The 57,671-nt window shown below is 36.5% G+C and carries 54 protein-coding genes, 9 tRNA genes and 2 pseudogenes (1 of these 65 running past the window's edge); 13 read left to right on the top strand and 52 right to left on the bottom strand.

Annotated features, from left to right (window positions below):
• The 3 genes from NiCM35_RS10770 to NiCM35_RS10760 all read right to left on the bottom strand — a co-directional run.
• Positions 1-74 carry the 5' end (the start) of a helix-turn-helix domain-containing protein gene (locus NiCM35_RS10770; RefSeq protein WP_433779462.1) on the bottom strand. 2,251 nt of this gene lie to the left of the window's left edge, so only the first 74 of its 2,325 coding nucleotides appear in the window; its start codon is at positions 72-74; its stop codon lies beyond the left edge, outside the window.
• A gap of 154 nt (positions 75-228) precedes the next feature.
• The gene (locus NiCM35_RS10765; protein WP_095333572.1) at positions 229-900 is read right to left on the bottom strand and encodes a rhamnogalacturonan acetylesterase; all 672 of its coding nucleotides are present in this window, start codon (positions 898-900) and stop codon (positions 229-231) included.
• Positions 901-1,091: 191 nt separating this feature from the next.
• On the bottom strand, positions 1,092-1,889 hold the full coding sequence (locus tag NiCM35_RS10760) for a helix-turn-helix transcriptional regulator (protein WP_328588023.1): 798 nt from the start codon (positions 1,887-1,889) through the stop codon (positions 1,092-1,094).
• A 187-nt stretch (positions 1,890-2,076) separates the two neighbouring features.
• Between NiCM35_RS10760 and NiCM35_RS10755 the strand changes: the two genes are divergently transcribed.
• Positions 2,077-3,192, top strand: a complete 1,116-nt coding sequence (locus tag NiCM35_RS10755) for a glycoside hydrolase family 88/105 protein (protein WP_433779459.1) — start codon at positions 2,077-2,079, stop codon at positions 3,190-3,192.
• Between the two features lie 291 nt (positions 3,193-3,483).
• On the opposite strand, the gene NiCM35_RS10750 is transcribed toward NiCM35_RS10755, so the two are convergent.
• The 3 genes from NiCM35_RS10750 to NiCM35_RS10740 are packed head-to-tail and all read right to left on the bottom strand — an operon-like array spanning position 3,484 to position 6,383.
• On the bottom strand, positions 3,484-4,308 hold the full coding sequence (locus NiCM35_RS10750; RefSeq protein ID WP_095333567.1) for an ABC transporter ATP-binding protein: 825 nt from the start codon (positions 4,306-4,308) through the stop codon (positions 3,484-3,486).
• A gap of 18 nt (positions 4,309-4,326) precedes the next feature.
• Complete coding sequence (locus NiCM35_RS10745; RefSeq protein WP_433779458.1) at positions 4,327-5,382, bottom strand: FecCD family ABC transporter permease; 1,056 nt, start codon at positions 5,380-5,382, stop codon at positions 4,327-4,329.
• The gene (locus NiCM35_RS10740) at positions 5,379-6,383 is read right to left on the bottom strand and encodes a FecCD family ABC transporter permease (RefSeq protein WP_123258977.1); all 1,005 of its coding nucleotides are present in this window, start codon (positions 6,381-6,383) and stop codon (positions 5,379-5,381) included. Before NiCM35_RS10740 ends, NiCM35_RS10745 begins: the two co-directional genes overlap by 4 nt.
• 166 nt (positions 6,384-6,549) lie before the next feature.
• On the opposite strand from NiCM35_RS10740, the gene NiCM35_RS10735 reads away from it, so the two are divergent.
• Both NiCM35_RS10735 and NiCM35_RS10730 read left to right on the top strand, forming a co-directional pair.
• Positions 6,550-7,569, top strand: a complete 1,020-nt coding sequence (locus NiCM35_RS10735; protein WP_095333560.1) for an ABC transporter substrate-binding protein — start codon at positions 6,550-6,552, stop codon at positions 7,567-7,569.
• 479 nt (positions 7,570-8,048) lie between these two features.
• Positions 8,049-8,552 (top strand): MepB family protein, encoded by a 504-nt coding sequence (locus NiCM35_RS10730; RefSeq protein ID WP_163185266.1) that lies wholly within the window; start codon positions 8,049-8,051, stop codon positions 8,550-8,552.
• A gap of 240 nt (positions 8,553-8,792) precedes the next feature.
• On the opposite strand, the gene NiCM35_RS10725 is transcribed toward NiCM35_RS10730, so the two are convergent.
• On the bottom strand, positions 8,793-9,710 hold the full coding sequence (locus tag NiCM35_RS10725) for a DMT family transporter (protein ID WP_047943278.1): 918 nt from the start codon (positions 9,708-9,710) through the stop codon (positions 8,793-8,795).
• Positions 9,707-10,123 carry a MerR family transcriptional regulator gene (locus NiCM35_RS10720; RefSeq protein ID WP_053215735.1) on the bottom strand — a complete coding sequence of 139 codons (417 nt, stop codon included), beginning with the start codon at positions 10,121-10,123 and terminating at the stop codon, positions 9,707-9,709. The genes NiCM35_RS10725 and NiCM35_RS10720 overlap by 4 nt, the downstream gene beginning before the upstream one ends.
• Before the next feature lie 446 nt (positions 10,124-10,569).
• Between NiCM35_RS10720 and NiCM35_RS10715 the strand changes: the two genes are divergently transcribed.
• Positions 10,570-11,091: a GrpB family protein gene (locus NiCM35_RS10715; protein WP_095333553.1), complete on the top strand. Its 522-nt coding sequence runs from the start codon at positions 10,570-10,572 to the stop codon at positions 11,089-11,091.
• A gap of 247 nt (positions 11,092-11,338) precedes the next feature.
• On the opposite strand, the gene NiCM35_RS10710 is transcribed toward NiCM35_RS10715, so the two are convergent.
• From NiCM35_RS10710 to NiCM35_RS10675, 8 genes and pseudogenes are all read right to left on the bottom strand, one after another.
• On the bottom strand, positions 11,339-12,775 hold the full coding sequence (locus NiCM35_RS10710; RefSeq protein WP_095333550.1) for a DUF6179 domain-containing protein: 1,437 nt from the start codon (positions 12,773-12,775) through the stop codon (positions 11,339-11,341).
• A 3-nt stretch (positions 12,776-12,778) separates the two neighbouring features.
• On the bottom strand, positions 12,779-13,246 hold the full coding sequence (locus NiCM35_RS10705) for a DUF6323 family protein (RefSeq protein ID WP_047943282.1): 468 nt from the start codon (positions 13,244-13,246) through the stop codon (positions 12,779-12,781).
• Between the two features lie 47 nt (positions 13,247-13,293).
• Positions 13,294-13,641, bottom strand: a complete 348-nt coding sequence (locus NiCM35_RS10700; protein ID WP_047943283.1) for a YkgJ family cysteine cluster protein — start codon at positions 13,639-13,641, stop codon at positions 13,294-13,296.
• Positions 13,642-14,002: 361 nt separating this feature from the next.
• A pseudogene (locus NiCM35_RS10695) lies at positions 14,003-14,161 on the bottom strand (class I SAM-dependent methyltransferase); the annotation flags it as partial.
• Between the two features lie 298 nt (positions 14,162-14,459).
• Positions 14,460-16,082, bottom strand: coding sequence for a metal ABC transporter solute-binding protein, Zn/Mn family (locus NiCM35_RS10690; protein ID WP_433779453.1), 1,623 nt, complete (start codon positions 16,080-16,082; stop codon positions 14,460-14,462).
• Between the two features lie 108 nt (positions 16,083-16,190).
• Positions 16,191-17,153 carry a ZinT family metal-binding protein gene (locus NiCM35_RS10685; RefSeq protein WP_249879130.1) on the bottom strand — a complete coding sequence of 321 codons (963 nt, stop codon included), beginning with the start codon at positions 17,151-17,153 and terminating at the stop codon, positions 16,191-16,193.
• A 124-nt stretch (positions 17,154-17,277) separates the two neighbouring features.
• Positions 17,278-18,690 carry an MDR family MFS transporter gene (locus tag NiCM35_RS10680; protein WP_095333543.1) on the bottom strand — a complete coding sequence of 471 codons (1,413 nt, stop codon included), beginning with the start codon at positions 18,688-18,690 and terminating at the stop codon, positions 17,278-17,280.
• A gap of 241 nt (positions 18,691-18,931) precedes the next feature.
• Positions 18,932-19,624, bottom strand: coding sequence for a TetR/AcrR family transcriptional regulator (locus NiCM35_RS10675; protein ID WP_163185257.1), 693 nt, complete (start codon positions 19,622-19,624; stop codon positions 18,932-18,934).
• 312 nt (positions 19,625-19,936) lie between these two features.
• On the opposite strand from NiCM35_RS10675, the gene NiCM35_RS10670 reads away from it, so the two are divergent.
• A complete protein-coding gene (locus NiCM35_RS10670; protein ID WP_095333538.1) occupies positions 19,937-20,311 on the top strand; it encodes a DoxX family protein in 375 nt (124 codons plus the stop codon).
• A 151-nt stretch (positions 20,312-20,462) separates the two neighbouring features.
• On the opposite strand, the gene NiCM35_RS10665 is transcribed toward NiCM35_RS10670, so the two are convergent.
• Positions 20,463-20,930, bottom strand: a complete 468-nt coding sequence (locus tag NiCM35_RS10665) for a MarR family transcriptional regulator (protein ID WP_095333535.1) — start codon at positions 20,928-20,930, stop codon at positions 20,463-20,465.
• Positions 20,931-21,155: 225 nt separating this feature from the next.
• Here NiCM35_RS10665 and NiCM35_RS10660 point away from each other — a divergent pair, with 225 nt between their 5' ends.
• Positions 21,156-21,308, top strand: a complete 153-nt coding sequence (locus NiCM35_RS10660; protein ID WP_164463770.1) for a hypothetical protein — start codon at positions 21,156-21,158, stop codon at positions 21,306-21,308.
• Positions 21,309-21,449: 141 nt separating this feature from the next.
• On the opposite strand, the gene fni is transcribed toward NiCM35_RS10660, so the two are convergent.
• The 20 genes from fni to NiCM35_RS10560 form a co-directional block, all read right to left on the bottom strand.
• The gene (gene fni / locus NiCM35_RS10655) at positions 21,450-22,469 is read right to left on the bottom strand and encodes a type 2 isopentenyl-diphosphate Delta-isomerase (protein ID WP_341160581.1); all 1,020 of its coding nucleotides are present in this window, start codon (positions 22,467-22,469) and stop codon (positions 21,450-21,452) included.
• 3 nt (positions 22,470-22,472) lie between these two features.
• Positions 22,473-23,561, bottom strand: a complete 1,089-nt coding sequence (locus NiCM35_RS10650) for a phosphomevalonate kinase (protein ID WP_341182087.1) — start codon at positions 23,559-23,561, stop codon at positions 22,473-22,475.
• A 163-nt stretch (positions 23,562-23,724) separates the two neighbouring features.
• Positions 23,725-24,714, bottom strand: coding sequence for a diphosphomevalonate decarboxylase (gene mvaD / locus NiCM35_RS10645; RefSeq protein WP_095333525.1), 990 nt, complete (start codon positions 24,712-24,714; stop codon positions 23,725-23,727).
• 22 nt (positions 24,715-24,736) lie between these two features.
• Positions 24,737-25,687, bottom strand: coding sequence for a mevalonate kinase (mvk, locus tag NiCM35_RS10640; protein ID WP_095333523.1), 951 nt, complete (start codon positions 25,685-25,687; stop codon positions 24,737-24,739).
• 42 nt (positions 25,688-25,729) lie between these two features.
• Positions 25,730-27,079, bottom strand: coding sequence for a tripartite tricarboxylate transporter permease (locus NiCM35_RS10635; RefSeq protein ID WP_095333521.1), 1,350 nt, complete (start codon positions 27,077-27,079; stop codon positions 25,730-25,732).
• Positions 27,079-27,324: a hypothetical protein gene (locus NiCM35_RS10630; protein WP_095333519.1), complete on the bottom strand. Its 246-nt coding sequence runs from the start codon at positions 27,322-27,324 to the stop codon at positions 27,079-27,081. The genes NiCM35_RS10635 and NiCM35_RS10630 overlap by 1 nt, the downstream gene beginning before the upstream one ends.
• Positions 27,325-27,343: 19 nt before the next feature.
• The gene (locus tag NiCM35_RS10625) at positions 27,344-27,634 is read right to left on the bottom strand and encodes a hypothetical protein (protein ID WP_433779447.1); all 291 of its coding nucleotides are present in this window, start codon (positions 27,632-27,634) and stop codon (positions 27,344-27,346) included.
• 28 nt (positions 27,635-27,662) lie between these two features.
• The gene (locus NiCM35_RS10620; RefSeq protein ID WP_123259921.1) at positions 27,663-28,412 is read right to left on the bottom strand and encodes an ABC transporter permease; all 750 of its coding nucleotides are present in this window, start codon (positions 28,410-28,412) and stop codon (positions 27,663-27,665) included.
• Positions 28,413-29,174, bottom strand: a complete 762-nt coding sequence (locus NiCM35_RS10615; protein ID WP_123259922.1) for an ABC transporter ATP-binding protein — start codon at positions 29,172-29,174, stop codon at positions 28,413-28,415. It lies immediately after the preceding gene.
• A 278-nt stretch (positions 29,175-29,452) separates the two neighbouring features.
• On the bottom strand, positions 29,453-29,794 hold the full coding sequence (locus NiCM35_RS10610; RefSeq protein WP_095333510.1) for a DUF1048 domain-containing protein: 342 nt from the start codon (positions 29,792-29,794) through the stop codon (positions 29,453-29,455).
• A gap of 1 nt (position 29,795) precedes the next feature.
• Positions 29,796-30,125, bottom strand: coding sequence for a PadR family transcriptional regulator (locus NiCM35_RS10605; RefSeq protein WP_095333508.1), 330 nt, complete (start codon positions 30,123-30,125; stop codon positions 29,796-29,798).
• 212 nt (positions 30,126-30,337) lie between these two features.
• The gene (locus NiCM35_RS10600) at positions 30,338-30,532 is read right to left on the bottom strand and encodes a YxiG family protein (protein WP_418789598.1); all 195 of its coding nucleotides are present in this window, start codon (positions 30,530-30,532) and stop codon (positions 30,338-30,340) included.
• A gap of 169 nt (positions 30,533-30,701) precedes the next feature.
• Positions 30,702-32,621 carry a BglG family transcription antiterminator gene (locus NiCM35_RS10595; protein ID WP_433779443.1) on the bottom strand — a complete coding sequence of 640 codons (1,920 nt, stop codon included), beginning with the start codon at positions 32,619-32,621 and terminating at the stop codon, positions 30,702-30,704.
• A 186-nt stretch (positions 32,622-32,807) separates the two neighbouring features.
• Positions 32,808-34,244 (bottom strand): 6-phospho-beta-glucosidase, encoded by a 1,437-nt coding sequence (locus NiCM35_RS10590; RefSeq protein ID WP_433779442.1) that lies wholly within the window; start codon positions 34,242-34,244, stop codon positions 32,808-32,810.
• A gap of 169 nt (positions 34,245-34,413) precedes the next feature.
• Positions 34,414-35,769, bottom strand: a complete 1,356-nt coding sequence (celB, locus tag NiCM35_RS10585; RefSeq protein ID WP_095333501.1) for a PTS cellobiose transporter subunit IIC — start codon at positions 35,767-35,769, stop codon at positions 34,414-34,416.
• A gap of 21 nt (positions 35,770-35,790) precedes the next feature.
• Positions 35,791-36,294, bottom strand: coding sequence for a hypothetical protein (locus NiCM35_RS10580; RefSeq protein ID WP_433779440.1), 504 nt, complete (start codon positions 36,292-36,294; stop codon positions 35,791-35,793).
• A 163-nt stretch (positions 36,295-36,457) separates the two neighbouring features.
• Complete coding sequence (locus NiCM35_RS10575) at positions 36,458-36,778, bottom strand: PTS cellobiose transporter subunit IIB (RefSeq protein ID WP_095333496.1); 321 nt, start codon at positions 36,776-36,778, stop codon at positions 36,458-36,460.
• 58 nt (positions 36,779-36,836) lie between these two features.
• The gene (locus NiCM35_RS10570; RefSeq protein ID WP_047943303.1) at positions 36,837-37,145 is read right to left on the bottom strand and encodes a PTS sugar transporter subunit IIA; all 309 of its coding nucleotides are present in this window, start codon (positions 37,143-37,145) and stop codon (positions 36,837-36,839) included.
• A gap of 329 nt (positions 37,146-37,474) precedes the next feature.
• Entirely contained in the window at positions 37,475-41,545 is a 4,071-nt protein-coding gene (locus NiCM35_RS10565; protein ID WP_433779437.1) for a carbohydrate-binding protein, read from the bottom strand.
• 450 nt (positions 41,546-41,995) lie between these two features.
• Positions 41,996-43,075 (bottom strand): GntR family transcriptional regulator, encoded by a 1,080-nt coding sequence (locus tag NiCM35_RS10560; RefSeq protein ID WP_123259933.1) that lies wholly within the window; start codon positions 43,073-43,075, stop codon positions 41,996-41,998.
• Positions 43,076-43,237: 162 nt separating this feature from the next.
• Between NiCM35_RS10560 and NiCM35_RS10555 the strand changes: the two genes are divergently transcribed.
• Complete coding sequence (locus NiCM35_RS10555) at positions 43,238-44,080, top strand: nuclease-related domain-containing protein (RefSeq protein ID WP_433779435.1); 843 nt, start codon at positions 43,238-43,240, stop codon at positions 44,078-44,080.
• A 156-nt stretch (positions 44,081-44,236) separates the two neighbouring features.
• Here NiCM35_RS10555 and NiCM35_RS10550 read toward each other — a convergent pair.
• The 5 genes and pseudogenes from NiCM35_RS10550 to NiCM35_RS10530 form a co-directional block, all read right to left on the bottom strand.
• Positions 44,237-44,818: pseudogene (locus tag NiCM35_RS10550) on the bottom strand (DNA/RNA helicase domain-containing protein); the annotation flags it as partial.
• A 245-nt stretch (positions 44,819-45,063) separates the two neighbouring features.
• Complete coding sequence (locus NiCM35_RS10545) at positions 45,064-46,848, bottom strand: ABC transporter ATP-binding protein (RefSeq protein WP_433779433.1); 1,785 nt, start codon at positions 46,846-46,848, stop codon at positions 45,064-45,066.
• Positions 46,849-46,860: 12 nt separating this feature from the next.
• Positions 46,861-47,382 (bottom strand): CDP-diacylglycerol--serine O-phosphatidyltransferase, encoded by a 522-nt coding sequence (pssA, locus tag NiCM35_RS10540; protein ID WP_433779432.1) that lies wholly within the window; start codon positions 47,380-47,382, stop codon positions 46,861-46,863.
• 767 nt (positions 47,383-48,149) lie between these two features.
• The gene (locus NiCM35_RS10535) at positions 48,150-49,490 is read right to left on the bottom strand and encodes a HAMP domain-containing sensor histidine kinase (protein ID WP_163185226.1); all 1,341 of its coding nucleotides are present in this window, start codon (positions 49,488-49,490) and stop codon (positions 48,150-48,152) included.
• Positions 49,483-50,175 carry a response regulator transcription factor gene (locus NiCM35_RS10530; protein ID WP_123259204.1) on the bottom strand — a complete coding sequence of 231 codons (693 nt, stop codon included), beginning with the start codon at positions 50,173-50,175 and terminating at the stop codon, positions 49,483-49,485. Before NiCM35_RS10530 ends, NiCM35_RS10535 begins: the two co-directional genes overlap by 8 nt.
• Before the next feature lie 159 nt (positions 50,176-50,334).
• On the opposite strand from NiCM35_RS10530, the gene NiCM35_RS10525 reads away from it, so the two are divergent.
• From NiCM35_RS10525 to NiCM35_RS10515, 3 genes are all read left to right on the top strand, one after another.
• Positions 50,335-51,102 (top strand): TVP38/TMEM64 family protein, encoded by a 768-nt coding sequence (locus NiCM35_RS10525; RefSeq protein WP_123259939.1) that lies wholly within the window; start codon positions 50,335-50,337, stop codon positions 51,100-51,102.
• Between the two features lie 183 nt (positions 51,103-51,285).
• Positions 51,286-51,543: a hypothetical protein gene (locus NiCM35_RS10520; RefSeq protein ID WP_123259940.1), complete on the top strand. Its 258-nt coding sequence runs from the start codon at positions 51,286-51,288 to the stop codon at positions 51,541-51,543.
• A 60-nt stretch (positions 51,544-51,603) separates the two neighbouring features.
• Positions 51,604-51,828, top strand: a complete 225-nt coding sequence (locus NiCM35_RS10515; RefSeq protein ID WP_141231364.1) for a hypothetical protein — start codon at positions 51,604-51,606, stop codon at positions 51,826-51,828.
• Positions 51,829-53,430: 1,602 nt separating this feature from the next.
• Here the strand turns inward: NiCM35_RS10515 and NiCM35_RS10510 are convergent.
• On the bottom strand, positions 53,431-54,282 hold the full coding sequence (locus NiCM35_RS10510; protein WP_371473333.1) for a CatB-related O-acetyltransferase: 852 nt from the start codon (positions 54,280-54,282) through the stop codon (positions 53,431-53,433).
• Positions 54,283-54,765: 483 nt separating this feature from the next.
• Between NiCM35_RS10510 and NiCM35_RS10505 the strand changes: the two genes are divergently transcribed.
• The 3 genes from NiCM35_RS10505 (at position 54,766) to NiCM35_RS10495 (ending at position 56,641) form a co-directional block, all read left to right on the top strand.
• Complete coding sequence (locus NiCM35_RS10505) at positions 54,766-55,182, top strand: hypothetical protein (protein WP_433779429.1); 417 nt, start codon at positions 54,766-54,768, stop codon at positions 55,180-55,182.
• Positions 55,183-55,216: 34 nt separating this feature from the next.
• A complete protein-coding gene (locus NiCM35_RS10500) occupies positions 55,217-55,384 on the top strand; it encodes a hypothetical protein (RefSeq protein ID WP_433779427.1) in 168 nt (55 codons plus the stop codon).
• A gap of 849 nt (positions 55,385-56,233) precedes the next feature.
• The gene (locus tag NiCM35_RS10495) at positions 56,234-56,641 is read left to right on the top strand and encodes a tyrosine-type recombinase/integrase (RefSeq protein ID WP_371473345.1); all 408 of its coding nucleotides are present in this window, start codon (positions 56,234-56,236) and stop codon (positions 56,639-56,641) included.
• Positions 56,642-56,792: 151 nt separating this feature from the next.
• Here the strand turns inward: NiCM35_RS10495 and NiCM35_RS10490 are convergent.
• The 9 genes from NiCM35_RS10490 to NiCM35_RS10450 form a co-directional block, all read right to left on the bottom strand.
• A tRNA-Leu gene (locus NiCM35_RS10490) sits at positions 56,793-56,874 on the bottom strand.
• Between the two features lie 22 nt (positions 56,875-56,896).
• Positions 56,897-56,982: transfer RNA gene (locus NiCM35_RS10485), tRNA-Leu, on the bottom strand.
• A gap of 34 nt (positions 56,983-57,016) precedes the next feature.
• Positions 57,017-57,090, bottom strand: a tRNA-Cys gene (locus NiCM35_RS10480).
• A gap of 10 nt (positions 57,091-57,100) precedes the next feature.
• Positions 57,101-57,175 (bottom strand) — tRNA-Gly (locus NiCM35_RS10475).
• A 3-nt stretch (positions 57,176-57,178) separates the two neighbouring features.
• Positions 57,179-57,253: transfer RNA gene (locus NiCM35_RS10470), tRNA-Gln, on the bottom strand.
• 44 nt (positions 57,254-57,297) lie between these two features.
• Positions 57,298-57,373, bottom strand: a tRNA-His gene (locus NiCM35_RS10465).
• A gap of 19 nt (positions 57,374-57,392) precedes the next feature.
• Positions 57,393-57,466 (bottom strand) — tRNA-Trp (locus NiCM35_RS10460).
• Positions 57,467-57,473: 7 nt separating this feature from the next.
• Positions 57,474-57,557 (bottom strand) — tRNA-Tyr (locus tag NiCM35_RS10455).
• A gap of 11 nt (positions 57,558-57,568) precedes the next feature.
• Positions 57,569-57,641, bottom strand: a tRNA-Phe gene (locus NiCM35_RS10450).
• Positions 57,642-57,671: the final 30 nt, after the last annotated feature.

Here is a 57,671-nt window from a genome sequence, read left to right as displayed (position 1 = left end):
AAAATCAGAATAAAACTATTTCGATGGAAGTTTCCATTCCAGCGAAAACGTTTCAAGAAACTATTCCATTCCATTAAGACCACCCCAATATATTGCGTATCACCATGGATTTCAGTTCTATTGTTTTACATATTTTCTAAAAAGTTGTATCGATAGCGAGGATTCAAAAACATCGACTCTTTTACTAGAATAGATGTTTTATAGGAATACAGCATGAATAGCAGTATTTTATCCTTTGTATGTGTCTACTAATATATATGGGGAAAGTCGAGAAATCTGTTCTTTTATTTGCTCTGCAACCAATTTTGCCATTCTATTCGCCCCTTTTTTTGTAAAATGAGTATGATCTGTATTATTTACCGATACCATGAAAAAAGAAACGACTTCAGCATAGCCCATTTTTGCAAATAAGCTTAGGCTTCTTTCCATTAAATCCAGTAAGGGAACATTCTCTTCCTGAGCTACTTCCTTCATTGCTTGGCAGTAATCAGGGAAATCATTGATAAATTCCCCATTTTCCTGATGTAATCGAGCAACTGGAGTTATTAATACTGGTTCAGCCTGACACATTCTCGCACTTTTAATATAAAGCTTTAAATATTCCTTATAAGTGGTAAAAGGATTTGTATAGCGCTCTGGCCTGCTTTTGGTAGAATCATTATGACCCATCTGGATCAATAAATAGTCATCTGCACCCATTTCCTCTGTTATTCTTTTTAATCTGCCTTCCTCGACAAAGGTTTTCGAGCTTCTTCCTCCGATTGCATGATTCATTATTTGCACATCCTTTGTGAAATAATCTTGCAGGAACTCTCCCCAGCCGCCTTGATATTTCTCCTCCTCATATTTCTGAACAGTTGAATCTGACGCAAGAAAAATTCTAATCTGTTTTGCCCTCATAAAAAGTCTCCCATCCTTCGTTGGTATGGATAAGTAATGTTTACGCTTTCATTTTCTTCCAAAAGTACAGATAGTCTTATTCTTTATATACAAATCATCATCAAAATGTTAACGTTAACAATTCTCGTTTAGTTTAGCAGAATACTCCAGTCTTGTAAATATTCTTTCTGACAATTCAATCATCGCCTTTCCTATCTCTTCATTTTTCTATAGTGTAATGGAACATATCCGGTCACTTCCTTAAATACTCTGCCAAAATGGGTAACACTTCCAAAGCCAACTTTCTTGGAAATCAAATTTACTTTCATAGAGGAATTCTCCAATAGCTTCTTTGCCTCTTTAATCCGCACACTGTTCAAGTACTCTACAAAGGTAAACCCAGTTGCCTCTTTAAAAAAACGACTTAAGTAGTATGGACTAATATAGAATTTCTCTGCCACTGATTGGAGCGACAGCTTGTTCATATAATGGCTGTTGAGATAGCGTACAACCTCCGAGATTCTTTCGTGCATCAGGCTCGGCGATTCTATTGGCTGCATGTTGTGTTGCTTAATATGCCGGCAGCAAATAATGAGCATCTGCAGGATCAATGTTTGAGCATAAATTTCACAGCCTGGTCTTTGCTCTTCAATCTCCTCAATAACCTTTTGCGTAAGACTATCTATAGTAAGTAACTCATTCAGCGGACAACTAATAATAAGGTAATCATTCTCAAACAATGGTTGATAAATATCTAGATAAGAAGGACTTATTTGCGCGAGATGTTTTTCATGAATATTAACTATAAATCGCTCATGTTTTGGCTTTTCAGTATTTGTTGTCCGATGGAGGATGTTAGGAGAAATAATGACAATATCTCCTTGATGAATTACTAAGGTTCGATCCTTAATAAAAAATTCCCGTTTGCCAGAGATTAAATAGTAGATTTCAAATGTACTATGGAAATGATTAGTTGGCATATGATGGCTCAATGCTTTTCGCTGAGACACTATGAATGTTTCCTCCGCATTATGAAATAAAATATCTCTCAGTTTATTCCCCTCCCTTTCCCCATTGCCCCTCTTTATTATACGCACTTAAAATTGCAAGATATAAGAAGTTTTTAGACTTTTTCGCAAAAAAAGTACATATTTCTGTGCTACCCTAGTCTTATATTTAAGAAGGAGGAATATCTGGATGACATTCTCTGAATCTAGTACTTATGTGAAGGCAAATGAAACTTTAACTCCTATTCAATGGGCGGAGAAGGCTTGCGAAACAATAATGACTAAATTTGAACCTGAACAACTTCCGCCAGAACGATTTCATTATCATCAAGGAGTCTTTTTATCTGGGATGGAGAAATGCTGGAAAGAGACGAAAAAAGATAAGTATTTTTCTTATATTAAGAAATGGGTCGACAGCCATGTTCTCGAAGATGGAAGCGTCACCAAATTAAAAACAGATGAACTGGATGATATGCAGCCAGGTGTGCTTCTTTTCAATCTTTATGAACAAACAGGCGATGAACGATACAAAAAAGCACTTTATCATATTGTTCCCTTATTAAAGACCTTAAAGTGCAATCCCTCTGGCGGTTTCTGGCATAAGGAACATTATCCAAATCAAATGTGGCTGGACGGATTGTATATGGGAGGCCCTATTGCCGTCCAGTTTGCAAAAACCTTCGGAGAAACAGAATACGCTGACATGATCACACACCAAGCACTATTACTGGAGAAACATACGAAGGATCCAGAAACTGGCTTGTTATATCATGGCTGGGATGAAACCAAAGCTGCCGAATGGGCAGATCCCATTACTGGAGCCGCTCCAGAATTTTGGGGCAGAGCAATTGGCTGGGTTCCTGTAGCTCTCTTGGAAATATTAGATTACCTTCCTGAAGACCACAAAGATAAAAAGGCATTGACAAGTATGCTTCAAGACCTGTTAATTGCTTTAACGAAATACCAAGATTCGAAAAGTGGTTTATGGTATCAAGTAATTGATAAAGGACATTTATCCGACAACTGGCTGGAAAACTCTTGCTCCTCTTTGTTTGTTCATGCCATCGCTAAAGCAGTCCGTTTAGGCTATCTAGAAAACAAGTATTTGCCATTTGCTCAGAAAGGCTATCAAGGTGTGATTGATACATTAAAATATGATACAAATGGAAATCTAATCATTGGTAATATCTGCATTGGTACAGGTATTGGGGATTACCACCACTATATTGCCCGTCCTACTAGCGAAAACGATTTACATGGCGCTGGCGCCTTTATTCTGATGTGTGTCGAAATGAACCAGCTTTAGGTCAGTAAGCGACAAGATAAAATGAAGGGGCGATTTTTTTTTCGCGTAAAAAGGCAATACTTCTCCATTGCCCCTTCTCCTTAGTGATAAATCTCCTCTCCTATTTCTTTCAGATACTTTGTATGAAAAAAGCAAAAGCATAGAGTAGCACTGATTATCTTTTGTCTGATTTTTCTCTGAATCAATTAAAATCCTCCCTTGGTGGAAGACCAAACATCCGAGGATAATCTCGACTAAATTGCGATTAACTTTCATAGCTACCCTAAACGCGTTTTAGCAATTTCGGACAAATCAGCTATTAATAAGCGCCTCCCTATGCAATTTTTTAATATTGCGACCTTTGCCATGAGGGATACATAATGGCGTCCCAAAGAGAGGATCTACAGTCACTTCACATTCTAAGTTAAAAACGTCTTTAACCATTTTCGCTGTAATTACTTCTTCCGGTTTTCCCTGCACATAAACAGATCTATCCTTAATTGCAATTAGATTATTGGCATAGCGGCAGGCTAGATTTAAGTCATGAAGAACCATTACAATCGTACGATTTTCTTTTTCATTTAATTCGAATAATAAGTCTAGTACCTCGATTTGGTGAGTCATATCTAGATAGGTTGTCGGTTCATCCAGCAAGATAATATTGGTATTTTGTGCAAGGGTCATTGCAACCCAGGCACGTTGTCTTTGTCCTCCAGATAACGAATCCACTAGACGGTCGCTCAGTGCAGACATACCAGTCGCCTCAAGAGCGTTATGAACGATTTGTTCATCTTCCTCCGACCATTGTCTGTACCATTTTTGATATGGATAACGTCCTTGTTTTACTAATTGCAAAACCGTTAACCCTTCTGGAGCAACAGGGCCTTGCGGAAGAATTGCTAATTGTTTGGCGATTTCTTTGGTGGAGAGCTCAGAAATTTTTTGTGCTTCAATTAAAATCGATCCAGATTGCGGTTTTAATAAACGAGCTAATGAACGTAACAGTGTTGACTTTCCACAGCCATTACTGCCAATAAACACAGTGATTTCTCCTTTAGGAATCTTCATATATAAATCATCTATAATGACTGTATCTCCATAAGATAAGGTCAAGGAATTTGTCTCTAAAAGAACCATTTGTTTAACTTCTCCTTCCTATACTTTTCGCTGCTTATATAAAAGAAAAATGAAATAGGGCGCTCCAATAGCAGCCGTAAATATTCCCGCAGGAACTTCAATCGGAAGGAATAAAGTTCGACCGATTGTATCTGCTATTAGGACCAGAATTGCACCAATTAAAGCAGATAAAGGCAATAACGCACCAAAAGAAGAACCAACTAATTTTCTAGCTATATGAGGTGCCATCAGTCCAACAAAGCCAATTCCACCTGCAAACGCTACAGCCGTTCCAATTAAAGCTGTACTAATGAGTAATAAAAAAAGACGCTGTTGCTGTACTTTAGAACCTAAGCCAATCACTATCTCTTCCCCGAAATCTTGAATATTTAACGTTCTTACCATAATAAAGGATAGTATCAATAATAAAAGAATAATAGGTGCAGCAATCTGAATCTTTTTCCAATCGGCAGTACTAACAGAACCAGTAAGCCAAATATTCGCTTGACTAGCCTGATAAATTGGCCCTAAGATCATGAACAAGTTGGTCAATGCCTTTGTTAACGACCATAAACCAATTCCAACTAGGACGAGACGTACAGGTGAAACACCTTTTTTCCATGCAAGTACATATAGTAGAAATGCTACGAAAGCTGCCCCGATAAAAGCTGCTAAAGGCATCCAATTAATGCTTATCGTTAATGAATGATTCATGTCACTAAATAAAGCCAAAAATAGGACAATAGCTACTGAGGCACCACCTGTAATTCCAATAATATCAGGAGAAGCCAAAGGGTTTCGTACAACAGCTTGTATTATAGCTCCAGCAACTGCTAAACTCATCCCCACCAATATAGCTAAGAGAATTCGCGGCATTCGGAAAGACTGGACAATTAAAGTGTCAAAATCCGAACCTTGCCCAGATAAAATGCTTATGATCTGCCAAGGAGAAATGTAATCTTCTCCAATACCTGCACTTATGAAAAAAGCTACTAGCAGAATGATAAAGAATATAGATGTAAGGAATAATGCTCTACGATCCACTAAAAAGGAAACCTTGTCATCGGCTGTTCTAAGCGATAAATATTTCTTCATGAGGACTTTCCTCCATTTCGTGCTATGTATATAAAGAAAGGGGTGCCAATGATAGCAGTCATTATGCCAACAGGTACTTCTTGGGGCATAATGATAAATCGAGCACCAATATCGGCTAACAATAACAAGATTCCTCCTGTAATTCCGCAAAAAGGTAGTATCCAGCGGTAGTCATTACCGACCAGCCATTTTACTATATGGGGAACAACGATACCAATAAAGCCAATGGGACCAGCTACTGCAACCGACGAGCCCGAAAGCAGGATAACCGAGATGCCAATCAGCAATTTGACAGCACCTGTACGCTGGCCAAGTCCTCTTGCTACATCCTCTCCCATGCTATAAACGTTCATTTTATTAGAAATTAAAAATGCTAGCAAAGTTCCGATAATCATATAAGGTAGAACAGAAAATAAAATCTCCAAGCTTCTTCCTTGGACGGAACCAGCCATCCAAAATAAAACTTCTTCTAAGGCTGATTCATTCATGACTAAAAATCCATGAGCAAACGAAGAAAACATGGCTGCCATGGCTGCGCCGGCTAGTGTTAATTTTATTGGTGTCAGTCCTTCATTACCTAAAGATCCTAGAAAATAAACAATAAATCCAGCGGCGGCTGCACCTAAAAAGGCAAGCCAAGCAAATGCTTGTAATGAATTAATAGAAAAAAAGAAAAGTCCTATAATGACAAAAAAACTGGCTCCTGAATTAATGCCCAGTATATCCGGAGAAGCCAATGGATTTTTAGTCAGTGCCTGTAATAAAGCCCCTGTAATCGCTAAACTGCTGCCAACGATAGTTCCAATTAATGCTCTAGGAAGGCGAACTTCTTTAATAATAATATGCTCATTCGAACCATTGAACTGCTGAAAAGCTTGTACGGCTGTCTTAAAGCTCGTATCGGCGTAACCTAGTACAATACTAAAAATGAAAATAGTACATAATAATAGTAAACCAATAATAAGCCCAATGATTCTCCTTCTGTTATTCAATAGTAACATGTAGTTTTCCCTCTCTAATAGTTTCTATTTTTAGTTTAGGAGAAGTCATAGGGACTGTCAATGACTATGAGAATCATTTTCAATTAATGATTGACATATTTTTCATTATAAAATATTATCTAATTGTTATTGAAAATCATTATCAAATAAAAAAGGGGAGGAAAATATGCTTACATATTTTCAACAAAAACGATTTACTCCAATGCTGGTATCACTGTTGGTCATTATATTTGTTGTGCTGGCGGGATGCGGAAATAACGAAAAAGAAGTATCAGGAAATAAAGAAACCTCCAGCGATACAAACACATCGGATAATAAACCTTATACGATTGAACATGCAATGGGAAAAACGGAAATTAAAGGGACACCAAAGCGTGTTGTCGTATTGACGAATGAAGGAACAGAAGCACTTCTTGCTTTAGGGATTAAGCCAGTTGGGGCCGTCCAATCATGGCTGGGAAATCCATGGTACGATCACATCAAAAAAGATATGGATGGTGTGGAAGTAGTTGGAGTAGAACATGAAGTAAATGTAGAAAAAATCGCTTCATTAAAACCAGACCTAATTATCGGGACAAAAATACGCCAAGAAGCTATCTATGACAAACTACGCGCTATCGCTCCAACTGTTTTTTCCGAAACTTTAAGAGGTGATTGGAAGGATAACTTTGAATTATATGCAAAAGCACTGAACAAAGAAGAAGAAGGGAAAAAAGTGCTTAGTGCATTTGCAGACCATGTTGCAGAAGTAAAAGAAAAATTAGGGGATAAAGTGAATCAAGAAGTTTCTGTGGTTCGATTTATGGCTGGAACTTCCCGGATATATTATACGGACTCCTTTTCAGGTGTAATTTTGGATGAATTAGGATTCAAACGTGCCAAACAGCAAAAATCACTTTTCACTGCTGATAATCAGCTTGGTAATCTTGCTATTGAAGTAGGAAAAGAGGCTATTCCGAAAATGGATGCAGATATCCTTTTCTACTTTACCTATGCTCCACAAGATGACCAAAAAGCCTTAGATACAGCAAAAGAATGGACAAGCGACTCCCTGTGGAAGAACCTAGATGTGGTCAAAAAAGGAAATGCTTATGAAGTAAGCGATGCAGTATGGAATACAGCAGGCGGGGTTATCGCAGCTAATCAAATGCTAGATGAACTGGAAGAGATCATGCTAAATAAATAACTACCCTAAAGAAAGACGCGATAAGCCACCCCCAATAAAGCCCGGCAATTATACGGAGATACTAACGTGATTTCGTATAATTGATTGGGCTTTATTAGTTTTAAATAATCCCCCCTCAGCCTTGCTAAACAGATGAAAAATCAAAAAAAGCCTCTCTTCTTCCTTCTATTCGACTATTTACGAGAAAATCAATTTATCCTGACTCCTCAAATAGCTCTATTAGAATCTACCTTGATCTTATATTAAATTTCTCCATTTAGAATTTGCAGTAGGGATTGAAGCAACAGAAACTTTCCTTAAATAATAGGGACAGTTTGCAAATATATGTAAGTTAATTTCCACAAAAGAGAATATATGTTCCATCAAGTTGTTCAACATGATATAATCCAATTGCTAATATTAGAAAATTACTGATAACAAATTCAAAATAAAAGTGAATAAAAAGGATTGTAACAATAAATATATGGGGGAAATACATAGTGAATGAATTTTATAAAGCCTTATCCTTTGTAAAAGAAAATTTTTATGAACCAAATCATTTTATTATAAAATCTATCCAAGAAGAAGCTCAAAATTCTGATTATGGGGCCGGAATATTTCAGCTGAATTCAAAATCTGTTAGATTTAGAGTGGCAAAAACTACCCCCAATAAGGTAGGTCAGTTTGTTGCCTTCTGGGAAAAAGATGATGCTAATAAAAACCAAGCCTTTTCATGTGACAAAGCGACTGATTTATTGGTAATTAATACATTTGCTAGTGGAAATAGATTGGGACAATTTGTTTTTCCAAAGGAAGTACTCTTGAAACATAATATTCTTAAAACGGCTACTACCAAAGGAAAAATGGCCATGAGAGTTTACCCTCTATGGGATAAACCTACTAATAAACAAGCTATTAATACGCAAAAATGGCAATTAGAGTATTTCTTTGAAATTAATAATCCCAATAATCCTCATCCGGATGTCCTGCAATTATATTCCTAAAGGACAGAATTTTAAAATAAAAGGACAAAAATAATGTTATATGAGTAATTCCGCTTAATCTCTAGGGATTATCCATAACTAGACGGGAGCGCCTTTTTTATGTCACTAAAAGGGAGCACAAAATAGGAATCTAGGAAAAAAATTATGATGTGAGGATGAACTTAAGCTGGAACAAAAGAAAAGCCGCATTTTGAAAATACGGCTTTACTATTTCAATGAATAATTGTTTTTTTGCTATATTTATGCTGCCGATTGTTTTTCTGCTTTGTACTTAGGTAAACTTATGACTCCTGAAGAAGTTAAAACGCCTAATATGACTAACAATGCTCCCAAAATCTGAAATACCTTTATCGGTGTTCCAAAGGCAAATGAAATAGTCATTGTTACTACTGGAACAAGATTAAAAAATAAGGAAGTTTTACTCGCACCAATCTCCTTCATTCCCTGATTCCACCATAGATATCCCAAAACACTTGTAAATAAAGCCATGAAAGCAATTGCTCCCCAAGCTTCAATGGGAATATTCGGTATAGACACAGGATTAGAGGTGAATAGGGATACTACTATTAGACTGACGGCACCGATAACCATTGTGTAAGTGGTTGTAGATAGAGGAGTGCCATTCTTTATAAATTTACGTCCAAGCACACCATAAAGTGCCCAGCAAACACTACCTGCAAAGATAATTACATCTCCAATTGAAATAGAAAGGGTTGTTATGGTTTCTATAGAACCCTGTGTAATGACTAATAAAACACCGAGGAAAGCAAAGCATATGCCAAATACTTGTTTTTTTGTAATATGATCCTTTAAAATAATTCGAGCAAAAATAGTTGTTAATAAAGGATTTAGACCCATAATTAATGCCCCATTAACAGGTGAAGTATATTTTAAACCTATAAAAAACAAAGCATTAAATCCAAAGATACCTATAAGCCCAAGAACAATATATATAACTATATTTTGTTGTAATTGACTTTTCTTTATCCCTTCCGTAAAAATCAAAATAATGAGCATAACTGCAGCAGCCACTCCGAAACGCCAAGCCGCAGCAGATGATGGAGAAAAATAAACAACAGTATACTTTGCAAGATTAAAAGTAGCTCCTGTAAAAACGGAGAATCCAAGCAACATCAGGTATATATTTAAATGTTTCATTTATTTCCCTCATTCTGTTTCAAAATTGAATAATATGTATCCAGTTTTAGCTTTGTTATGGAAGTCACTTCTTCGAGTTCCTTCTTTTTAATTTCCATTTTTTCTAAGTGCTTGGTTAAAATCTCAATACGTTTATTTATAGACGGAGTAAGTTGTGTCGGCTCCGCATTCGAACTGATTTTTTCTAAAATACATCCGTCTTTGACAAATTCATTAATATCTTCTAGAGACATACCTGTATCCTTTAAACTTTTCAGAAATTTCATGAACTGAATATCAGTTTCCGTATAAAGACGTCTTCCACCGTTGTTTCGTTTTGGTGAGGGCAGTAACCCTATGTTTTCGTAATACCTTAATGTATATGCGCTAATACCAGACTCCTCAGCAGCTTTACTAATGGAATACAACAATATCATCCCTTTCTATTATTTAAAGTTAGTTTATAACTTAGAGTTTACTCTAAGTCAAGAAAATAAATGTATAATCAAAGAGGAAGAATAATTGAGAAATTTTTCTTATACTAGCAAATGCAAATTTATTGGCTAAGTTTGTAAGTGGGATAAAAAGGATAGCTTTAATGTTTGTGAGCATATACGAGATTGTTAGAAAAATGGGAGATTCTTTAAAGAGGTCCATTGTGTTGCTAAAATCTAAAATCGGCAGGATGATTTAAGTAGTTATATATGCAAAGTGCATATAACAAGAAATATTAGAGGTATTTGAAACAATATGTGTTATTATTCCGTATACTTCTTATTGTCTAGGACATTTCTTTTTTATATCACAAACTGTTATCAAGAATTTAGATAATAAAAAGCTTGATAACGATGAAAAACATGGATGGATTGGAGGAATTATCTTGCGTAAGGTAGAAATATTTTCATACGATGAAAAATGGAAGCAAATGTTTAAAGAAGAAGCAGCGAAGCTACAAACCATCTTTGGAAATGAAATTGTAGATATTCATCACATTGGCAGTACTTCTGTTCCAGGGTTAAAAGCAAAACCAATAATAGACATAATGCCTGTTGTTAGAGATATTAACACCGTTGATAATTATAATATTTATATGCAAGAAATCGGCTATGAGCCGAAAGGAGAAAACGGTATACCTAAACGGAGATATTTTCAAAAAGGCGGGGAAAATCGCACTCATCATGTTCATATTTATCAAACTGGAAGTTATGAGATAAAAAGGCACTTAGCTTTTCGCGATTATTTGATTTTACATACAGACTATATGAAGAAATATGCTTATCTAAAAGAAAAACTGGCTCAGCAATTCCCCTATGATATTGAGTCATACATAAAGGGTAAGAATTATCTTGTTAAGGAAATTGAACGAAAATCATTGAAATGGTATGAGGCAAGCCAAAAATGAAATAGCTAATAACTAAGCCAAGTTATTAACTAATAGTTAGCTTTTATTATTTAATAAAAAGGGCTGCATTGCTCAAATTTCCGTTCCTATAATTAATGGATCAACATAATAGAGCGCGATGCTTCAATAAAGAAGCATCGCTTATTCTTGGGCAACTAAAGGTACAGTTAAACTTACACAAGTTATTTACCTTAACCAGGTTTAATTTATATATCCAACCAATAATCGTCATTTTATATATTTTTACTCAATAAAACGATATATCATCATAATCAATATCATAGATAAGGCGTCCAACAGCTCCGATACACTTGTCTTCTAGCTGCTGCATAAACCCTATATAATGTGTTTCCCACTCATTCTCTGTTTCAACACCGTCAGCAACAATGTCTGAGAAATCTCGCATTCCCCCTCGTAATTTCTCATAAAATACAATTTTGGCTAAAATAGCTAATTCGATATCATCGAAAGTATCAAAAAGTGCATCATATTCGCCACCATAAAGACATCCCGAATTCAGTAAATCTAGATAATCATGTAATGATACAAAATGCTTCCGAATTAGTTGAACTTTTTTTTCTGTGTTGTCACTTTCCATAATACGATCTACTAAATCCCGCATTTGAATATCACTCATTCGATCATTCTCACTTAACATTAAGACCATTGTTTTTTCGGGCTCTTCGACTTCTCTGATGATCAACGTTTCGAAGCTACCGATTTCTGCTGCATTATTTACCCTTTGAATCAATTCATCTCGATACAAATTGATATAACGGGTAAGTGTTTGATCCGTTTGTAAGGTTTCCTGCAATTGATCGACCGCTTCATGAATCAACTTAGTTCTTTGTTTAGTATGACAACCTATTAACATTCTGCTCAACTGCCCAAATTGAACTTCCGAAATTTTAACATTAGTAGCTTTTCCTCCGGATAGTAGTGAAAAAACAGCATTGTTTACTAAAAGCTCAAATATGTTGAATAGCTCAATTCGATAATTAAAGCGACATATTTTCCCGAAATTTGTCAAAACATACATTAAATCTTGATGACTAAAAAAGTGACAGAATCTCGTCTCCATTCGCAGTCGTTCTAAATATTGTTTCATATAAAAAACACCTTGAAGTCGCATATCATCAATGGCTAAAGGATAGTCAATACTCGCCATTGTATTTTGGGCCTCAAAAATAATATTATAATGGTTCATAAATACAGGTATTGATTCATCAATGGTCATATTATAGGCTTCAACAGGCACATCTAATTTCATCTTTTTTACTTCTTGATACAGCTGTTTGGCGTCCTCAAAGTAATGGCGAAGTAATTCAACACCTTTAGCATGTATATTCTTTATATTCTCAAAATTTATATGCGCAATAGCTTCTTCAGGATCCTTAAAATGAAGTGCATAGGCATCCATAGCATACATTAGGGATGCCATGATACCTTCCGCTGTTTCCGCTGTCACTGACGTACTTTTTCCTTGGGTATACCGCCGTATCAATTGCTGTAGAACTTGCATAATCTCTACTTGTATCTGGTAAGACTTCTGACTGGTAATAATCCCCACTCTCTGACCTTCCTGCAAAAGAGACAGGATATATTGACTTCGTTTTAACCGCGATCGATCGATAATAATATTAGAAATCGAGCGAGAGCGATCTTGTGTTTTATCTATTTCCACGCATTAATCATCACCTTCAAATAAAGAATCACGACACATCATATCCCTTCTGAAATTCTCTGCAAGTTCTTCCATTTTACTTTTTAATAGTTCTAAAGATCCTGCACAGGGTCCGTTATAAAAATCATTCATCCGTTGAATAAGTTTTACGTCCCCAATCTTATCTTCCGTTTCATTTCTAAGATAATAAAAAATCTCCTGAAGTTCATTTATCGTTTCAACATAATGCTCCCGCTCCATATAGGGTGAAGTAGAAAACACCTCAATTAATTCCTTTAACACTCCAATGTCCAGCTCAACTCTCGCATGATCACGCAGCACTTTATTTCTGAACACCACCAACGTTTTTACATCATTTGGCGTTAGAACCAAACCTCGCTCTTTCGTTTTTTCATTTAAACTAAGTAGCTCCATCACTGTCTTGGACATATGTGATAATTGGATGGAATTCAAAATTTCGGTTAAATTCATAAGCTCTCTCCCTTCCTCTAGCCCCCTAAAAAGTTTTGACTTTTCTCCTAAATAAAGTCACTCCATGTAAAATCAACACTTAAGATACCGATAGGGTGCGAATTGGTCGTATAGTTTCTTCTAGAAGCTAATTTTGGATTACGAAAACAAATGAGATTATTATAATAACCAAACGCTCGACAAATTGATGGACGTACTGAATGAATACCACACCGATCGTTTGTTTCGTCATAGAAAATACAGGTCCCAAAATAACGCCGTTGGTGTTTTAAATCTAGACGTGTTTTTTTAGGCATAGATTTTATCTTCTTTTTTATTTTCTTCAACTCATCTTTTGTAATAGGAACAGGACCGCAACACATTCCTTTGCAGCCATTACAAGGTAGACTTTCCACTAATCTAATCATCTCCTAAAAAAGGTAAGGTGTTTAGATCCATTCAATGATATGGATTTTTTAGTTAATAACAAAATTGGAGTATATAACGGCATTCATATGCTGTTCTATTATTCAATAGCAATAATAAAGTTGTTTCTTTAGTCACTAAATATAAAAAACTGTATATATGCTTTGCGAAGAATTAGATAAAAATTTCAATAGGGATTTAAAAAACAATTACCAGGATAAGCACTAACAAGAGATTATTCGGTCATTTTTCAGTCACATCCATTTAAAGTTGTGTTATGTTTCTTTATCGTATGAATGTAATGAAGTTTCAAGGGCTAGGAATTTTTTCAATCGTCAAATGACATCTAACTAATTTTTCAGGTGATAAATGTTCATAAATGAGTAAACAGGATTTTTCTAACATTCTCTCCATTTGATCATAAGAAAAACATAACTTCATTGGTTCGTCACTTACTGAAGCCATTTTTACCATATTTTCAACTCTATTAAGGATTCCTTTTTCTTCAAATTGACTATATAGGATTTCCAAAAGCTAATATTAACAAGATTAAACTTGACTCACCTTTATGATACTTCATATTAGAACAAAAAAAGGATTCCCCTGGCCAGGAGAATCCTATTATATAATCATATTCAATAAAAGTAAATTATAGCATAAATAAATTTTTTTGTCAATATTTTTGATATCCAAGAACTATATTCTATCGTAACAAAAAATAAAAAAACGCCTCTACCTTGAGACGTTTTAACTATTTATATTTTTCTCCAGATTAACGAGCAGTCTATTTAACTTGACTCAACTTCTATTACTTAATACTTAACTGTAATGCTTTTAGATTTTCGCGCATTGCATCTAGATAGCCTAAGTCCTTTTCTTGCAGTTCCTTAGATAAAATCTCTAAATCATATAGAATAGCTGTCTTTGTCCCTGTTTCATTAGCAACTGTTTTTGCAATTGCGGAGTTTGCTCCATGTTGGTAATAAATAGCTGGAACATTATGCTCCTTAACAAGCGTTCCGATCTCTGCCATACGTGATGGACTTGGTTCTACTTCTGTAGATAAGCCGCCAATGGCAATTTGTTCTAAATTATAGCGCTTTGCAAGGTATCCGAATGCCTGGTGCTGGACGACAAAAGCACGGTTCTTGGCATCTTTTAAAGTAGTTTCATATTCTTTATCCAATGCTTGAAGTTCTTTAATGAAAGCTGCTGTATTTTTATCATAGATGTCTTTTCCATCTGGATCAGCCTTAATCAATGCATCACGAATAATCTTCACTTGCTCTTGCGCTAACACTGGATCTAACCAAATATGTGGATCGTGATTGTTATGATCATTAATAAAAACAGTCACAGGCTCGGATTCGGCAAATGTATGATGCTCCTCGTCAAATAGTGCGGCTTTCACTTCAAAGCTTTTCCCAGTCGTTTTGTATTCAAAATGGTCACTTCCTTGGCCAGATACAACTTCCCAATCTTCCTCTTCGCTGCTTCGTGTATACCAATGCCAATGATCGTAATCTGTCTTTTCTTTAAGCTCGGCAACAAGTGATACAACATCCCCTGTATGATAATGATCCGCTAATCCAACGATTTCAATCTTTTGAGCATTTGCATCACCTTCATGATCGTGATCTTTATCAGCTTCATGACCATGGTCATGGCCTTCTTCTCCATCAGCATGATCATGACTAGCTTCCTCCCCATGATCGTGGCCATGATTATTAACAACTATTTCTACCGGAGCTGACACGGCAAATTCATTATGATTATCATCATATAATACTGCTCGAACCTCGAAACTTTCGTCTGCTGCTTCATATTTAAACTTAGGCCCGCCTTGATTCGGAACAGTTACCCATTCCTTGTCCGCACTTTCTCTTGTATACCAATGCCAGTGATCATAATCTACTTTTTCATCTAACTTTGCCGTTAATTCAATCATGTCACCAGTGTGATAGTGGTCCGCTTTCCCTTGAATCGTTATTTTTTCATCACTTTCATGTTTTGCTTCTTCATCGGTATCTCCATGGCCGTGTTCATGACTATGACCTGATTCATTCGTCCCCTCTACATCTATTCCATCCGCAGTGCGTGCTATTACAAGATTATCGTTATCTATCGATTTTAATAAGCTGTTTACCCAGTACTCCATTTCTTCGCTACTATAGACGAAAACATCTGCTTTATTAACCTTTGCTACATCTTTCGCACTTGGTTCATAGTGATGGGCATCTTGCCCATCTGAGACCATTAACGACACATTTGCCCGATCTCCTGCCACTTGCTGAGTAAATTCATACATTGGGTAAAAGGAGGTCATAACTGAAATTTTATCATCCGAACTACTTTCTCCCTTTTGGCACCCTAAAAGAACTACACTCATTAGTACACTTAGAAAAATAGCTAGTAACCAATTCTTTTTCATCTTATTCTTCCTTTCATTTTCCTAAACAAAGCGTAATGATTACGATTTAAAAACTAGTATTTTCTCATTCTATTTAAATCAAAAAAACGTCGTTATTTTTAAATAATATTAATGTGCTAACATGTCCCGGACTAAACCATCAGCATCTAATTCAGATGGATAATACGTTGGCCAATTCGTGACTTCTTCTAACAGTTTCTCTCGGTCGTCTCCCCAATATAGGTGGTAATGGGCAGAATCAACTGGAAAAATATTATGGTCGCTAAATTGGATATATTGAGGCATTTCCTTGGATCCATCTACTAATTTGAAAATAAAGCGTACACCTCTATTTCCTTTTTCATAGGTGAGGATTTCATATCCATCTGATTTATACTCTCCTGAATATTCTTTATCTTTCTCGAAAAAGGTCACCACATTATCCTTAATGGTAATGCGATTTACATCTGTTTTATAGCCTACTGTATAGTACTCCTTATACTCTTCTTTTGTCATATCGCCATTTTCCGCTTTATGTGCAAACACTTCATCTAAATCTCCAGAAAGAAGATACGGATAAACAGACTGCCAATCGCCTTCCCAATCAGATAGTTCTCGATCCTTTACTTGATTATCATCAAAATACCCTTGATATATTTTTTTACTTGCCTCATCATGTCCATGATGATCATCAATGACGATTTGAACTGGCACCGATTGAGCAACTGCCTTATCATCACTATTGAATAAGCCTGCTTTAATTTCTAATCCATTAACTGTTGCTTCCCCTGTAAATGTTGCTGTCTCTTGGCCAGAAACAACTTTCCATTCATCATTGGCACTTTCTCGACTATACCAATGCCAATGATCAGCATCTGTTTCTTTATCTAATACAGCTGTTAGCTCAATCTTATCTCCAGTATGATAGTGATCAGCAATTCCTTCCACTTTTATACTTTCCGGAGCTTCATGCACAAGCTGCGCTGCATCTTTTTCCTCTTTATTCGCTTTCTCTTCTTTGGTTCCTTGACACGCGGCTAAGAACACACTTAATAATAATAAGCATGAAATGCTAAATAGCAGTTTTTTCATTCTTCCCCTCTTCTCTATGTATTTTAATAAATCGTAACCATTACGTTTTATAACCTACCATTTACACCACTTTTGTGTCAAGGGTTTTTTTAGGGACAAGGGGACAGACCCCTTGTCCCTACGCTCAATGTTTAAGCGTATCCATTCTTTTATCTGTTAAAAACAAACTTGGAATAAAGATTAATGCAAGGACAATAGCTGATACTAAAAATCCAGCATGGTAACCACTAATAATTGTTGGCTGCACTCCTAGTGCTACAGTGGCGACAACGGTTGCGATAATAGCTGTCCCAAAGCTTGAGCCAAGATTTTCAATAATATTAATACCGACACTCGCTTCTGGAAGTTGATTACTGTTGAGATCTGTATAAGCATCACTCGTCAATGGAAGCATGATTCCCCCAAAGCTGGTGCCACGAATGAATAATATGGCTGAAATCCAAATCATGCTTGTTTGGTCTGTAATAAAGATAAGTGGAATAGAACTGATAACTGAAAGAGCAAGACTGACAATAACTACGTATTTCGCACCAATCTTATCAATCATTATTCCGATTATTGGTCTTGTAACAAGCATTCCAACTCCTTGCGGAATTAATGCAAGTGCTGCTTCGAATGCCGAAAACTGCCGGATGTTTTGAAAATACAATGGAAGTATTAACATAGGTCCCATGATGGCAATGTTGGCTAAAAATAAACCAACACTGGAAACTAAGAAATTTTTGCGTGAAAACAGATTTAATGGAAGCACGCATTGATTTTTCTGGATTCGATTATATACAACATAAATAATTGCTAAAACAATACCGATTCCCATCCACACAATTGTTTCGCTATTGTTGAATGATGCATGGTTCGCAGCTTGCGTAATACCGTAGATTAGTGCTGCACTCATTAAAGACAAATCAATTATCCCAAAAATATCGAGTTTACTATCTTTGTTGAATGGATTATAGTCTGGAACATATTTCATCATAAGCGGTACCGCAATCAAGACAATGAACACATTGATGAAGAATATCCAATGCCATGATTTACCATGAACAATGAAACCTCCGATGACGGGTCCTAAAATGGGACCTAAAATCATCGGCGTACTTACTATTGCCATCACTCTCCCCAAGTTTTCTGGACCTGCCGTTTTAACCAAAAGTGTTGACATAAGCGTGGTAATAATACCAGCGCTAAATCCTTGAAGCAAACGGAAGAAAATAAAAACTGAAATACTCCAACTAATTCCAGCAAGAACAGAAATGACACCAAAGGCGATAACTGCACCAATGAGAATTTTCTTTCCGTTATATTTGTTCATCAACCATCCAGATACTGGAACTGCCATTGCAAGGGCTAAAACATAACCTGTAATGGACCATTGAACAATATTTAATGTAGTATGGAAATCTTTAAGTAGTGTATCGACGGCGATATTCACCATGGTGGAATCAAGCATTGGAGCAATTCCTCCTATGGCAAGAGCCCAGGCAGCCGCCAGCATTTCTTTTGGTAATCCTGATTGCCTAACTTTATCTTTTGACATATTATTATCCTTTCAAATATTTTAGTTTCCTTGTCAACAAAATATAACATCACTTTTGTTTCCTTGTCAACAATATGCAAAAAAAAACAGCCCTTTTTATATAATTGGGCTGTCTGTTCACTTATTATTGCAATTTTTGACTAATTAGTTGTTTTCTTTTGTTTCTTTATTCCGCATCGAATGTCTGCAATACATTTCGACAAGTTAGACATTAACAGGGCTAAATAATAATTTCTCTTTATTACTCTTCATTGGTGCTATTTTTAATAATCAACTGTTCAATTCCAGATATAATAATGTAAAGTCCATTCTCAAACATACGGTCAGAGCCTATTTCTTCGAACAAATCATTATTATATAGCCTCTTTAATACTTTTACACCATCATCAGGAAATTGCTCAAAGGGTCGTTTAAACAATGTTTGAACATCATTTGGACCGAATTCTTCCAATATTAATAGTTGTGTTTTCTTTTGTTCATACTTGTCTAATTCAAAAAAGATGACGTAATTTAATAGACACATAATAGAAGAAAATTTATCTTTGTCTTCCATTGGCAAGTCATCGACCACTTGAAGTAATTCATTAATTAATATCATGTAATCAGGCTCAGTTGGAATGGTTCTCATTATTAATTGAGCTGAGCAAGGATACTTACTCAATGTATCTTTGATCCCGACAGCAAACTGAGTCAATTTTCCCTTCCAATCTCCGTCCAATTTTGTGGAAAGTATAGACTCCTTCGCAATTTCATTGGCAAGTGATTGAAAAATACTCTGTTTGTTTTTAAAATACCAGTAAATAGATGGGGCTTGAATATTTAATTCAACCGCTAACTTTCTCATACTAAATTCCTCGATACCTACTTTATCCAACAATCTCCAAGAAGCAGCGATAATATTTTCTTTTGTGATTTTTGTTTTTTTCCCTTTCATTAATAGCAACTCCATTTCTAATAAATCAATCATACAAAAATATAATGTAATTGTCTAACACTGTTAAATAAATGTTTACACCATATAAAATCAATGTTATATTATCTAACGGTGTTAGATTTAATTCTGGTTTAGTCTCTTCAAATTGATCCTTTCCTTTGTTGCCCGTTAATTCCTATTATTTATATAAGGACTGGCTACAAATTGAAGCAAGTATCGTACCTACAGATTCCACCTTAAATGATATGGCTATAACCATACGTAAATCACACCGTTCTTACATCTATTAATAATCAAAAGGAGATATTAAATATGCATATTGTCACGATTGTTATGCAATCATTTTTAATATTTATGTTTTTAATGGCAAGTTCTAGAAAATTGACAGGCGATAAGACAGCTATCGAAGAATTTAAAACATTGAGAATGCCACAATGGTTCCGTGTGTTCACAGGTGGCTATGAATTAGTAACGGCAGCAGCTTTAATTATCGGTTATTGGAATGCAAGCTGGATCGCAGCAGGTTCACTTCTGACTGTCATTTTTGCTATAGTCGGCACTTTTGCAATGATACGTGTTAAAGAACCATTTAAAAACATGACAATGATTATAGTGATAGCTATTTTTGCCCTTATCTTATTTTTAAGCAATGCCTCGAATCTTGCAAATTTCCCTGAATTTAACTAATAAAGAGTTCATTCTCACAAGAAACCAGAGGTAAATAGTGGTGGTCTATTAGACTACTGCTATTTTTGTATCGGAATTATTTAGCGATGAAAAAAGGCAGACCTTTCTCACTAGAGTCGGTCTGCCTTTGATATCATTCTTTTTATCTGAACTAATTAATTGTTAGATTTTGTTTCTTTATTTCCGTATTCAAATGCTTACTGTATTTTTCCACAAGGCTAAGCATATTGTCAAATTGTTCCTCCGTTATTTGTTCAAAAATAACTTTATCTCGTTCATAAAACTCATTATGCAGCTCTTCATGTATTTTAAATATCTTTTCCCCTTGTTCTGTGAGCTTAAAGTAGATTTCCTTTTTATTCTCCGGTTTCTGATAACTTTCGATAAGACCTTTTTTAATAAGTTTTTTCGTTAATTTACTGATAGCACCTCTAGTCATATAAAGGGACTCCGCAAGATTTGTCACATTGGGATTTGTAGATTTTTCAATGGATTCAATACAATGCACTTCAGAAGGTGAGTGTCCCTCAAGACTTTTCATCATTTTACTTTTATTAAGCCAAACCATTTTATTAAATAAGTCCCTGACATTCATTATGAGTTCTTCTTCCTTGGTCACGGTTTGCCCTCCCACTTGTTGGTACATCAATGATATTATACTGTTATTTTGTTTCTCTTTCAACAATACCATCAAGGGACAAGGGAGACAGGCCCCTTGTCCCTACTTCCCTACCTAAATTGTCTCAAAATGGAAAAACAATATGATATAATAATGGTACAACTACATAGGTGCGGGTGGTATGCACTCTTTTCCTATCTAAGAAGGAAAGGAGGTGACATACAAATGGATTTCGTTTTGGACTTACTCAAAGATGTAGCAAAAATCTTTTTTACTACTCTTGCTGCGGGCTATGCAAATCGCTTTGCAAGCAAAAAGAAGAACAAACGAAAACCCACCCCGCGCCGTCGGAAGCATAAGGGTGGGTCTTCTAAATAACAATTTAGCATACCACTCGAAAGTAGTTGTCCAAGGAGTTCTAGCTCCTTGGTTTTTTTAGTTTGATTCTTATATATTATAATATACCCTTACTACCAAAATTTCAATCCTGAAGGGACAAAGGGGCCTGTCCCCTTGTCCCTACTTAATCCGATCTGTTCCCTTCAATTCCTCAACAGTTGCTGCACCAATTCCGAACATTGTCATCTGTAATTCTAGTTCTCGTGTCTCAAACAGTTCGATTAGATCTTCTGGTGATTCAGTAGCTTCTTTTAAAATGGAACGAGCAAAACCAACCATGTCTGATCCTAGTGCGATTGCTTTAGCGGCATCCATTCCATTTTTGATTCCCCCGCTGGCGATAATTGGTTGATTAATTGCTTCCTTAACGGAAACAATACATTCAGCCGTTGGGATTCCCCAGCTGCTGAAGGCTTCGGCTGCTATTTTCTTGATTTTCTCTTTGGAGCGTAGTTTTTCTACTTGGCTCCATGATGTACCGCCTGCACCTGCGACATCAATAAAGGAGATGCCAACATCAGTCAGTTTTTTCGCAGTGGTGCCATCGATTCCAAAGCCTACTTCTTTTGCGCCAACAGGAATCTCTAGCTGTGTACAAACTTGCTCGATTTTTCCAAGCAGATCTTTAAAATTGCGATCGCCTTCATGCTGCACAATTTCTTGGATACTATTCAAATGGAGCACAAGCATATCCGCATCTGTCATCTCGATAATTTGTTTGCACTGGTCGATTCCAAAGCCATAATTAAACTGAACGGCTCCTAAATTAGCGATGATTGGAATCGATGGTGCATATTTTCGAATTTGAAAGGATTCCCGATATTTTTCATTTTCAATGAGTGCTCTTGTGGATCCTAATGCAAAGGCCCACCCACGTTCTTCTGCCGCAATTGCGAGGTTTCGGTTAATCGTCTCCGCCATCGCAGCCCCGCCAGTCATTGAACTGACTAAAAAAGGAGTCTTCAGCTTTTTACCTAGAAACTCTGTGTTTAATGTAATGTCATCAAAGTTAATTTCCGGCAAGGCATTATGTAAAAAACGATACGTTTCAAGGCCAGTCGTAATATTATCTCCTGTGACTTTTTCATTTAAAACCAACTCAATATGCTGGGCTTTTCTTTTGTCAATTGAATCAGTCATTCTCTAAACTCCAGTCTCATTATATTTGGCTGCAGGGAGGATATCTAAAGGTACGACACCAGCCTCCTGCCATTCTTTATGTAATCGTTCCAGCTTGTTCATGCTTGTAAAAGCAATTCCACAATCGCCGCCGCCAGCACCAGATGATTTTCCAGCTCCAAAACGATCAGCAATCTGAATTAGCTTTTCTAATTCCGTCGTTTCAATTGCCCCGCCAGTTTCTCGACTTAGCTCTAATAAAGCAGAACGGTTAGCGGATAAACTCGCCATCACCATCGTTATATCGTTTTGTTTAAAGCCTTCCACCATCGCGGAAACAGCATCGCGACTTTTCTGAAGGAATCCTTGATAGATATGGGAATCTTGCTGCTTTAATGGTTCAATCTTTTTTATTAAAGAAGCCGTTTTTGCAGCACTGCCTGTCCAGCCGACAGCAAGCACTAATTCTTCAGGCGCTTCTAGCTGTTCTATCTGGAGATAGGGCCAATTCTCTTCCACCAATTCAGAAATAGAACCTTTCTCTGCAAGCTTTCCTTTTAACCACCTTGCTTTAAATGCTGCATAGTGGAGCCAGCCGCCATATGTCGATGCTGCTACATCTGCACAGGAGCCACTGCCTTGTGTCTGATAATGAGCGATTGCAGCGAGCTTATAAATATGTTTTTTCGTAACAGTTAGTTGATCTTGATACAACATTAAAATGGAGGATACGACCGCAACAACTACTGCTGCACTAGATCCTAGGCCATATTTCCGACCAGTGGAAACATCATCTAATTCGCTAGTAATACTAAGTGAAAAAGGCTTCGTATGAACAGACTTTTCTCGTAAATACTGATGAACTACAGCTAATGTGTTTTCGATAAATTCCAATCTTGCATCAGTATCTTCCAAAACGACTTGTCCATGCTCGAATCGGCAAGCAACATTGGGAAGTCCTATTTGCGGCAAGGACAGCATCTGTTTTTCACTAAATGTCACTTTCGCTGTAATAAACCGGTCAACTGCTACAACGATTGCTGGATAGCCTGGTTCTAGCACTGCATATTCCCCAGCAATAAACAGTTTACCCGGAACTTTTATTTCATGCATCTGGACTCACTCCTTTTAAAAGTCCTCATTTATGCCACGCTTAACTGGAAGTAAGCTCCAAGAACAGGTGTGGATAAATTGTCCGTAAAGACTCGATAAATGCCACTTTCCTCCGTGAGGGATAAGTTTTCTTTAACGATCCCTCTTCCTATTTATTTTACCATTATCCCACCCATTCAGATAAATATTGAATTCCAGGGCCTGGATGACATACAACTACATCACGAACAGAAGCTACTGCTGCCAGCTTTTCTTTGATTATATGTTCTTGCTCTGGTTTGCAGAGGACTTTTACATTCGGTCCGGCATCAATGGTGAAATAAGCCTCTAGCCCTTGTTGACGCAATTCCATCACCTGTTGCATAACATCAAGCGTTGCACTTTGCCAATATAAAAACGGCGGCTTTGCCCCTAACGTTGTAGCATGCATTTTCATCGCATTTGCCTCGGCAATTTCACCTAGCTTTGTAAAATCACGTGCATTTATCGCTTCTTTCATCTGCTGTAAATCCTCATCTACTGTCGCTAACCAGCCCGCATAGAAAGGAGAAGTTTCCACTGTCCGCTGCATGCCGTCTCGGCTCGATACCGATTTAGGACCAGCTTCCACTACAACAGAAAGGACGCTCAGATCCCATGCTTTTTCGTCTAAAATTTGCGTTGCAAACGAATCCGTTCCGTCTGTCTTCTCGCCTTTTTGCCATTCTACAAATCCTCCAAAAATAGAGCGGGAAGCAGAGCCAGATCCTTGACGGGCTAAAGCGGAAAGTTCTGTCCCTGTTAAACCTAGCTGTAATGCTTTACTTGCTGCCGCAGCTAATGCTGCATATCCCGAAGCAGAGGAAGCAAAACCAGCAGCTGTCGGCACATGGTTCACCGATGTCACCTTTGCAAAAGCTTTTGTGCCAGCAATGTTCCGGACATGATCAAGAAAGGCTGTTATTTTCCCAATTTCTCGATCAGAGACTTGGCTTCCATCTAATATCAAGCTGTCCTTCTCAAACCGGTCAGAAAACTGCACCTTGGTTTCTGTGTAAAAATGATCTAATGTTATCGACAAACTACTATTTGTCGGTAAAAACAATTGGGTATTCCGTTTTCCCCAATATTTGATTAACGCAATATTCGTATGAGCTCGAGCGATCGCTTCCATTAATCACACTCCTCCATTGTTACTAGCATTCAGCTATTGTGTATTGCCATGTTTGGGCAGCACCAGCTTCCAGCAAAGCATCGGCAACTTTTTTTCCAAGCTGCTCATTTTCCACTAATGCTAAAATACAGCCACCGCGGCCACCGCCTGTTAATTTTGCACCAACTGCTCCAGCAGATCGAGCAGTGTCTACTAAATCATCTAATCCAGAATCACTGACACCTAACAAACCTAAATGCTGGTGTGCTTGATTTAATTTGTCGCCAACCAGTTGAAAATCACCTGCAGCAAGTGCTACTCGCGTCTCTTGTGTTAATATGCCAAGTAGTGTGATAGATTCCTCTATTTGCTCAGGCTTAATTTCATACTTATCTCGGATTGATTTAACCGCTGCAAAAGTATCGCCAACCCTGCCACTATCTGCTATAACCAGATGAAATGGCGCGCCAATTTGCACATGTTCAACCTCTTGCTGCTTTTGAAACCAAATCGGAGTGGCGCTAGCAGCTGTCATCATATCGATCCCACTTGGTGTTCCATGCGCAAATTTTTCCGCCCGCTCCACCAAGATCATTAATTGACTGTTGCTTAGCTTTTGATTGAAAAAGGCAAAAAGACCGCGAACAAGCGCGATCGCAATTGCCGCACTTGAACCTAGTCCTCGTCCAATCGGAATCGTGGAGGAAATCTTAATTTCTAAACCGGAAGACTGCTGCTCCAAAACCTTTAATGTCTGGATAATACAATCACCAATTCCCTCCATCTTTTCAGGAATTTGCTCTATTGGTCCTTGATAAAAAGGACTTTCGATTTGTATCGAACTTCCTCCGATATTCTTAACGGTTACTTTTACTTCTATTTGTTTAAACGGAAAAGCAATGGCCGGCTGTCCATAAACAACCGAGTGCTCCCCAATTAAAATTAACTTACTATGTGCTCGGCCTACCGCAATTTTTTGTGGAGTTTCAAGCATCGATATCCCCACTTTCATATAAATATATATCTGTTAGGATTTTTAAAACCAACTAATGATCCACGGTGCTGAATAAAGGATCATAAACTGAACGCCATAATTGACGCCCCAGCGGTGCAGCATACCAGCAAATAAACCGATAACAAGTACACCGATGATATTTATCCAACCAGCGTCCATAAAAGCTAATAATAACACAAGTCCAAAAAATAGTCCTAGAATTGCTTCATGGGGAACCCAGCGAAACACAAAGGCACAAATTTGATTAGCATACTTTACAGCGACAAAATAAGTAATTACAAGAGCTATCGTTGCCCCGATTAATGTTGCCCACACAAAATCTGCATTTGATAAGAGATGATGCAAATTATGCTCTGGCGTGAACACTGGCGGTGCGTTAAAGAGAGCATTTGCTGGGCCAATTGCCATTGGAGACAACGGGATACCGAGAGCAATCAAAGGAATTAATGTTCCAGAAATATACGTAGCATTTGTCAATCCTTCCATTGAAGCGATTGCTACTGACGCTTTTTTCACAGGATCCTTGATGCGACTTGAAAATACTTCTCCAAGGAAAATAGTCATACCGACAGGACTCATAATAAAGGTAATAGAGCCAATAAAGCTGGCAAGCATACTTGTTCCCGTTTCCTGTTTGGTCAATATTTTAAAAGGATTTGGAAAACCTTTAGAGGTATTCGTTTCCGCAAAACGAATCGTTTTCTTTGGATATCTTGGCATACTAGCTCGTTTTTCTTTATGTAATAGTTCAAACAATGTCAAAATGACCGGGCCAATGGTAATTCCTAAGAAAAAGGATATGAAGACATTCGTTCCTTCAGGCACAACCCCAATTCCCCAATAAAGATGGCGTAACCCTTCTATTAAGAGAGCAAACGGCAGGATCACTAGAAGTGATAACAGCTTATTTTTCGTCATTAATGCCAGTAAAACGGCACCAATGAAAAAGAGAGGGTTTGCATATTCTTTAATGACATCAGAGAATGGAATTAAGACTTGCGCCATCAATAAGCTCACAGGAACCGATACAAGCGTCCCGATTACAGATCCAGATGCCATTTTGCGGATACTGATATCTGGCATGCCATGTTTTTTTAACACGAGGGCATGCTCTACCATCGGGGTCGCCATCACTCCCCCTGGAATTCCAGCAAGTGCGACTGGAATAGAATCGGTGACTTTATTTGCTACAATTGCAGACATAAAAAAGGTTAAAACCACAATAGGCTCTACCCCTGCAAGTACAATCGCCAGCGTTACCGGTGCTAAAACAGCCGTTTCGTCTGTCCCCGGTGCTACACCAATTATGGTATACAATACAGCTGCTAAAACGGCAGCAGCAATCATCTCAATAATTAATACGATATCCATTATTTTTCTCCCGTTCTTTCAAAGTTTCTTTTTGGCTTAATGATAAAACTACAAATAATAAAACCGATAATGGCACCACCAAGTCCAAAAAACAAAGGCTTTGGTGCCTCATTTGGTGCAATAAAATAGGCACCCATAGTCGTTATACTACAAATTATTAGTGCGATCACTAAATCTTTTATATTGATGAGATCCTCCCAGACCTCAATATTATCGTTTTCCTCTTGATTATGTTTATTTTCCATACAATCAAACTCCTTGTATTTAATGAGCGTTAATGAGCATACTGTTAGGTTCCGCTTCCCCACGAAGATTATACACTAAATTCCAACCGTTGAAAATGATTCTCAATTGAATTCCGGAAATTAAATATGTATTCATGGTTGTTATACCACAAATAGTAAATGAGATAACCATTATTTGTTCAGATACTCCAATTGTTCGATATTTAAATGAAACTACATTTTCAAAAGCAAAAAAACGATGAATCACATTAATATTTAATGTAGGTTCATCGCTCTTAAGATTATTTACTTTTTTGATAATTAATCGCAAGCAACCATTATTCCTTCCCTCAAGGTAGTTACCCTAACTGGCGTTTAAATGCTTTATTAGCGAAGAAATAAGCGATAGCCATGATACCGACACACCAGCCAAGAGCTATCCAGATATCATTTCTAACGGTGCCTTCATACAAAAGAGCACGAATGGCATTTACAATGGAGGTCACAGGCTGATTCTCTGCGAACACACGGATAAGCTTAGGCATGGTTTCGGTAGGAACAAAGGCTGAACTGATAAACGGCAGAAAAATCAGCGGGTATGAATAAGCTGTAGCTCCTTCCATAGTTCCTGCTCTTAAGCCAGGAATGACGGCTAGCCATGTTAGTGCAAGTGTAAATAGTCCTAGTATCCCAGCTATCGCAAACCAATCTATAATAGCCGCATTGGAACGAAAGCCCATCAAAAGCGCAGCAAGGATAACGACCACCACAGTAAGCATATTGGAAATAATTGAAGTCAACACATGCGCCCATAATATCGACGAACGTTTAATAGGCATTGTAACAAAGCGTGCCATCAGCCCGCTTTTCACATCCGTAAACAGCCGCAGCGAAGTGTAAGCAACACCGGATGCGATTGCCATCAGCAGAATGCCTGGCAGTAAATAATTGACGTAGTTATCCGTACCAGTTTCTATCGCACCACCAAATACATAGACAAACAGCAGCATCATCATAATCGGCGTAATCGCCACTGTAATTATCGTGTCTGGGCTGCGCATAATATTGCGCATTAAACGTCCTAGTAGAACCCATGTTTTACTTTTCATTTACATTCTCTCCTTTTTGCCAATTATTGCGAGGAAAATTTCCTCCAATGTCGGCTGCTTCTCGATATACTCCACTTTTCTTGGTGGAAACATCTCTTGAAGTTCAGTCAGAGTACCAGTAGTGATAATTTTTCCGCCGTGTAAGATGGCAATACGGTCTGCCAGCTGTTCCGCTTCCTCCAAATACTGAGTCGTTAGCAAGATGGTTGTGCCACCGCCCGCAAGCTCCTTGACTGTATCCCAAACTTCCATCCGCGCCTCAGGATCAAGTCCTGTCGTTGGTTCATCAAGAAAAATGACAGACGGCTTTCCGATTAAACTCATGGCAATGTCAAGTCTACGCTTCATCCCTCCCGAAAATTGATCTGCTCTCTGGTTGGCTGTGTCAATCAGGCTGAATCTAGCAAGCAAATGGTCAGCAGCCTGGACTGGATTAGAAACTCCCCGCAGCTTTGCAACCATGATTAGATTTTCACGACCAGTAAGCATGCCATCTAATGCTGCAAACTGCCCTGTCAGACTGATGCTTTGACGGACATTATCTGGTTGACGATGGATGTCAAAACCATCTATACTTCCTTTTCCATCATCAGGTTTCATCAACGTGGAGAGAATGTTAACTATCGTCGTTTTGCCCGCTCCATTTGAACCTAGCAATGCAAAAATTTCGCCACGCCTCACCTCAAAATCTATCCCCTTTAATACTTCTTTGGCTTTAAAGGATTTCTTTAATCCCTTTACAGAAATTGCTGTTTCACTCATGCTTTTCCCTCCTTATAGAAGTGCTTACCTAAAACTATATTGGCAGCATTCAGCTATTTAGCCTGACTGATATTCTGTAACACTTACTACCGATATAAAAAAATAACTGAATAGTTAACAATTCACCTTGGCAACAACCATCCAGTCCATAATAGCCTTTTTGTTTACTTTTGCTAAAATCGTTTCATGTTGATTTATTCATGATACTGCGGATGAAGCCAATCCAACCAAAATTTAGGATTTACATCATTAGCTTAAACCTCAATAGACAATTGCGGTTATCCGCGACCAATAGTATCATTTAATTTTTTCCGATACTTATCATTCCAAGTTTCCTCATCCTTCACTAGCTCGTCACAAAAAGCTGCTACATCCGCACCTGTAAGGTCAGTAACTTTCTTTCCTTCAGCTGCTCCTGCCTCGAAGAGATCAAGAATACCGTTAAAAATGCGGCTGCTGCCCTCCCAATCAGTGGGACCACCACCAGCATTCCATATATATTTTTGAATTGCTTTATAAGCGCTGCTATATTCACCTGGAAGTGCTTTTGCACGTGCCTCCATCGCCTTCCATTCCCGTTTTTCTTCCAGACTGCCAACTATCTTTTCAAAAATACTCATTTTACAACATCTCCTTTGATTTAAGTTCATTAATTTTGCTTGATACAAACTCCCATTTTTCCCAAAACATTTTAAGCTGCTCTTGGCCAGCTGCATTCAGCTTGTAAAATTTTCTTGGCGGCCCCATATTGGATGGCTTCTTCTCGATATCAACTAAATTGTTTTTCTCCAGCCGCATGGTAATCGTATAAACAGTCCCTTCCACTACATCCGTGAAACCAAGCTCTCGCAGTTGCTGCGTGATTTCATACCCGTAAGTTTCCCCCCGGCTTATAATCTCAAGCACACACCCCTCAAGCACTCCTTTCAACATCTCTGTAATATTTTCCACATTTCCACCTCACTTACAGTTATTTTATATTTCAATACTATGCATCATCAGTACATTGTGTTACAGATATCAAGTATTACTTATTACTGGTATATAGTAATACATATTAGATTTGTTTGTCAAGACGCAAAGAGATTTCTTTATGATGGTATGTCATATGAAAAGAAAAGGCTAAGATTATTTTGAAAATCTCAGCTCTGAAGGATAAAAATTCAATATAATAGTTTCTTTAATTCTTTATCATCTGTAATCAAGTTTCTATACTCTTTCCCATTTATACTTAAACAGCTTGCTTCAATAAAGAAGTTGTCCTTATTATTGACTTGGAAATAGAAATTTGTTGTAGATGAAAGTGTTTCCATTTCTTTTAATGCACTATTTAGGCTTTCAATCATAATTTTTTCCAAATCCTTGAGGAAAATAGCTTAATTCTGTTAATAATAAATGAGACTCATCAAAGTTAGTTATTCAGTCTATACGTATCATGATTCTGGTTCTTGATAAACATAATAAGACATGACTTGTTTAAACGTCATATTAATTTTAATTAACCAATACAAAGTATGATCTTATTCGTCAATTTAGTAACTCTATTAACTCATCTGCATCTTTACTTTTGATGATTTTTTGCACAATCGACTTATTTTCGATAATAGAAATTAACTTTTTAAACATGCCATCCAATTCACTATGTGTTCCCTCTTTAATATTCAATAGGCAAACAAATTGAACCATTTGCTGCTCATTCCATTGGATTGGATTTTTCAATGTGCACACTGTCCAAAAGGTCTCTTGCGTTACGGGAACCAAGGGATGGGGAACAGACACGAGATTCCCATAGCTAGTCGGGGCTATTGCCTCTCTTTCTAAAACAAGATTCATATAGTCTGCTGGTACAAGATTTAATTGATATAACTCCTTACTTAGAAATTCTATAATGCTTTCTTTATCTGGCAAGTCTAATTGAAGATAAATTCTAGATGCATCTAAGTAATTCCCTACCTTATAAGAAGCAGCTTTTAGATGGTCATGAATAGATCGTATATCCTTGTCCTCTAAGAAAGTATTCACCACTTGGACTGGTATACCAAAATCTTCCCTTATCGGAATGGTGCTAATAATTAACTCAATATCCGTCAGGTCATATGAGGATAAATTATAATAATTAATGGTATCTATTATTTCCAGTTCTTGTTCAAATCTATTTTGCAAGCGATAATACAGTAACTTAGCACTCCCCACACCTGATGCACAAACAATGATTGCTTTTTTTCTTTTCTTCTTCTCTAATTCTAATCGTTCGAGCGCAACACCTATATGAAGAGAGATATAAGCAATTTCATCTTCTACCACTTCCATCCCTAAGTATTCCTCTATACATTTGCTAGCTATAATAGCTCCTTCAAAGGCAGCAGGATATTTTTTCTTAATATCGTTTAGTAAAGGATTACGTATACTCATTTTATTACGCAATCGATTCATGGCAGGACGGATATGCAAGGTTAAAGCTTGGATAAACTCTCGATCTTGGCGAAAGTCCCAATTCAATTCAGTGCGAAGTCTTTCTATCATCTCATTTATGATTGTCCCCGCCTCATCAAATTTACTGAATTCGACTAGCTCTCTTTTATGCAAGAGCTTTGTTCCGAGTAAATGAACAATAATATAATTTATTTCTGTGTTAGGAAACGTTAGACCCGTAAACTCTTCTACTTTACTAGTAATCTCGTCTGCTACTATCTTTTCAAATGGATACTCTTCCACTAGAACATCTGTTAACTCTTCTATTACAAAGCCTTCCTGAATTCTCCTGCATGCAATCGCTATATGTGTGGCTAGGTTTTCCAAAGAAATATCAGATATATCAATTTTATATTTAACTACCTTTTGTATGATAACCTCTTTAATCTTTTTTAAAAGATTTTGATCAATAAGCTGCAGAGAGTCTTCTTTAACAAATGTCTCTTGATTGCGACTTAATAAGAAATTGGATAAACATAACCGTTTCATATATTCATCACCCTGCACTTTCGAGCCATAGTGTGGTCTGTTTATTAATTTCAAGTTATATTTATCTAGAATCTCTTTCACTATTTTTAAATCATTATTCAAGGTAGACATCGATATAAACAGCTCATCTGTAAAGTTTTCTAGTTTAATAAAATCCTTTTCTAGAAATAAACGCTTTAAAATATAGAGGACTCTCGTATTTTTATCGGCAAAATCATCCACTGGCTTTTTTTTATCGTTAAAATGTTCATGAATAGTATTGGAAAATAAGGCAGGATTAACGATATTCAGTATATAGCCTTTTCCTCTAATGGAATCGATTATGGTCCCACATGACTCTGTCGTGTCCTGCATCAATTTTATTTCTTTACGAATAGTCCGATCACTGACACCCAATTCTTTAGCCATCCAGTCTGAAGTAACAGACTCCTTTGATTCTGATAAAAGAACTAGGATATCTTTCTGCCGGCTTGATAGTAAAGCCAATTTTAATCAGCTCCCTTCATCGTCCATTCATTGGACCATTTTTACTCAACTTACTAAATTATACATTTAAGTCCAGCACATAGGAAAAAATGGAGTTTAAAGCAAACTCCATTTAGACTATGAAAGCAAATCCTGACCTACCAGCTAGATTAATAGGTACAACAGAAGGCATGCCTTAGAAAAAGATCAAAGTTCTTCCCCATTTGTTTCAATAACGTGTTTGTACCAATCAAATGATTTCTTCTTGCTTCTCGCTAAGGAACCTTTTCCTTCATTATCTTTATCTACATAAATAAAGCCGTAACGTTTTTCCATTTCACCTGTTCCCGCGCTAACTAAATCAATACAGCCCCATGGTGTATAGCCGATTAAGTCAACACCATCTAATTCGACTGCCTTTTTCATTTCGGCAATATGATCACGGAAATATTGAATTCGATACTCATCATTAATTGATCCATCTTCTTCCACCGTATCCCTTGCTCCTAGACCATTTTCCACAATAAATAAGGGAATATTATATCTTTCATATAGAGCATTTAATGAATAACGAAGACCTACGGGATCTATTTGCCAGCCCCAATCGCTCGCTTCTACATAAGGATTGCGAATAACGTGGCCAAATTCGCCATCAGATTCACTGCCTTCTACTTCACGGCTACTCACTACTTTAGACATATAATAACTAAAACCAATATAATCTACGGTACCTTCTTTGAGAATCTTTTCATCCTCTTTCGTGATATCTATTTCAAATCCATTGCGTTCCCAATATTTCTTCGTATAATTAGGAATCTCTCCTCTAACATGTACATCGCCAAAGAACCAGCGATTATGCATTGCTTCTGCGGCATACATAACATCATCGGGATGACAAGAATATGGATAAACAGGTACAATGGCAAGCATACAGCCAATTTTAAAATCAGGATTAATTTCCCGGCCAATCTTCACTACCTTTGCACTAGCAATTAGTTCATAAAGAGAGGCTTGATACATCGTTTGCTTCCGATTTTCCCCTTCCTCATATTTAATTCCTGAATTAGTGAAGCTCGCGAAATCCATGCTTGTATCTGCTTGGTTATTGATTTCATTAAATGTCATCCAATACTTTACTTTATCCTTGTAGCGTTTTAATACCGTTTCCGCATATTTAACGAAGAAATCGATACACTTTCTATTTCTAAATCCACCATATTTTTTTACAAGATGATAAGGTAATTCAAAGTGTGAAAGTGTAATAACTGGTTCAATATTATGTTTTAACAACTCATCAAATAAATCATCATAGAATTGCAGTCCTTCTTCATTTGGTTCTGCCTCGTCTCCATTTGGAAAAATTCTTGTCCAAGCAATAGATGTACGGAAACATTTAAATCCCATTTCTGCAAATAGTTTAATATCTTCCTTGTAGCGCGAATAAAAGTCAATTGCTTCATGGTTTGGATAATTGTATCCTTCTAGCACACCATCTGTAATCTGACGAGCGACACCATGTCTTGCTGCTGTCATTACATCCGCAACACTTACACCTTTTCCGCCTTTATTCCAGCCACCTTCAAGCTGATGAGCCGCAACTGCTCCACCCCATAAGAAATTCTCTGACAATGCTGTTTTTGTCATGATAAGCTTCCTCCATTGAATGTTATTTCTTGTAAGTTATAAATTTGTTAATAAAAAAAGAAAGCGGTCTATCGTTTCGTGGAGAACCGCCTTCTTCCTGTTAAAATAAATAGAGCTACAATGAAAATACTTCGTGTAAGTATTCGTTTCTCCAAATTTAATTATTAGACTATAATACTGATTCTCCACCTTTTTCTTGTATTACTAACTTGTTATCATACATTTTAATAAACGGGAACCAAACCAGAAATGCTACAGCACCGCAAATTATCGCTACAATAACAGCCATGTAATCTCCCGCTGTACCAATAAATGCTCCTATACCAATTGGCGAAGGCCAAGGTACTTGTGCAATAATCGCATCAACAAATTTTAACTTAATGGCCCAATATCCAATCGAAGCCGAAGCCATTGGTGCTAAGAAGAATGGGATTGCCAAATATGGATTATAAACAATTGGCAGACCGAACAATAATGGTTCATTAATATTGAAAATACCAGGAGCAAGCGATGCTTTCCCTAATATCTTTAGTTGTTGTGACTTAGCTAAAAAGGCAACGAAGAACACTAATCCAATAGTTGCTCCAGATCCTCCCATAATGACAAATGAGTTTGAGAATTCTCCAGCAAACGGAATATTACTTCCCTCTAAGTTTGACTGCATATTAGATAGAACAATAGGCGTTAAGAATGCGCCGATAATATTTGCACCATGAATTCCTACAATCCAAAGGGCATGGATTAAGAAATAAATTACCATGATTCCTAACCAGCTGTTTGTTAAATTCACAACGAAGCTAAATGGAACAGCTACTACTTTAAAAATATCTGTACCTAATGCTACTAGAATACCGTTAATAACTAAGATCACAATAGCCACTAAAAAGGCCGGAATTAGCGCTGTAAAAGATCTAGATACCCCCTCCGGTACTGCTTCAGGCATTTTAATTACCCAATTTTGTTTAACACATAATCTATATAACTGCACGGCGATAATCCCGAGAATAATTGCTGCAAAAATACCTGTAGTACCTAACCGACTCACACCATCACCAACCATCTCCCAGCCATTTACAATGGTTGTTCCATCATCAATTTGATGAATAAGCGAGATTTTTCCGCCATCTATTACGAGCATAGGAATGGTCATAAAGAAGGCAAACATAGATAGTAAAGCCCCATTCAATGGATTTAAATTTAAGTTGTCTTCTTCAGCAATAATTTTCGTATACTCATAACCGATGACAAGGTTAAAATAGAGTGCTAGGATTCCCATTGTTGATTTATTTGCTAACATATACAAGTCACTAATCTTAAAGAAAGTACTATTGAAAAATCCTTCTAAAAAAGTAAGTGTCTGCGGCAATACATTCAATACTAGGAACATAGAACCAACGATAGTAAAGGGAATGGAAGCCATCCCTGCTGCCATTACTGCCCGCACAAAGCGGAAGGAGGCAACTTTCCCCATTGGACCCATGAGATATTTTTCAAAAAGAGCAAATACTTTATTTTCTCCTGACATATAAACTCCTCTTTTCCATGGTTAATTAATAACTTTTTCATATAGTTTAATGCGGCTATAGTGTTTATCTTCATTTAAACTAATTTTGTGCAATCGTTTTAGCATGAAAGCAGCTAATAATATACCCGAAATTAAAATAGTTAGAATGAACATTCTTGATTCATCTTGATTAATTAAGAACGGATAAAGCAAAGCAAAAGTAGAAGAAAAACAAGCAGGCACTATACAAATTACATTTGCAGCGAGCAATGCCGTAAAACTGTATTTTGTAAATTTAGGATGATGGCTAGGACTGCTGTAAATCTTCACTTGCTCCACAACACTAGCTATCATAAAGAGCAATAATACGAAAGGAATAAAAAACAGCTTTGAATCACTTAGCACCAACGAAATAGACCAATATAAATTGGTAAAAAAGAATAGTGCAGTTACATAACGAACAAGTAAATACCGATTAAAATACATCGTTTTTATACTTTGTTTCTTTCTTTGCTTTTCTAGCAAGGCTCTTTGTTCATAATTCATATTAATCCCTCCTTCTCTTGTTCTTCGCTACTTGCTTCTTCATTTGAGATTTCAACTAATATTAGATACCGCTTTCATTTTTCATAGTGGAAATTAGATCGAACGGACTCCGTCGTTGAAAGCGAAAAACTAGTAGCTTCCTTCTCTTCTATTCATTAGCACCTTAGTTCGGCAGTTCCTGTAAAATTACGTTTGCTAATTTTTCAATCCCCATCGGAATTGGAATATACGCTTGTGGTGGTATGTTAACAACCGGCTTCCCTACACGATCCCCTGTTTCTTTCAGCTTATTAAAATACATCTTTGTTTGCGGGCTTACTAAATATAGATCAAATTCACCCTTCTCAATCATCTTACCGCCTTCATTTGCAGATATAGCATCTAATACAATATCTTGACCTTTTGATTTAAAAAACTCCGTTGTCTTTTTTGCCATTAGTGATGATGACATACCAGCTGCACAAATAATTAGGGCTTTTTTCATTTTATATTCCTCCAATAATTAATAAGATTTTTTGATTAAGATCAAACAAATTCCCAGCTTAGTTAGGTAGTTTCTTATGAAGTTCTATGAATTCCTTTGCCATATCAACAACAGTCATGGCATTCATTAAATGATCTTGCGCATGGATAAGCAATAACCGAATTTCAAATTTTTCTCCACGAGCTTCCCCTTGAATCAAATCTGTTTGAAAGCGATGAGCTACGCGCATTGCTTCATTTGCTTCATCCAGTTTTTGCTCTGCTAAAGAAAAGTCGCCACTTTTAGCATCATTTATTGCTTCCATTGCTAAACCTCGAGCATTTCCTCCATTTAAAATAATTTGAAAACTAATTTCCTCCAAGTTCATGCTAATCCACCCTTACATAAAAAAATATGTGCTCCATTTCTCCTATTTGCAGTAAAGATAAAGCTAACAGTATGTTCGACTTAATTCTCTTTCGATTGCTAGCTTAAAAGAATGAAAGGCCAATTGAGAATACCAAAAAACCATTGTTAGCGATTTCATCTTTTGTTATCAACTGCTTATCTACATACTATACTTAATTAAATTTAAAGTTAATTCAAACTCTTTCCTTTGCGCAACGGAAACCATTACCATAAAAACAGGTGTCAGGCACCACAAAAAGACAACTGTCTTTTTACGGTGCCTGACACCCACTTTACATGACACCCACTTTACAATCGATCTATCAATCTTTCTATTTCCTCCTTCAATACTTCCTTTTTATCGTTATGAAGCAGCTTGATTATATCTTGGAGAAATTTAATCGCTTGATCGTTTTTGCCTTTCTCTAGGTGTTTTTTGGATTGCTTTAATTTATTGCTTAAGCTCTTATAAAGACTATCCTTTAATTCACCTGATTCCTTGTACATATCCAGTAATGTTTGAATGGACGTATGATCTGCTTGATACGGTCTAACTAAGAAATGATCAAACTTGGTATTATTATAATTGGATCTTACCCCTACTTTCCCTTGCGTAAAGGCAGTACGGCTATTGTCCGTAAAATTAATCTTTGGTGTCTCCATATCATCCACATATACTTTAATTGTTGTCCCAATCACTTCAATTTTCATATGATGCCAAGCAGCTTGTGGTTCTGTGATCGAGGCACCACCAAGATACTCCCAATTATAATTTTGCTTTCCAAGATGGACGCCGTCCTCATTTATATAGGCCACATATCCTTGCATGAAATCAGCATTATTTTGGCTATACTCAATTCCATTTGCGGGATTATTTACTCGAAAGATGACTCCTCCGTCTCCGGATCCTTCAGCCACTTTAACATCTGCTTCGATAATGTAATCCTTCCACTCTTTTTCACCGATAACTGATTTTGCAAAGGTTTCGCTACTTGCATTGTACTCGCCTATTATTTGTGGCTCTGGTACTTCGATTTCCTCTAGGATTTCAAAATAATAGAAGTCAAATTCACCTTTTACTATTTCTACTTTAATCGTATGCTGTCCTGTTGGTAAGGAAACTTTTTTCTTAATAACGCTTTGCCAATTATTCCAATCGCCAGTGCTAGGGACATCAATAACACCTGTCAAATCAATCGAATCATCAAGCCATAATCGGATTTGACTATCTTTATACGTCGTAGCTACATTTATGGCTAAATCATAGCTACCTTCTTCTGCAATATCGACATTATACTTCAGCCATTCTCCTGTTTGATTCCAGCCAACATTGTAGCCACCTTCCGGATTCACACGGATATCGACTGCATCCTGGCGATACTCCCCGCCAATATTTTCGATAGTATTATCGTGATAGGCAACCCCTTCACCACCAGTAATATAATCTGCCGCCATTATTCTGCCTGGCAGCTTTTTATACTGATCAAATTGGTGGAACATAAATTTCGAAAGCTCAAAGCCACCTTCTACAGCAACTATTTTTAATGTATGCTGCCCAGCTGGCAATGTTATATCCTCTAGTGATACAGTCTTCCAACTGTCCATGCTGCCCGTTTTCGGCAGATCAATTTCTCCCGTTAGATCTAGCTTGTCATCTAACAGAAGCTTTATTTTCGATCCATCCTTTACAGAGGAAACAAGGAAATCAAGTCCATAGCTTCCTTCTTCTAAAATATTCACATCATATGTTAACCATTCATCCGTCTCAATTGAGGTAACTGCATAATCCGCTGCAGCTGTTTTTCGAATGTCCACATCGTCATTACGGTATTGTCCCCCACTATTTCCTTCCGACTTATCATAATAAGCTACATTTTGCCCACCGTTGTTATAGTCTTCCGCTTCAATGAGCCCAGGTAGTGGTCGATGAACATCAAATGAAGACAATTCCATTTTCGTAAAGTCAAATTCCCCTTCTACGAATTCTAGTTTCAAAGTATGATTTCCCTTCGGCAACTTAATTCCATTTTTAATGACAGCCTGCCAATTGTTCCAGCCGCCAGTAGCAGGAACATCAAATACGCCGGTTAAATCTATTTTATCATCTAACCATAGACGAGCCTTTGCACTTGTAAAAGTTGTTGCAGCATAAAGCTTAAGATTGTATGCGCCAGCTTCTTGAACATTTACATTGTATTTCAGCCATTCACCAGTCTGATTCCACCCAACAGCATAGCCGCCGCCTTCTGGATTGGTTCGGATATCTACTGAATCTCTTCTAAATACTCCACCAATATTTTCTGGTGTCGTATCATGATAGGCAACTCCTTCCCCACCAGTATTGTAATAGGCTGCATTTATTACCCCAGGAACCTGTTTATACTCATCGAAATCAATATTTTGCTCTTCAAAAGGACCAACTTTCCATGTCCCCTCGACTTCATCCCATCCTTCAGCATCCCCATCATTAAAGTCGTCATATAATACATCAACTGCTTTATAGCCTTGTACTTTAAAGCTTGAAAAATCAAACGAACCCTTTACCACTTCAATCGTTAGCGTATGCTTTCCTTTTGGTAGTTTCAACTTTTCGATTGAGAACGTTCTCCAATCCGTTGATGGCGGAATACTTACATCCCCCGTTATATCCGACTTTCCATCTAACAAGATCCTTATCTTGGCATCTTTGGAGGATTCGCCAACTCGTAAATCCAGATTATATAAGCCTTCTTCGGCAATATTTACATTATATTTCAGCCATTCGCCTTTTTTATTTGATTCAATGTAATAACTGCCGTCAGAATCGTCAGCAATATCTACATAATCTTGGCGGTAGGCATTAACTGCTTCTTTCCTTGTTTTATCATGATAGGCGACACCTTCACCACCAGCATTATAATGAACAGCCTCAATCGTCCCCGGTAAAGGCTTATACGCATCAAAGACATTGCTGCCGTCAACTTTATTGCTAAAAGCTGTATAGCTAAAAGCTCCATGTACATCTGATGTAGTATAGCCGATGCTGCCAGCTCCAATGTTTAGAACTTCTCTTGTTTGCTTTTGCATGCCATCAACATAGATTCTAAATGTATCTCCCGACCTTTCTACTCTCAATTGGTGTAGCTTTGTGTAATCATAGCCTTCTGGCAGATCTGCATACTCCCAGCCTTGTTCCTCACCATCCACAACAAAATTAGTTTCCAATCGATTATGCTTCGAGCTTAGGACAGCCGTTCCGTAGTTCTTTTCATCTTTATAGGAGAAAACTACACCAAGTCGCGGATTTTCACTCTCCCCTTTTTCTACCATTTTCAGATTGAATTCTGCTGTATATTCCTTATCTGTAGATACCTTACTCACTTGTCGTGACCATTTTGCATCACCCAACTTCTTTTGTTCCAGCCAATTAGAAGTATTTTTCGTGATACTCCATTTCCCTCCATTTACATTTTTCCAATCTGCTCCAAGTTCGGTTCGATTAAATCGATCACTAAAATCCGGTAAAGCAGGATCAGACTGTTCAGAAGTTGTCGGCCCTAACACGAGCATTTTCTCGCCATTCCACGCAATGCGGTCGAAGTTTATGTTACGCCCTGGGTTCGCATGACTATGATAGACGATATAGTCGGAATCAAGGTCTGGTCCTCGCACAACTGTGTTATGACCTAAACCTACATTTTCCCCTTCTGTGTTTAGTAAAAGTGGATTCTGTTCTTTATTCGTTGTAAAACCAACATTAGGAGAATCACTTACTCCATAATCAATACGGTATGCTTTATTCCAAATATGGTTTCCTGTATAAGTCATATAGTATTTGCCATGTCTTTTCAGTACGGTTGCCCCTTCTGTCCAGCCATTCATTTTTGCACCTGTATCCGTTGCCTTGCCAAATTCAGATGGCGTTGGCATGGAGCGTGCATCTATTCTATTTGATCCCGTACTATAAAAATACCATTTGCCGTCATCATCAATAAAAACATGTCCATCAATCCCCATCCCAAGATTATCGGTTTGTTTTTTAAAAGGACCAAGAGGGCTTGAACTTTTATAGACATAATGCCCATTTCCACCTGGAGATGTATACATATAGAAATCGCCATTCCAGTAAACAACTTCCGGGGCATAAGCAGCCTTCGTAGTAGGTTCTTCTGTAACGAGACCAGCATATGTCCAATTCATTAAATCTTCGGATGTCCACGCCTTCACACCGCTTTTATCATCTACGGTACTAACATAGAGATAATAAATACCATTATGCTTTAGGATAAATGGATCCCCTTCTCCATAATACTCCCCGCTATCCCATGTCCAAGATTCTGGTAAATCCATCGGGTTACTGTAGGCCAATGCTGCATACGGTAAAGAGAGCCATAAACTCATACACAGTAATACTTTTACTAACTTCTTCAGGATAATCCCCTCCCCATATTTGTTGAAAACTACCATCTATATAAAAAGGGTATACCTGATCAGTTATAAGTTGATTTTGTACACCCTGGATACCTGTATTCTAGTAAAATACTGCTCTCTTAAATTTTGTTGGATAATACCTTCTCATTGTTTAGAAATCATATAGAAGAGAGAAAAACGATTCATCTAAAAATTATCTACTTAATCTTGTTCTTTTTAAATAAAGCGCTTACAAATATCTTATATTATCCTCATTCGTAAAAATATACTAAATTTAGTATATAATATACCTTTTATACTTTTTTGATAAAAAAATCCTATTTATTAGCAGAAAAAGGAAAGAACTGCATGGGAGAAAAATGTTAGGAGAATAATTTTCCAACAAAAAAAACTACCATAGTCAGGTAGCATATTCTTTACCTATATTTCATTTCCGGCAGCAAACACCACATTTACTGGGATAAACATTCGTTTTGGATCGTATTCTCCAGCCATTTGCTGCAATAATAACTTCACCGTCTCCTTGCTGCACTGCTGGATATCTTGTTGTACAAAGGTGAACCCTTCTATTCCAGGAAAATCAAAAGTAACCAACTCTATTTGACGGTAAGACTCTTTTTGAACTTCTAAAATAGCACGATGCGCATACTGTGCCAATTCCGCATTCATCGTAAATAAGCTTGTTAGCTTCGGGTTTTCTAATAAAAATTGTTTAATTATTGCAGGCGTTTCCTGAACGGAGATTTTATCAAATGGCAGTGTTAGCCAAAGGTTTTTATCAATTGTAATTTCTTTTCTAAAAAAAGCTTGTTCAAATCCTTTTGCTCTTTCTTCCGTAACCGTGTTTGTTATTAAGGGAGAGATAAGTCCAATCTGTTCATATCCTTTATCCAACAAATAAGAAATAGCCGCAAACGTTCCTTGAGTATTTTCGGAACTGACACTATAGGTAGAAATATTTTTCATATATCGGTCAATCAATACGAGAGGAAACTTATCTAGCGACAGTCGAAGAACTGCCTCATTATACATTTCCTTTTCTGCCGGAAAAATAATAATTCCTTCCACACCAATCACACGAAAAGTCTCAATAGCTTCCGCTTCTTTTAGTTGTGATTCTCTAGAAATCTTAATGACTAAGTTATACCCTTGCTCCGTCACATATTGTTCAAGAAAATTGACAAAATCCTGCTCCACCTTTGTCTTCATCGTTGGAATAATTAACCCAATCAACCCACTTGAAGTTTGGTTTCGTGCCATTGAACCTGTAAAACTACTTTCAATAACAAACGTCCCTTTCCCCTTAATCCGCTCCACAATTCCTTGATCCGCTAAGCCAGCCAACGCATTCTTGGTAGTAATCTGGCTTACATGAAATTCATCCATTAAATCCTTCTCAGAAGGAACTCTATCTCCGACTCTCCATTTCCCGTCCTTTATTCGCTCTATAATCTTATTTTGAATCTGCTGATATAATGGTTCGTTTTTAATTGTACTCATCCTCCAGCCGTTTTTGTGTGTAACTAATGGAAAATATATATCTACTATACTAAGTTTGGCGTGAAAGATGAAGGGGGATGATTCTTTTGGGTCTCTAAAAAATTCTCCTTATAAGTCGATATTAAGGTATAGAAAAATATTTCCAACAGAAAGAGGCAGATTATGTTTTTAGATTTTCTATTTAAAAAGAAAAATACAATTAAAAAAAACAAGAAAGAAGCTCCAATCAACGTAAAAAATAGAAACACCTCCACAACCAAAATAGAAAACAATCAATCTGCTGTTAGAAAAGGGGAACTCGGCGAATACAAAATTGATATTCAACTATCCCAGCTACCTAAAGATTATATGTATTTAAGTGATTTATTCATTAAAAATCCTAAATCATCAACGGGATATTCTCAGCTTGACCATGTCATCATAACTCCTTATGGTTTGTTCGTCATCGAAACGAAGAATTATCAAGGAACTATTTATGGAGGAAAAGATAGAAAAACTTGGTTAATTAATGGTAAGTTCAAAATGATGAATCCTTTAATGCAGAATTATGGTCATATTCAAGCTCTCAAAAGTTTTATAGAAGCGAAATATCATCCATACTTTATTTCAGTAGTTTCCTTTACAAAGAGATGCACATTTAAAATAGAGGAAGAATTGCGGAAGATTAGTTCTGCTGAATTGGTCATTTACGATGTTGAATTAACTCAGTTTATTAATAGAAAGGTTGCTGTTCTTAAATTACAATACACAAACCCTATTTTTCTAATAAATGAAATGGAGATGATCTACAATTCACTTTTGAATGCTAATATTACAGATGCTGCAATTAGAAAGCAGCATATAGATATTATCAAAGAAAAGAAGAACATCACTGACAACAAAGAAAAGGAAAATAAGTGTATAGTCTGTCAGAAACCCGTATCAGAAAAAGTAAAATCATTCTGTTTATCTAATAAGAAGTTCCAAGGAAAAATTTATTGTTATGAGCATCAAAAAAGTTTGTAAAACAGAAGTTAATATCCATTTAGATAATAGAAACATAATTCTCATCTAAATGGATAATTAAGTACAAAAATAATTTTATTTTACTTAACTTCAACTTCCCAACAATGAAGATATCAAAGATGTTACAAATTTTTGAATATGCCTCCTACCCATTCTTTAATAACTTTCCTTCTCCTCAGCAATTTTGATATTTCCATATGTCTTTTCACTATATACGCTTTCTCTCGTCAAACGAGTTCTAAAATACTCTTCTAATTTCTTGTCAGTACAAAAGATATAACAACCTTTTTGTCCTCTGGTCATTAATGTGCGATACGTGTTACGAATAATTTTATTTGCTATTTCTCGAGCCTCTTCGGGAGATTCTTTAAGCATTTTCTTAATCCCCTTCAGTGATTGATCTGTTTTTGCTCTTTTTGTATAATCCGTTATAACTTCTCCATTTTCATATCGTAAATCATCACCAATTATAACTCCAACATAATCAAATTCTAATCCTTGACACGTATGTATACATCCTGCTTCATGTACAGAATTTTCATCAATAGCCCATGTTGTAGAGCTATCCAAGTTCCAGCTGATTCCGAAATTATGCTCTTCAATTTTAATATCATGGAAGTTGGAATTCATCCGATTTTCCTTAAGCCATTCCCAACAATATCCGGAAACAATTCTAGATTTGTTATTGATTTTATTTTTCTTCTCCATTTCTGCTTTCATTTCATTTAGATTAGAGAAAAAACAGGATGAATTAATTTGTCTATAACACAATTCCTAAACTCTTTAATTCAAAGTGTGAATCGATTCACACTTTGAATTAAGGAGGATTTTATGCCAAAAAATACTTTCTTTCGTTTAGATGAAGCAAGACGTGAAGAAATATCTAATTAATTCAGCCATAAACAACGAAATGATGACTTCCATAGCAATTTCAACAAGTAAAAATATAGGTTTTTGAAAATTTCAGCGAACATGCTTATAATTTATAGTCTCTGTATACCTTGAAATTGCTTATTTGCCCATGCAGCATAAGAAGGGTGTGTCTGAAGTAATTCTTCATGTTTTCCAACTCCTGTAACATGTCCATACTCAAATACAATAATTTGATCCGCATGTACAACTGTCGATAATCTATGTGCGATTACAATGGTTGTACGATCTTGCATCAAATAATGCAGTGCCTTTTGGACCTCATGTTCTGAATCACTGTCCAAGCTTGCGGTTGCTTCATCTAACAGCAAAATATCCGGTTGTCGCAACAAAGCACGAGCAATAGCTATACGCTGGCGTTGTCCGCCTGATAGCTGAATTCCTCTTTCTCCTACCTCTGTTTCATACTTTCTTGGTAAAGCGTCAATGAAATCATGGGCATATGCAAGTCGGGCTACATTCATCATCTCCAACTCACTCACTTCGTCTTCTCGCCCATAGATAATATTTTCTCGGATTGTACCTGATATAAGAGAGCTTTCTTGAGACACATAACCAATTTTTTTGCGCCAATCATGGAGAGAAAAAGAAGCGATTGGCGTATCACCCCAATATATGTTTCCAGTTTCCGGATCATAAAATCTCTCAATAAGCGAAAAAATGGTTGTTTTTCCACTTCCGCTAGGACCAACAAAAGCAGTTACTTTACGATCTGGTATCGTAAAAGAAGCATTTAGCAGGATTTGCTTATCTCTTTCATACCCAAAACAAACCTCGCGAAACTCTAAGATGTTATGCTTGTCCGGCATCACATCCTTTTTGTTGTCAGCTTCGAGGGGCTGTTCCAAGATAAGCCTTAGCCTCTCTGTCGATCCCATTACTTTTTTTAAATTCGAAAAAAATGCTCCAAACTGTTCAACAGGCATCATAATTTGAAACAAAAGTAAGATATATGCTACAAGTTTCCCTGCAGTAAGAGCTCCCGAAGAAACACGCACTCCCCCATAACCGATAATTACAACTAGTAGCACAATCATAATTAATGTCATCAATGGCATCAGTACTGCATTAACCCGAGCTTCTTTCATTTCCGATTGAAATAAATCATCCATGTTAGCTTCACCGTTTTTTAATTCTTTTCTCTCCGAGTTAGAAGCCTTAACCAGTCTCATTTCCCCAATGATTTGGGACAGCGTCGAGGATAGTGCTGCCAAATGTTCCTGTAAACGCACGGAATTTTCATACATCTTATTCCCCATCGGCATCATTACACCTAAACTAATAGGTAATACCAACATAATGATTAACGTCATTTGCCAATCCAAATAAAATAACATGGCCACTGCACCAATAACTGTAATCAAGTTGGAAATAAAGTTGATGAAGTGATCGGTAATGAGTGATTTAATCTCATTTGTATCGTTTGCGATGCGACTCATAAGATCCGCAGAGCGGTAGCGATCAAAGAAACTCATCTGTAAATGAAGCATCTTTTCCCAAAGCTGTTTACGCAATTGATTGACCATTCTATTTCCAACATAAGCTAACAGATAGTATGAGAATCCACTTGATACGGCTTGCAAAATAAAGATAAAGACAAGCTGTATAATCGTAGTGGCATTTATTAATTCCAAACGAAATTGGTCAATTATTTTTCCAGTAGCTATCGGAACAATCAACCCCACAAATGAACTGATAATACTTAAAATAAGGGCTATGCTTAGAACCAGCTTGGGAACTTCTGTAGAAAATAAAAGCTTCGCTAAATAGCGTAGACCGGTTTTATTTAAAGAGTTGTCACGATCGCGAATATTTGTAAATTTCTCTTGATTGCTCATAATTACTCCTTACTATATTTTTTTAAATTTTATACTTGATACCATTAAATAGGAAAAAGCAAATAATGAAATTACCGATATAAATGTTAAATTAATCGTGCTTGGTGCAAACACCGAGTAAATGGACAGAATAAAACCTGCCACGGTTATTGGAATTCCACGAAAGATACCCTCAAATTCTTTGATATTAAATCGTGCCAATCTATATGAACCGCTGACGACGTATAACAATAGAGCAACTATACCTACAAGTCGCAGTATGCCAAGATCATCAAAGTTAAATTTAAAATAAACAAGTAAAGCTGGAGCAATCCCAAAGGAAACCAAATCGGACAAGGAATCCAATTCTTTACCGAATTCACTGCAAACATCTAATCGTCTAGCGATTCTTCCATCATATCGATCTATAAATGCTGCAATAATAATATATATGGCACTTACGAAGTAATTTTGATTAATAACCTCAACAATTGAAAGCACCCCCAATGACAAATTTACAAAGGTAAGCAGATTGGGAATATTTTTTATAAACATAGATTCTCCTAACTAATAATGAATTTTATTATGACTCCCTATTATTGATATTTGGTAATCTGGTTAAATTGTTTTCGCCCTGTAATCTACCCTCTCCTATTTGCTTATGATATATAAGATTATGGGAGATTTCTTAAGATGAGGGGTTTATAATTCTTAAGAATTCTTAAGTCGGTTAGTATCTCACATATGGGTAGCTAATTTCACAACTTGTTGGTACAACTGAATGATAAATGGAAAAGGAGCATTGATATGAAAAAAATAATAAAAGCAGACCATCAACCGGTCTGCTTTTATTGATTATATAATTCTTAATGTTAGGATGCCGATAAACCATGACCTCGAACGTTCCATTTGCAACCTTAGCCAGATCGCCGTCTGTTGCTTCACCACGGTTCTGTCCCTTATGGATTTATTTTCTCAATTGTTTTTCTTCTGTATATTTTTCATCATGGATCCATATACCCACTTTGAAGCTATATACACTACATTTATCAACAAGTATAGAACAAATAAGAATAAGGCTACCAAGAACACACCATTATTCTTTATAACAATCTCCTGAGAATTCATTGAATATATCAATACATAGAGATAAAATACACAGAACATAAACACAGCTTCAATAAAAAATTGTTTAACTCCTTATGTTGTTAGAGATTAATTTATTTAGATACAAATTCAAACAGCGGAAAGGGAAGCACCATTCCCTCCTTGACTCGGAAACAACTGATTTTGGTTCCAGTGACAAGTTGGATGCCCAAAAATCATTCAAAAGTCTGTGCTGTTTTATTTAAAATGACAGGTAACGTTACCTGTAGCAAAAAAGTATCTTTTCGTATCGATACGTTTAACGTCCCGTTGTGCTTCTGTATTATTTTCTGGCAACTAACGAGTCCAATTTTGTTGCTATCTTCCTTTTCGGTCTCATGTAAAATCTTATTCTCGAACCTAAGATCGACCCATTGTTGTTTCAAGGAAATCTGAATATGAATGGGATGCATCGGATCAGCATACTTTCGAATATTTGAAAATATATTATCGAATACACGGCGTATAGCGACCAAATTGATTTCCAGCAAAAATTTCTCATCATATGGAACTGCTTGCACTTGAACATCTAAATTATCCATAACCACCAGTTGCTCATCAATGAGTTGATCTATAAGCGCTCTGCCCTCATATAATTCAAATTCCACCTCGTCTTCTTCAGCGGCAGAGGACACCGTAAAATATTCAAATAGTTTGTCCGATAGCGCTTTGATTTGATAGGCCTTTTCTCGGCTATTATGAATATACTGCAGCAAATCCTCATGATTCTTATACTTGTTAAGCTCGATGATATCCATATATCCCAGCAAAATTGTAAGGGGAGTACGTAAATCGTGGGAAATTGCCGTGATCAATTCGCGATTAGCTATCCTGATCCTCTCCTCACTACCGAGTCTCTCGGCAAATGATTTCCTCATCTCATCAATACTTTGGGCCAAAGAAGATAATTCATCCTTTCCAGATATAGTAATTGAATAATCTAAATTTCCCCCTTCAAGTATTTTGATCTCTTGTTCAAGTACTCCGATATAGGATGTTTTCTTATTAATTATCAGTAAGAAGGAAATAATAAATATAATGGCTGCTATGAAAATACCAATAAACAAAATGAGATTATAGTATTGATACTCATAAAGGCCTACCAAGTAGATCTGGGCATCTTGATCCGCAAAATGGATGGTAGTAGGTGTTTCCGAAGGCGTGAACCGAGTTAGTAGCTCTTCGTTAATAGCAGGATCAACCTCTTTATTTGATGAAAAAATTAATTTCTCTTTTGCAAAAATATACAGATTCAAATATCGCTCATTATTTATCCATTCAGTCAATTTCTCTCGATCACGGGTGGACACGTTTTGGCTATTCACAAACTCTTCGAATCGTTCAAGCGCGTCTTGCTGCCTATTTTCCATAAACGCAGATTTGCTTAAATAACTATTTAACACTTTCTCGCCAACGACTTGTAAAATTCCGAAAACACTTAAAGAAATAGCTAAGGAAATTAATACTGCCAAAACGAGCTTGATCTTAAGTTTTTTCCCCATTAGTAATCTATTCAATTTTGTACCCCTTTCCCCAAACAGTCTTTACATATTTAGGGTTCTGCGGGTCATCTTCAAGTTTACTTCTCAAATTACGAATATGGACCATAACTGTGTTGTTACAGGTATAAAAGTAGGGTTGCCCCCAAACACTTTCATATATGTTTTCAGCCGAAAACACCTTACGTCGTTTCTTAGCTAACAGCAGCAAAATCTGGTATTCAATTTCAGTCAAAGTGATTTCTTTCTCTCCAACAAATACAGTCTTTGCATCCTGGTGAATCGTAAGATCCTTAATGATAATATGCTCCGTTTCCTCCGTCTTCTCCTTGCCACGATAGACATAATATCTCCGCAGTAAAGCCTTCACTCTCGAAACGAGTTCTGTATAAGAAAAAGGTTTGGACAAAAAGTCATCACTGCCTGAAGAGAAGGCCAATTGTTTGTCCGAATCCTGCGTTTTCGCAGTAAGGAACAAGATCGGTGCGCTTGTTTTTTCACGAATCTCCAAACACGCCTTCAGCCCTGATTTATTGGGCATCATCATATCTAAAATTATGAGATCTGTCTCTTCATTTACTTTATTAATCGCATCTTGACCATCTATCGCTTCAACCACTTCATAATTCTCACTTTCTAACAAGATCCTTACAATTTCTCGAATTTCACTGTTATCATCAGCAATTAAGATTTGCTTGTTCATCTGATCACCCCATCTAATATCAGTATAATAGGCGTTTTGTGCAACTACCAGTAAATAGAGTCGACTTAAGAATTCTTCAGAAATTATGTATGTAACTCTTAATTTATCCATTCTATACTACAAACAGATAGAAGTAATTACATAAAGGAGTTTTAATCTATGCCACAACTTTCGAAAAAAACAATCATAACAATACTATTAGGTCTTACTCTCATATTGTCTATTGGTTTGATCTATTATTCTCCTACCATTATTAAGATTATGTCGTCCATGAACAATTTTAGGGCGTTTATTCATTCAACAGGTCATTGGGGACCGGTCATGTTTATTTTATTTCAGATTCTTCAGATCGTGGTTGCGCCTATTCCAGGAGAAGTCGTACAGGTTGCAGGCGGTTATATTTACGGGGTTACATTAGGATCCTTATATACTACAATCGGCTTAATAATAGGCTCAGCGATTGCTTTTTATTTCACTCGGTTTATCGGCCGCGATTATATTTCAAAGCTACTACAGAAGAAAAAATATAAGTGGATGTCGTTAATACAGGATGAGAAAAAGTTTTCTATCTTTTTATTTATCTTTTTCGTGATTCCAGGTTTGCCGAAAGACCTGCTTGTATTTGTGGCCGCTCTTACATCCATGAGTTCATTAAGATTCTTCACCATACTTATAGTTGGTCGTCTGCCGTGGATTATTGCATCTGCTGCTTTGGGGTCCACCATTCATATGCAGCAATATAGCATAGCCATTATCATATCGGTTATCGCTATAGTTGGTTTTATTCTCGGATATATCTATAAAGATAAAATGATGGATCGATTCTCCAATATGAAGAAAACAAAAGAGACAAGTCATTCTGCCAAAACCAAGGTAAACCTGAGCATTAACAAAAAGGAAAGTTTGTGTACCAAAAAAGGAGAATAAATCGAATACAAAGAAACAATTATTTTGCAAAGAAAGAATACCTACCGATTTTTATTTTTACCATTATTGGTAGAGCGTAAAATCGATGGAATCCCAAAACGCACGCAATATTTCAACAATCGGTACTAATTGAAATTGAAGAAGGTGTTCATTACGTATTATCACAATTAAATTTGATAATACTTGCAGGAAATATGTTTAATTTCTGGTTTAGCATTTGGCATTACACAACCTTTAAATGTCTTTGGCATTATGGAAAGATTAGGTCTTGCTAAAGAGAAGGTACATTGGTTCGCTGCGGCTGAGGGAATTGGAATGCTCATTGGCGGAGGGATTGCTGTTGCTTTAACCGCATTCGGAGAACATCATACGAAGATTGTTATGACCGTTTTTCTGTTGAATTTTTGCTATGATAACACTATAAGAAGTACTATCAGTTAGGTCGATTTAAGAATTTTATCTGGCATAGCTGCGGCGTTTTTCCAGGATGTTTTCAGTACATTGATGATTAAACAAGTTGCCTCTGAATATATCGGACGAACGAACGGAGTAATTATGCCATTGATGATGACAGGTTTGTTATTTGGCTCCTCTATCCCTGGATTTATTGTTTTTCAACTTGGGTTATTTGGTGCCTATTTCATCGCAGCCATTCTAACTGCATCATGTGCCATTTTAACAATTAAAATGAACAATCATCGTGCTGGAGCAGAAGATATGGATTAAAAGGCGCAATCTGAATAAAGTCTTTAAAATAAGCCGAATAAAGAATCTTAATAGACAACACTTTTTTGCGGAATATCGTCCTGGATGACTATGACCTTGTCATTGAAACGAAGTACACGGTAGAAAATGACATAACACACGCTCAGAGGAAATTACAGTGGTAAGCTTTCACAATTCAAAGGGCATGTATTCTTCTTTAATCTACAATCGTTATAAAATCATTCGCAATAAAAAAACAGCATATGAATTTATACCGGCTAATTCAAAATAGATTTATAACTTTGAAAAAATGAAAAGTTATTTTTTAAGGACTATTAAAACAAAGCCTGTTGATGCTTATATGTATATATAATATTGCTAATAAGGGATTTTAGATACCTAATTATGCTTATTCAAGTGATTTCTAGGCCAACTTGTTTGAGCTTTATTGTACATTGATATAAAAAATAATCACCTAATAGTTGCAAGTACAGAAAAACCTTTATCGTTTTCTATCGTATACTCTAAAAACAAAGAAAGCTCGCAATTCTTATTAAATCAACGTTTGTGAGCTTTCTTTAGCGATTAATCTAGACATAAATTAATCTGATGATAGCGGTGGTCGGGATATTTTTTACTAGTTTAACTATCTATTTGTATAGTCCTTCTTTGTTCTACTGAAAATAATTGTATACAACGGCTACACTAATACCCAGTTTTAAAATTGATTATTCATATATAAATTGAGAAAAATTATATATGGTTAGAATAAAACAAATAAGAAAGGAAATTTGTCTTTGAAGTACTTTATTTCAGATACACATTTTTTCATGAAAATATTATCAGGTTTAGCAACCGCCCTTTTGAAGATCTAGCAAAAATGAATCAAACAATAATTAGTAATTGGAATGCTTTTCATTAAACATAAAGATGAAGTTTATATTTAGGAGATTTTGTAGTCCGTGGGACTGGAAAACAAGCAAACGAAATATTAGAGCATTTAACGGGAAGAAATATTTAATGATGTACATGCCCGTAAAGATGTATAGAATTATTATAAAACGAATCCACTCTAAAATTGGATAGTGGAACAATACAAATGTTTTTTTGTTGTACTTGAATGAACAATAATCTTTAATCCATTCGAAATATGAGCTTTCAAACTCTGGATCGTCAAGATAGTATTCATGATTGCCTTTAATAACAAGAAAGAATATTTTCGGAATATATTAGGTCCTAGAGCGATAAACACTGGCGTCGATGTGAATAATTTTTCTCCAATCAGTTTAGATCAAGTATTAACCATGGTAAATTCAAGAGAAAAATAATATATGTTTAGAAATAAAATTATTTTGAATTAATGTGCATTATTAGCAATTAAACAATTAAATAGCTTAGAACCCTTATAAAACAAGGATTCTAAGCTTATTTTTTTACTCCCACTCAATAGTGGCTCATGGCTTAAAAGTTACGTCGTAAACAATATCGTATATGTTGTCTACTTCGTTGCTACATCAATGTTTCTCACAAATGCCAAATATCGAATTTACTATTCCAATCATGTAAATCATCAGACCAATTGCACGGATGTTTTTGAAGGAAAGAGTAAAAAATCTGTATTCGTCAATTACAATTTATAGAATGTGTTTTCACAAACTTCTCAATATCAAAAAATAATTCGAAATTAGCTTTTATTTTTTCATCATCCCAATCCCACCACTTAATTTTAAGTAATTCATTAATGATATGGGAATCAAATCTATATCTGATTACTTTAGCTGGAACACCGCCAACAATTGCATATGGGGGAACATCTTTAGTGACAACCGCTCCTGCCGCTACTATTGCTCCATTATGAATAGTTACTCCTGGCAATACAACTGCATTTGTAGCAATCCATACATCATTTTCTATAACTATTGGCTTATTATATCTATCTAATAGTTCTTGGTCATATTGATCTAACATTTTCCACATTGGATTCCACAGCATATTTGAGGTTGTAACAAGATCTATGGGATGATTACCTAAGGTTCCTATATTTGCATCTGCATTAATCGAACAAAAATTCCCCACGCTCTTTAAATAATGTTTACTTTCAACGGTTTTATCATTAATTCCATATGTAAACTTCCCTACAATATCTTTGAAATCTGCTTTTGGACGAAAAGGTAAATATATATGAAGTGACTCTAAGGAAGTATATTTTGATATTACTTGTAATATTTCTTCATACGATTCACTTGCAATAATTAACCTCTTCACTTTCGTAAAATCAACATTGACAAGGCTCACTACTTCTTTCCCCAGAATGCTCTCTCTTTCCATACGGTCAATAAAGTAAGGTACCTTTACAATAAAATAACCTATTCTTGCTACTAATTCGCTAGCAGCACTTCCAGTACCATAGATAAAAAAATTATCATTGATTCTCATCATATCTGATGTAAGACGCTTTATTTCTCGTTGATTCATTATTTCACCTCTTGCAATTATTCAAATAAGCATAGACTGCCTTTATTAAGTCTTTATTCAATCATAATAACTATACATATCCCGAACTTTTTTCTAAATATACCACATCTAATTATTTTGTGCTAATTCGCTTTTTATTCATGTCTAAAATCATTTACCAGTTCTCTTATAAAAATTTTTCACGACTCCAGGGTTCAGCATTGAGCTTTTTCTTACAACAAAGAAATGGTTTGACACAGTAATTATGTCTGATCAAAAACGAGTTCTTAATATTCAAGGTTATATAAGATTAATAGCTATGTAAAAAGGGAGCGAAATTATGAATCTAGAGATAGAAACGAAAACAGACCTTTATTGAAGCGATAAAATATTATCTATCGCTTGATACTCTTCAAGAAGAGTATGCTCGAAAAGAAATAAGAAATGCATTGATGCATATTAAAAAATTGAACAAAAAGAAAATTAGAAAAGAGGAATGTAAACATGGCAATCAAACCAGTAGTCGATATTACAGATACGCTCGGAAATAGTTTACTTTTAGTGGATATCAAGCAGCTTATGAAAGAATTGAAAAAGATGGAAAATTCGAAAAAGATTCCAATATTTCTCATGATAACTATTCGGTTGTGTGTCTTGAGCGCAAAATTTGAAAAGATATCCATCAAAGTTGTTAAACTATCAGCATTACTGAATTTTTATTTAGAAGAAAAGATAGACCGTCCTTTTGTCTGTGAATATCATTATTTTCTTAATCATCCTAAACGATTAAATGTGGTTTCTACAGGTCGCGTAGAAGTAAACGAGAGCATAAATATTATTTACATCGCTGACCCAAAAACTCAGATTTGGGAAGTTTATCTCATTACTTTAGTGATGAACGAGTGCCAACAACCCGAATAACATTGCTCGAGTCGTCAGATTGGCGGTAACTGAAATGAAGGAATGTTATGATTACATGAATAAGAATATCAAGTACGGTAGTAACTTCTTAGACCATGGCTATAAACCCGTTTGGGTCGTATTTGACGAAATGGAGCTTTCCAAGCTAGTAGAACAGACAAGCAGTCTAAAAAGGTTGTTAGTGAGGTTATGGACGGAATAAAGCAAATAATTACATTGGGTCATCAATCAGGAGTTTTTATTTTAATTGCTGCTCAACAAATGAGGTCTGAAACTCTTTCTACGGATCTACGCGATAATCTCGCACTTAGAATTATCCTCGGCTCAAATAGCAGTGAGGCTTATCGTATGGTCTTTGGTTTCTGCAACCCTAGAGAAAATTTCACCAATTGAGGTGAAAGGTTCAGGATTGTTATATATGCAAGGCAGTGGAAAAGAATCAGCTGAATACTGGGAATCTCCGTTTATTGACATGAAAAATTTTGATTTTATCGAGGAACTGAAAAAATATGTAAACATTACGAATTACTAAATAAGAGGACGAATTTATTATCGAGCATGTAAATCCTATGGTTATGGCACAAAACGCTTCTTTATCACTGAGAATGGCTTAAAAAAGGAGTTAGAAGCTTATGCTCCTGTCATTGATAAAATAGAAGCGCAAGAACTATAGATAAGTACAGAAAAGTTGGCACGCAAGTAGAAAAATGGTTTGGTAATAAAGTCGCTTCTACAATGAAGTACAGCGAGTATCAAGAAATTCTAAATGATTATAGAAAACAAGTTGGTGCGTATTCTCTCAGTCCGCTTTAACAGAGCTATACGGAATTCTTTTAGCTAGAAAAGACTCCATTTTAATAAAGGATTTTACACTAAGTGTTAAATAAATTCACAGAAACAAGTGAAACAGAAAATGAGAAGTTTATTGAATCTCTATCAGCCTATCAATCATTACTCTCTTTTTTAAAGAAAAAAATGAATTACCCTACTAGCATAATTCCTTACTTCCTGTATGTACAATTAAAAACTGGTTTTAGGAGTGGGAGAAGTGATGGCATTAACATGGGAAGAGATAGATTTCAAAAATGGCATGATTAAGACATACCGAAAAATAGACTCTACTCGTCATGTATTTGCTCCACCAAAAAACTCTACTTCAGTTAGAGAAGTTCCAGTAAGTTCTGATTTATTGGAAGTGCTCGACTCTTTAAAAGCAAAACCAAAAAGCTTGAAAATTCATGATATATCTGACGGATTCATATTTTTTGATGAAAGAAATGGTTTGCCAACCAATAACGGAATAAATAAGGCACTAAAAAGCTATCTCAATGAATTAAAGATAAAACCAATTATTACAGCAACAGGCTGTAGGCATGCCTATTGTATTGTCATACTCGCAAAAGGAATTGATATTTCTGTAGTCGCAAATACATGGGGCATAAAGACACAAAAAGAATAATTAATACGTATGGTCATGTTTTAAAGGAATTAGAGGAGAAAGAAAAAGAAAAAATCTGAAGTGTCCTAGATGAATTTAATTAAAATGGGACAAATTGGGGACAATCAAAAGCAAAACAGCTTAACCACAAGGGTCAAGCTGTTTAAAAAGATACCGGTGGTCGGGGTCGAACCGACACTCCAGAAGGAACACGATTTTGAGTCGTGCGCGTCTGCCAATTCCGCCACACCGGCGCGTTTATAATTTGTTTGGTAATGCCGAGGACCGGAATCGAACCGGTACGGTAGTCACCTACCGCAGGATTTTAAGTCCTGTGCGTCTGCCAGTTCCGCCACCCCGGCATGATATGTAACAAATTTAAATTATAAACGATTATGGAGGCGGCAACCGGATTCGAACCGGTGGTAAAGGTTTTGCAGACCTCTGCCTTACCACTTGGCTATGCCGCCATAAATATATTGGAGCGGAAGACGGGATTCGAACCCGCGACCCCCACCTTGGCAAGGTGGTGTTCTACCACTGAACTACTTCCGCGAATGGCTGGGCTAGCTGGATTCGAACCAACGAGTGACGGAGTCAAAGTCCGTTGCCTTACCGCTTGGCTATAGCCCAATACTATATATATGCAATAAAATAAAAAAAGTGTCAAAAATAAATGGGGCGAATAATGGGAATCGAACCCACGAGTGTCGGAGCCACAATCCGATGCGTTAACCACTTCGCCATATCCGCCATAATATTTATTTGAAATTGGCAGGGGTAGTAGGAATCGAACCCACACCAAAGGTTTTGGAGACCTTCGTTCTACCTTTAAACTATACCCCTAAATGAATGGTGGAGGGGGACGGATTCGAACCGCCGAACCCGAAGGAGCGGATTTACAGTCCGCCGCGTTTAGCCACTTCGCTACCCCTCCGACATAAAAGGTGGCTCAGGACGGAATCGAACCGCCGACACAAGGATTTTCAGTCCTTTGCTCTACCGACTGAGCTACTGAGCCATAACTTAATGCTATTTATTTTTTGAAAAA

This window comes from Niallia sp. M35, from assembly GCF_050971705.1.
GTDB classification, from domain to species: domain Bacteria; phylum Bacillota; class Bacilli; order Bacillales; family Cytobacillaceae; genus Niallia; species Niallia circulans_A.
This window is presented reverse-complemented; position numbering and strand designations above follow the sequence as displayed.

Coding starts and splice junctions, on each gene's coding strand:
- pssA (WP_433779432.1), bottom strand. CDS start 47,382: ATGTTTATAAAAAATATTCCCAATCTGCTTACCTTTGTAAATTTGTCA.
- NiCM35_RS10525 (WP_123259939.1), top strand. CDS start 50,335: ATGCCACAACTTTCGAAAAAAACAATCATAACAATACTATTAGGTCTT.
- NiCM35_RS10635 (WP_095333521.1), bottom strand. CDS start 27,079: ATGGATATCGTATTAATTATTGAGATGATTGCTGCTGCCGTTTTAGCA.
- NiCM35_RS10590 (WP_433779442.1), bottom strand. CDS start 34,244: ATGACAAAAACAGCATTGTCAGAGAATTTCTTATGGGGTGGAGCAGTT.
- NiCM35_RS10680 (WP_095333543.1), bottom strand. CDS start 18,690: ATGTCAAAAGATAAAGTTAGGCAATCAGGATTACCAAAAGAAATGCTG.
- NiCM35_RS10555 (WP_433779435.1), top strand. CDS start 43,238: ATGTTTTTAGATTTTCTATTTAAAAAGAAAAATACAATTAAAAAAAAC.
- NiCM35_RS10765 (WP_095333572.1), bottom strand. CDS start 900: ATGAGGGCAAAACAGATTAGAATTTTTCTTGCGTCAGATTCAACTGTT.
- celB (WP_095333501.1), bottom strand. CDS start 35,769: ATGTCAGGAGAAAATAAAGTATTTGCTCTTTTTGAAAAATATCTCATG.
- NiCM35_RS10560 (WP_123259933.1), bottom strand. CDS start 43,075: ATGAGTACAATTAAAAACGAACCATTATATCAGCAGATTCAAAATAAG.
- NiCM35_RS10580 (WP_433779440.1), bottom strand. CDS start 36,294: ATGAATTATGAACAAAGAGCCTTGCTAGAAAAGCAAAGAAAGAAACAA.
- NiCM35_RS10505 (WP_433779429.1), top strand. CDS start 54,766: ATGGCAATCAAACCAGTAGTCGATATTACAGATACGCTCGGAAATAGT.
- mvaD (WP_095333525.1), bottom strand. CDS start 24,714: ATGGAAGCGATCGCTCGAGCTCATACGAATATTGCGTTAATCAAATAT.
- NiCM35_RS10660 (WP_164463770.1), top strand. CDS start 21,156: ATGGATTTCGTTTTGGACTTACTCAAAGATGTAGCAAAAATCTTTTTT.
- NiCM35_RS10685 (WP_249879130.1), bottom strand. CDS start 17,153: ATGAAAAAACTGCTATTTAGCATTTCATGCTTATTATTATTAAGTGTG.
- NiCM35_RS10650 (WP_341182087.1), bottom strand. CDS start 23,561: ATGCATGAAATAAAAGTTCCGGGTAAACTGTTTATTGCTGGGGAATAT.
- NiCM35_RS10745 (WP_433779458.1), bottom strand. CDS start 5,382: ATGAAGAAATATTTATCGCTTAGAACAGCCGATGACAAGGTTTCCTTT.
- NiCM35_RS10510 (WP_371473333.1), bottom strand. CDS start 54,282: ATGAATCAACGAGAAATAAAGCGTCTTACATCAGATATGATGAGAATC.
- NiCM35_RS10620 (WP_123259921.1), bottom strand. CDS start 28,412: ATGAAAAGTAAAACATGGGTTCTACTAGGACGTTTAATGCGCAATATT.
- NiCM35_RS10670 (WP_095333538.1), top strand. CDS start 19,937: ATGCATATTGTCACGATTGTTATGCAATCATTTTTAATATTTATGTTT.
- NiCM35_RS10570 (WP_047943303.1), bottom strand. CDS start 37,145: ATGAACTTGGAGGAAATTAGTTTTCAAATTATTTTAAATGGAGGAAAT.
- NiCM35_RS10725 (WP_047943278.1), bottom strand. CDS start 9,710: ATGAAACATTTAAATATATACCTGATGTTGCTTGGATTCTCCGTTTTT.
- NiCM35_RS10545 (WP_433779433.1), bottom strand. CDS start 46,848: ATGAGCAATCAAGAGAAATTTACAAATATTCGCGATCGTGACAACTCT.
- NiCM35_RS10755 (WP_433779459.1), top strand. CDS start 2,077: ATGACATTCTCTGAATCTAGTACTTATGTGAAGGCAAATGAAACTTTA.
- NiCM35_RS10690 (WP_433779453.1), bottom strand. CDS start 16,082: ATGAAAAAGAATTGGTTACTAGCTATTTTTCTAAGTGTACTAATGAGT.
- NiCM35_RS10630 (WP_095333519.1), bottom strand. CDS start 27,324: ATGGAAAATAAACATAATCAAGAGGAAAACGATAATATTGAGGTCTGG.
- NiCM35_RS10735 (WP_095333560.1), top strand. CDS start 6,550: ATGCTTACATATTTTCAACAAAAACGATTTACTCCAATGCTGGTATCA.
- NiCM35_RS10500 (WP_433779427.1), top strand. CDS start 55,217: ATGAAGGAATGTTATGATTACATGAATAAGAATATCAAGTACGGTAGT.
- NiCM35_RS10565 (WP_433779437.1), bottom strand. CDS start 41,545: ATGAGTTTATGGCTCTCTTTACCGTATGCAGCATTGGCCTACAGTAAC.
- NiCM35_RS10705 (WP_047943282.1), bottom strand. CDS start 13,246: ATGAATTTAACCGAAATTTTGAATTCCATCCAATTATCACATATGTCC.
- NiCM35_RS10615 (WP_123259922.1), bottom strand. CDS start 29,174: ATGAGTGAAACAGCAATTTCTGTAAAGGGATTAAAGAAATCCTTTAAA.
- NiCM35_RS10530 (WP_123259204.1), bottom strand. CDS start 50,175: ATGAACAAGCAAATCTTAATTGCTGATGATAACAGTGAAATTCGAGAA.
- mvk (WP_095333523.1), bottom strand. CDS start 25,687: ATGCTTGAAACTCCACAAAAAATTGCGGTAGGCCGAGCACATAGTAAG.
- NiCM35_RS10740 (WP_123258977.1), bottom strand. CDS start 6,383: ATGTTACTATTGAATAACAGAAGGAGAATCATTGGGCTTATTATTGGT.
- fni (WP_341160581.1), bottom strand. CDS start 22,469: ATGACTGATTCAATTGACAAAAGAAAAGCCCAGCATATTGAGTTGGTT.
- NiCM35_RS10610 (WP_095333510.1), bottom strand. CDS start 29,794: ATGAGTATTTTTGAAAAGATAGTTGGCAGTCTGGAAGAAAAACGGGAA.
- NiCM35_RS10575 (WP_095333496.1), bottom strand. CDS start 36,778: ATGAAAAAAGCCCTAATTATTTGTGCAGCTGGTATGTCATCATCACTA.
- NiCM35_RS10675 (WP_163185257.1), bottom strand. CDS start 19,624: ATGAAAGGGAAAAAAACAAAAATCACAAAAGAAAATATTATCGCTGCT.
- NiCM35_RS10495 (WP_371473345.1), top strand. CDS start 56,234: ATGGCATTAACATGGGAAGAGATAGATTTCAAAAATGGCATGATTAAG.
- NiCM35_RS10750 (WP_095333567.1), bottom strand. CDS start 4,308: ATGGTTCTTTTAGAGACAAATTCCTTGACCTTATCTTATGGAGATACA.